Here is a 57671-nt window from a genome sequence, read left to right as displayed (position 1 = left end):
AAAAATGGCTATGATCTAAAAACCCATGTTAAAAATTTAATATTAAACGATAAAATAATTTTTGCACTTAAAACAATCCTATATATTACAAAACATTATGAACGATCATTAAAATGTTTAAAAAGAAACTTACAAAACATTTGAAAACATTTATATCATAAACTACTTTCGATATAATTAACACACATTAACTATATCAATACAATATTGGATATCGTCTTATGGAGCAAAACTCACAATCAAAACTTAAACTACTAGTTACTCATGGAAAAGAACAAGGATATTTAACTTATGCTGAAGTTCATGATCACTTACCAAATGATGTTATTAATTCAGATCAAATAGAAGACATCATCCAAATGATTAATGATATGGGTATTCAAGTAGTAGAAGAAGCGCCGGATGCCGATGACCTTATATTACAAGAAATTAGAAATACAGATACAGATGAAGATGCAGTAGAAGCAGCAGCGCAGGTATTATCCAATGTAGAATCTGAATTAGGACGTACTACTGATCCTGTTCGAATGTACATGCGAGAAATGGGCACAGTTGAATTATTAACTCGAGAAGGTGAAATTGATATAGCAAAAAAAATAGAAGATGGAATTAATCAAGTGCAATGTTCTGTCGCAGAATATCCTGAATCCATTACTTATTTATTACAACAATATAATCGAGTAGAATTAGGAGAATTAAAACTCACTGACCTAATTAATGGATTCATAGATCCAAACCTAGAAGAAATGTTTTCACCTATTCCTCAAAATATACGATCTGAATTTATAGAAGAGGAAAATATTCATAATAATCACGATAATTTAGACGAACAAGATGAACACAGCCATCAAATCGATCCAGAATTAGCTCGAGAAAAATTTATTGAATTGAAAAATCAGTATACAATAACCCATAATGCAATAAAAAATAAAAATAGAAGTCATCAAGATTCTTTAATTGAAATTCATAATTTATCAGAAATATTTAAACAATTTAGACTAGTTCCAAAACAATTTGATTATTTAGTTGATAATATGAGGCTTATGTTGAAACAAATTCAAACACAAGAAAAGCTTATAATGAAATTATGTATAGAACATTGTAAAATTCCAAAAAAATTTTTTTTACAATGTTACTTTGGAAAAAAAACTAAAAAAATATGGTCAATATTATCAAAATATAAAAAACAACCATGGTTTGAAAAATTTAATGAAAAGAAAGAAGAATTTAACATTATGGTAAACAAATTGACTTATTTCGAAAAAAAAACTGGACTAACTATTAATCAAATAAAAAATATAAATAAAAGAATATCTATTGGAGAAACAAAAGCTAAAAACGCAAAGAAAGAAATGGTAGAAGCAAATTTAAGATTAGTTATTTCAATCGCAAAAAAATATACAAACAGAGGATTGCAGTTTTTAGATTTAATTCAAGAAGGCAATATAGGACTCATGAAAGCTGTAGATAAATTTGAATACCGAAGAGGATATAAATTTTCAACATATGCCACTTGGTGGATAAGACAAGCTATTACTCGATCTATTGCAGATCAAGCTAGAACAATTAGAATACCAGTTCATATGATAGAAACTATAAACAAATTAAATCGAATTTCTAGGAAAATATTACAAACAATAGGTAGAGAACCTACACCCGAAGAACTATCAGAAAGAATGTTAATCCCAGAAGAAAAAATACGAAAAATATTAAAAATAGCCAAAGAACCGATATCAATGGAAACCCCTATCGGAGAAGATGAAGATTCTCATTTAGGTGACTTTATAGAAGATACTACACTAGAGTTACCTCTAGATTCAGCTACTTCCGAAAGCTTAAGATCTGCTACACATAACGTACTATCTGGACTTACCGCGCGAGAAGCGAAAGTACTACGCATGAGGTTTGGAATTGACATGAATACGGATCATACTTTAGAAGAAGTAGGAAAGCAATTCGATGTTACTCGCGAAAGAATACGTCAAATAGAAGCTAAAGCATTACGAAAATTACGGCATCCTAGTCGATCAGAAATATTACGCAGTTTTTTAGACGATTGAAATTTAAATCTATCATAGAAACATTAAAAGCTTCCTATTAACGAGGAAGCTGTAATTGATCTAAGTAAACATGCCATTTTTTAAATTTAATGATTATTATACTGTGATAATAAATAAGTAATAATACACCAAAAAAAATTATATTTATGCATAAATTGCATATTAAAAAATCAACCAAAAACTAATATTTAACTTAGTAAAATTTTTGTTAAAATGTCATACTGTTCATTATTGAATAATACAAACACCATATGCAGTTTAAAATTTTTTACTATTTTTATAAAATACCTAGAGCTTTATACTTCACATTATTATTAATAATAATTCGCGCTATTTATCAGATACTTTGACAACAACATTATTAGATGGTATAGACGTCAAAACAATGGAATTTGCACTAACATTCACTCGTGGTCCTATTTCAATAGGGCCTAATATTTTTGCTCCTACACCTATTACGACACCATCATTAATAATTGGACAACGTTTGGTATACACACTTCTAATGTTATCTAATAAAATAGGTTGATGAACGGTAACCACATTATCTTGCGCGATATCTACTGCTCCTACTACAATACCAGTAGCATGATCTAATACAATACCATTTCCTATTTGAGTGGCAGGGTGAATATCAACTGAAAATATCACTGAAATTTGATTTTGAAAATATATAGCTAATTCGTATCGATGATTTTTCCAAAGATAATTACTTATACGATATGCTTGTAATGCATGAAATCCTTTAAAATATAAAAATGGAATAGAATAACATTCTATATCCACATCTTTATTATACGCTGCTTGTATATCTTTTACTGCTGAAAAAACAATACTTTGATTAAAATGATATATTTTATTTATAATATCTCGTATTGAAAGAGCAGAAACAATTTCGTTTCCTAATTTATTAGATAACATATAACTTAATGCTGAATCAAAATTTCTATGATTTAATATATAAGCATAATAAAAACCAGCTAATTCTAATTCTTGATCCATTAATGTTTGTGTTTCAGACAAAATTTGATTCCATATTAACGTGATTTCTTCAGAAAACATATTTTCTCCAAATAAAATTAAACTGTTTTAAAAAACAAACGATAATTTTTAATAACATTATTTAATTTCAATATCATGTAATATGATATTCTTTATCAAGATTTACGTCTGCATTAATAAAATTATTTCATGAAAATTTAACAACAGCATACAAGTATTTTAATAAAACAACTAAGTATATCGCTAAAATTTATTTATGTTGTTTAATTTATACAAATGTTATTGTATTTTTAGAATACAAGATATAACTATAAGAATTAATATTACTCTTTTTTATTATATGCATGTAGTTATCTAACACACTTAAAAATAATTATCTTAACTTTCCAAAAAAACTACTTTTGAAAAAGCATTTGATATGATATGAAATTTTATTATGAAATCATTTAAATTTATTATGTCAACTAATATTAAACATTAACTGTACAAAGCTATATTGTACCAACTACGCAAAAAAAAATTAATGCTTTAATATTTTTATTTAAAATAATAATATCGTTATAAAACATATCATATTTACATTACTATATTAAATGTTTATTCAATACTATTTAATTTTTTTTTCGCCTCACTAATAGACATTTGAATTTGATCAAAAGAAACTCCTCCTTTTGCATTTTTCTTGTTTAAGGTTGATTTTAACGTCAAATATTCATACACATCACTTTCAATATAATGACAATATTTTTTTAAAACATGCAAATCTAAATTTTCTATCGACATATTTTTTTTTATCGCAGACAATACTATTTTTCCAGTTATATTATGAGCATCGCGAAATGTCATACCTTTTTTTACTAAATAATCAGCTAATTCAGTTGCATTAGTATAATTCTCTTGTGCTGCTTGTAAACAAACAACATTATTAATTTCTAAATTTTCTAAAACTAAAGTAGACATCAATAAACAATCACTCCACGTGTCTAAAGAATTAAATAGACCTTCTTTATCTTCTTGCATATCTTTATTATATGATAATGGTAAACCTTTTAAAATTACTAAAATATTAACCAAAAAACCAATGACTTTTCCAGATCTAGATCTTATAAGTTCTAATGAATCTGGATTTTTCTTTTGAGGCATAAGAGAAGATCCTGATGTTATTGCATCTGATAATGTTATGAATCGTGATTCAGAAGAACTAAAAAAAATTAAATCTTCTGAAAACCGAGATAAATGAATCATACTAATTGATGCAACTGATGCTAACTCTATAACATAATCTCTATCCGAAACACTATCTAGACTATTATTAGTAGCCGATGCAAATCCCATTTCCTTAGCTAATTTCTCTCGATCAATATCCCAAGAAGTTCCAGACAAAGCTCCGCATCCTAACGGACTAACATTTAACCTTTTAAGTGCATCTTTTAAACGATCAATGTCTCGATTTAACATTTCTACATAAGCCAAACACCAAAAAGAAAAAGTTATAGGCTGAGCTCGTTGTAAATGCGTATATCCTGGCATAACAATATCTTGATTTTTTTCAGCAATTTTAATAAGAGATATTTGAAATTTTTTTATTTGTTGCAACACAAGTATAACTTTATGTCTACACCATAATCTTAAATCAGTAGTAATTTGATCATTTCTACTACGACCAGTATGTAACTTCTTACCAATTTCTCCTACAATATTAATCAATTCTCTTTCAACCCAGCTATGAACATCTTCTAAATCACTTTCCAAAGGTAAATTAGAATTTTTAATAACAGTTTTTAATAAAATGTTTAAAGCAGTTTCAATTTTATTCTGTTCTTCTGTTGTTAATACATTAGCATCTAGCAATGACCTAGACCAAAATATAGAAGCAAAAATATCTTGTTCTACTAGTCTATAGTCAATCTTTAAAGAAGAATTAAACTTCTTAAAAAATGAATTAGATTTATGTACAAATCTACCTCCCCATAACATTTTATATGTGCTCCATTAACAATATTATATTAAAAAATTATAAATTTACTTTCAATACTTGCATAAACTAACAAGAATTATTATTTATTGCTCGTAGTCTGGAAGATAAAGAAAACAATTTTATAAAACCATGCGCATCAGATTGGTGATAAACATTATCCATACCAAATGTAGCGAAATCTTTAGAATATAAAGAATTAGGAGAAGATCTCTGAATAGGAGTAACTGTTCCTTTATACAATTCTAGTATGACCTTTCCATTTAATTCTAAAGATAATTCAGTTGCTGATGCTTGAAGAGATCTACGAATAGGACTAAACCAATTTCCATTATAAATGACATATGACATTTCCAATCCAAGCATTTGTCTCCATTTAAAACTATCCTTGTCTAATACCAATTGCTCAATAGCACGTAATGCGCAAAATATTATTGTGCCTCCTGGAGTTTCATAACATCCCCTTGATTTCATACCTATTAATCGATTTTCAATTATATCAACACGACCAATTCCATGTTTTGATCCTATTTCGTTTAATTTTTTTAAACACTGTAATGGAGTTAAATAAATATCGTTTACAGCCATTACGCAACCATTTTTTATTATCAAAGAAACAATTTCAGACGTATTCGGTGCATCTTTAGGATCTACAGTCCATACCCAACAATCTTTTTTACATTGATTCCATGGATCTTCAAGAATTCCACCTTCTGTTGAAATATGCAATGCATTTTCGTCTCTGCTATAAATCTTATTAAGAGTAGCAGTTGTTTCTATATTTCTTTTTTTTAAATAAAATAATAATTCTTCCCGCGAACGCAAACTCCATTCTCTCCAAGGAGCAATAATTTTTAAATGAGGTGCTAATGCAGCATATGTTGTTTCAAAACGAACCTGATCATTACCTTTTCCAGTTGCTCCATGACATACACTATCAGCTCCTAACTTTAATGCAAGTTCAACTTGAGCTTTTGCTATAATTGGACGAGCTAAAGCTGTTCCTAACAAATAATTTCCTTCATATAATGCTCCAGTTTGTAATACCGGATAAACATAATCTTTTACAAATTCTTCCTTTAAATCAACAATAATACATTGCGATGCCCCAGACTGTAATGCTTTTTTCTCAATGCTATCTAGATCATTGGGAGACTGACCCACATCAGCCACGAAAGCAATTACATTTGAATGATAGTTTTCCTTAATCCAAGGAATAATAGCTGATGTATCTAATCCACCTGAATAAGCTAGTACTACTTTACTAACTATTTTATTATTAATCATTATAAACCTCAATTATTAAAATACTATAATTTAAGTTGAAAATATTAAAACAAATTTTGCAATAAACATAATCGTTTTTACAAAAATATGAATATCAAGAATATTTATGACATATGACAATCATAATACAAACATAACATAATACATAAACCATATACCACTTATGCAAGAACCCTAATACCTATAAACATGAAAATAGTTGTATTATATTAATAGCTATCGCGAAGAAATAATTGAAACATGCTATCTCTTTAATAAATCATATTTTTAAATTAGAAATTTAAAAATGCATAGCGTAATCTACCCTAAAATAAACTCAATTTTATAAAAAAATAAAACTAAATAAATTAATAAATATTAAATAAAAATATATATAAAATTATCTGCCATGAAGATTTTATAAAAACTTGTACTTCAATCCTAATATATGACAAACAGAAATAACTATTTCTGACTTATTTAAAGTATAAAAATGAAAATTTCTTATCCCTTCTTTATACAAAACTTTTACAATATCTATAGTAATACTTGCACCTATAATTTTACTTATTTCAAAATTATTTTCCAATCCATCAAACATATGATAAATCCACTTTGGAATTGTCACATTACTAATTTTAGAAAAATTACATAACTGTTGAAAATTAATAATAGGAAAAATGCCTGGAATAATGTCTATAGTAATGCCATTTTTCACACATAAGTCTCGAAAACGTAAAAAGTGATCTACGCTAAAAAAAAATTGAGTAATAGCACGATTAGCACCAGCATCAATTTTTTTCTTTAAATTCACTAAATCGAAATGCGCATTACAAGCTTCAGGATGTACTTCTGGATAAGCAGCGACAGAAATATCAAAATCAGCTATACTTTTTAACAATTTTATTAAATCAACAGCATACATTTTAGACTGATCTTTGTAATTCTCAATATCTCCTCTTAGAGCTAAAATATGATGAAAACCACCGTTCCAATACTTTTTTGCAATTATAACTAATTCATCTTTAGTTAATCCAGCGCAAGTAAGATGAGGAACTGTTTCAATTCCAGTTTGATTCTTTACTTCATTCGCAACATCATATGTGCGATTTCTTTCTCCTAGAAAAGCACCACACGTCACTGTAAAAAAAACGGGATGTAAAAATTTTAATTGATTAATTGTATTCCACAAAGTTTTCTGTGCAGTCTGATTTTTAGGAGGAAATAATTCAAAAGAAACACTTATTTTACCATGAAAATTTACTAAATACTCATTTAATACTTCATAATAACGCGAATTCAATAAATGCATACTATAATTCCTTTTGAAACTGAATGATTTAAAAAATTAAAATTTTATGTCATATGTATCATTAAAATATCAAAAAAATAAAGATTTGAAAAAATATTAATTTTATACGTTTTCATAAAAATAATATATTTTAAACAACTTATAAAAAACACAACCGGGTTATATTTAATATGATATAATTATACTAAACACAACTACAATTTCATAATAGATTTCAAACAAATACCCATTATCTAAAGTTAGCATTTCTAAAATTTAGTTTAAAAGTACAGATGAAAACCAAAAAATAACATATGAAAAATCAATCTTTAAAAAAATTTCATACATTCCAAATCAATGTATATGCCAAAAAAATTATTATAATAAAAAACATAAATACACTTATTAAAGAATGGAATTCATGTAAAAAAAAACATCTTTTTTATTTTTAGGAGAAGGTAGTAATACACTATTTTCTGAAAATTATAATGGTACGGTAGCCATTAATAAAATGACTGGTATCCAGATTACAGAAACAAAAAAACACTGGCTAATATATGTCAAAGGAGGAGTAAATTGGCATCATTTAGTCACATACATGCTTAAAATAGGAATTTATGGATTAGAAAATTTAGCATTTATTCCTGGAACAGTAGGAGCAGCTCCAATAAACAATATAGGAGCATATGGACTAGAGTTTAAAGATATATGCCATTATGTAGAAATCTTTTCTTTAGACTTACTAAATACAATTAAAATAAAAGCTCAAAACTGTATATTTAAATACCGTAATAGTATTTTTAAAAATACAAATTATTATAATTACATTGTTTTAGCCGTTGGAATAAAATTACCAAAAAAATGGAGCCCAAATACTTTCCACTTATCCTTAAAAAACCTAAATCAAAAAACTACAACTGCTCATGAAATATTTAATTATATCAAAGAAATAAGAAAAAACAGACTACCCGATCCAAAAGTAATTGGAAATGCTGGTAGTTTTTTTAAAAATCCTATTGTTAACAAAAAACATGCAAAAAAGTTATTATCTAAATATAAAAATTTACATTATTACCCTGAAAACAATGACAATATAAAAATTTCAGCAAGATGGTTAATCGAAAAATGTCAATTAAAAGAATATTCAATTGGTGGAGCGCAAGTATATAAAAAACAAGCATTAATATTAATTAACAAAAATAAAGCTACAGGAAAAGACGTATTAATTCTTGCTGATATCATACAAAAAAGGGTCAAGAAAAAATTTGACATTACTCTTGAACCAGAAATTAAAATTATAAAAAATAATTACTAAAAAATTAATTCTATATAAAAGTCAATTTTTGAATCATTTGGAATGTTATAATATAATCTATACTCAAACTATAAAATTTAGTATTATATCAGAAAAACATTTAACTGCATTAACACTAGTTCATATTTTTAAATTGAACACAATCAATACTGTGATTACACCGTTTTTTTATAACACAATCAGCATATCTTTTCGTAGGTGAAATATATTGTTTTAAGTTCTTATAATTAGTATTATACCATACCTCCATAGCGCTATTGATAACTTCTTTATAAGACATGTGAGAATAAAAATTAAAAAAAGAGCTAGAATGAGATTGCGACATATGTTTTAATTTCAGAAAACGACTCAGATACCATCCAATTAATGAGGTATCATTTGCATCAATATAAATAGAAAAATTAAAAATATTCGATAGGTAACTCAAATCTTTTCTTTTATATAAAAAAGGACATAAAATATGCAAACCTTCTATAATAAAAATGTCTGATGCATAAATAACTCTATGATAATTAGGAATTATATCATAAAAAAAATGAGAATATACAGGAATAATCATATTTGCAACGCCTGACTTTGCATCTAAGAAAAACCTCACTAAAAAATCAATATTATACGTTATAGGAAATCCTTTTTGCGACATTAATCCTAATGTATTTAAAACTTTATTAGGATATAAAAAACTATCTGTATTGATTACAGAAATAGTTTTTTTAATAAAATATTGTTGTAATATGATACGTAACCATTGAGAAATAGTACTTTTTCCAGATGCTACACTTCCCGAAATGCCTATAATATAGGGTATTTTATGCTTTTTTGTAAAATTTTTTGTGTATATTAAATCATGACACATAATATCTCTAACTAAAAAATGTAGAACATGATCGATATTAGAATTCAAAGTAAAAATTATCATGAAAATTTAATTTCAACGTTTAAGTACGTAGATAAAAATATTATTTCATAAACCAAGTATTTTTTAAAATAATTATTTAAATTAGTTATAAATTTATATGTAATTTATTTACGCAAAAAATAATATAGAATTATTATCAAATTTTTATTGCATAAAATTAAATCTATACGTAATATGTTAATCGTAAATGCCGGTTTAGCTCAGCAGGCAGAGCAACTGACTTGTAATCAGTAGGTCACCAGTTCGATTCCGGTAGCCGGCAAAATAGTTCATCAAATAATTAACATTGGTGGGATTCCCGAGTGGCTAAAGGGAGCAGACTGTAAATCTGCCGTCATAGACTTCGAAGGTTCGAATCCTTCTCCCACCATAATAAAGAATATTTTATTTGCGAACATCGTATAATGGATATTACCTCAGCCTTCCAAGCTGATGATGCGGGTTCGATTCCCGCTGCTCGCTAAAAAATCGCCTGCTGATATAGCTCAGTTAGATAGAGCACACCCTTGGTAAGGGTGAGGTCCCCAGTTTAAATCTGGGTATCAGCAAAATATTATTAGAAAATCTATACTTTTATAAAATAACTATTTTTATAAAAATATCTAAGTATCATTCCGAAATATTTTACGTATTTTATAACCAAACACCACTTAAATATATTAAAATTATGATTTTTATTGTATATAATAAATTTATATTCATATAAAAAGCTATATAATGATTGAATCATTACCACTAACAAATCAAAAGTTAAATCCATTTCAATAAAAATATCTTTATTATTGTTCCTTATAATAGAAAAATGTTATCGTATTACCATGCAATATAATTATATATAATTAATATTATAGGATGACAAATGACCAAAATAATCGAATTCTATAAAAATTCTTATTTTTTAGAAATAATTAAGTGGTTTAGCATAGGAACGTTAATATTATTAACTTTTATAAATTACTATTGCACTAACTTATCTTTATTGTTACGCGTAATCATAATAATATCTTTAATTAGTTTGACTACAGGAATATTATATCTAACAAAACAAGGAAAAAAATTTTTTTTGTTAATTTATGAATCAAAAAAAGAAATAAAAAAAATTACTTGGCCTAATTTAAGAGAAACATTTCATACTACAGTGATCGTAATAATTGCAACTTTCATCATATCCTTAAGTTTATGGGGATTAGATAATATTTTAATCCAATTTGTATCATTCGTAACTAGTTTAAGGTTATAATATGTATAAGAATCAAAAACAACGCTGGTACGTATTGCAGGCTTTTTCTGGTTTTGAAGGACGCGTGGCACAATCAATACGCGAACATATTAAATTGCATAATATGGAAAACTTATTTGGAGACGTAATGGTACCAACTGAAGAAGTTGTAGAAATTAAAGCAGGACAGCGTAAAAAAAGCGAATATAAGTTTTTTCCTGGATATGTTTTAATTCAAATGACTATGAACGATTCTAGTTGGCATTTAATTCGAAGTATACCTCGCGTGTTAGGATTTATAGGAGGAACTTCAGATAAACCTTCTCCCATTAGTGATAAAGAAGTAAATATTATCATAAATCGACTAAAACAAATCGGAGACAAACCACGACCTAAAACATTATTTGAACCCGGAGAAATGGTTAGAGTGAATGATGGTCCATTTTCAGATTTTAATGGAATAGTAGAACAAGTAGACTATGAAAAAAATAGATTAAAAGTATCAGTTTCTATATTTGGAAGATCTACTCCTGTAGAATTAGATTTTTGTCAGGTTAAAAAAAATTAATATTAAACTATAAAAAATTTTAAAAAACCAACTATATGTTTAATAAAAATTGCTACTTGCTATAATTAACTTAAAGTAAAAACCTACATCTTCTAACATATCTTGTATCAAAAATATATTAATATACGCATTTATTACTTATTTACTTTAAAAATATGAAAGTAATTAATTTATATATTTAAATAGTGAGAAAATTATCATGGTTAAAAAAATACAAGCTTATATTAAATTACAAGTTTCAGCTGGTATGGCTAATCCTAGTCCTCCAGTAGGACCAGCTTTAGGACAAAAAGGTCTCAATATTATGGAATTTTGCAAATCATTTAATGAAAAAACTAATAATTTAGAAAAAGGATTACCTATTCCTACTATAATTACTGTATATTCAGATCGATCTTTTTCTTTTATTACCAAAACACCACCTGCTTCTATTTTATTAAAAAAAGCCGCAGGAATTAAATCTGGTTCTTCTAAACCTAATACAGAAAAAGTAGGAGAAATAACTTATCAACAAGCAGTAGACATTGCTAAAGTAAAAGAAATCGATATGACAGGATCTAATATTAAAAATATAACTAAATCAATTATAGGAACAGCTCGTTCTATGGGTTTAACTATCAAGGAAAATAAATGAAAAAAAAAACTAAAAGAATGAAAATAATGCACAGTTTAGTGGAAGAAAAAAAAAATTATGATATTGAGGAAGGTATTACACTACTCAAAAAAATAGCAACTTCTAAATTTAATGAAAGCGTAGATGTATCTATTAATTTAGGTATTAATCCTAAAAAATCTGATCAAAACATTCGTAATAGTACTATATTACCCCATGGAACAGGAAAATCTGTCACTATAGCAGTTTTTACTCAAGGAGCTAATATTAATATTGCAAAAAAATGTGGTGCAGAATACGTAGGATTACATGATTTAATAGAAAAAATTAAAATTGGAAATATAAATTTTAACATTGCAATTGCTTCCACAGATGTCATGCGTATTGTAAATACGTTAGGACCCATACTTGGACCTCGCGGTTTAATGCCCAATCCAAAATTAGGAACAGTTACTGATGATATTAAAACAGCAATTACGAATGCTAAAAATGGTCAAATAAACTATAAAAATGATAAAAATGGAATTATACATACTACAATAGGAAAAATTAATTTTGCAAATAATAAAATACAAGACAATTTTCATTCCTTAATAGCAGCTTTACAAAATTCAAAACCTAAAAATTCAAAAGGTCCATATATTAAAAAAATAACTATTTCTACAACTATGAGTTTAGGAATTTGCATTAACTGCAACAATTTAAGATAAATAGTTAACTGATTTTTACTTTACGATAAAAGAAAAGTTCTCTATAATGAAAAAATTCATGTCTAAATTAATATGCGTAATTAATATTTTCAGATTAAAACATTTAAATAATGTTTATTTTATCTTAACATTAAAATATACAGTTTAATTTTTTTTTGTTAATTAGTCAAAATAATAAAATATTTCAAAAATATATCAATTAAAAGGTTAACTTTTTTATATGTAATTCCTATTCAGAATAATGTTGTTTTACAGTATTAACTAAATTTAGGAGTACATAAATTAATGGTACTAAACTTTCCAAAAAAAAAAGAAATAGTTTCTAAAATTCATAATATAACTAAAAAAGCATTATCAATAGTTATCGCTGATTCAAGAAATATAAAAGTAAATAATATAACTGAATTACGAGTATTAGCTAGAAAAGTAGGAGTAACATTAGGAGTTTTTAAAAATACTTTAGTTAATTTAGGCATTAAAAATACTCAATTTGAATGTTTGAAAGAACTACTCATCGGTCCTGTGTTAATTGGTTACTCTATAGATCATCCAAGAAGTGCTGCAAGACTTTTTAGAGAGTTCTCCATAAACAATACTAACTTTAAAATTCTTGGAGCTGTCTTTAAAGGAAAAATACTACCTTCATGCAACATTGGTGAACTAGCAGATATACCTACATATAAAGAAGTAATTAGTAGATTAATGATAGTTATGAAAACAACAGCTATAGGAAAGTTAATACAAATTCTTGTATCTATAAAACAATTAAAAAATAAAAAATAGAATATAATTTATATTCTGAGAAATAACATTTAAAACTATTTTTGGGTATTATTAGGAATAAATACCATGTCCATAACAAAAGAGCAAATTTTAGAAGCCATATCAGAAATGTCAGTAAAAAATGTTATCGAATTAATTTCTGACATGGAAAAAAAATTTGGTGTATCAGCTGAGTCATCTATAAATTCTTTATCTTCTTCAATTACAAAACCCGTAGAAGAAAAAACAGAATTTGACATTATATTAAAATCAATTGGTGGAAATAAAGTATCAGTTATAAAAGCTGTAAGAAGTTCTACTGGCTTAGGGTTAAAAGAAGCAAAAGATCTAGTAGAATCAGCCCCTACTGTAATTAAAGAACGCATCACTAAAATAGAGGCTGAATCTTTAAAAAAAATTTTAGATGAAACAGGTGCTGAAGTAGAAATTAAATAAAAAAAATTTTTTAAATTATTGATTTAGATTATGTACATTATTTGCTGGTGATTCTAAGTCACCAGCCTTTTCCGTTTAATTGTTTAAAATTTACAATTACCTTTTAATATTTATAACATTCTTGAGTTATACAATTACTTTATTATCCTTTATTTTATAAACAACATGTAATTCACAAAAAAAGATTTTTGGAAAAATTCAAAATTACTATAGTTATTTGTAAAAGTATAATAATAATTCTATGAACTAATCAGGGAATCCTATGGTTTACTCTTATACTGAAAAAAAACGTATTCGCAAAGACTTCGGCAAACGTCCACAAGTGCTTGATATACCATACCTTCTTTCTATTCAACTCAATTCTTTCCAAAAATTTATAAAACAAGATCCTAACGGTTTACATGGATTAGAAGCTGCATTTCGTTCAATATTTCCAATTACTAGTTATAATGGTCACGCTGAATTGCAATATATAGACTATCATTTAGGAAATACTATTTTTGACGTAAAAGAATGCCAAACTCGAGGTACTACTTATTCAGCACCACTGCGCGTAAAATTACGCCTAATCATATATGAACGCGAAACGTTAGAAAAAACAATTAGATACGTTAAAGAACAAGAAGTATACATGGGAGAAATTCCATTAATGACAAAAAATGGAACATTCATCATCAATGGAACTGAAAGAGTTGTAGTATCTCAATTACATCGAAGTCCAGGCGTATTTTTTGATAGCGATAAAGGAAAAACACATTCATCAGGAAAAGTCTTATATAATGCACGCATTATTCCATATAGAGGGTCATGGTTAGATTTCGAATTTGATCCAAAAGACCACTTATTTATTCGTATTGATAGACGGAGAAAACTACCTGTAAGTATTCTTTTAAGAGCATTGAATTTCACTACAGAAGAAATTTTGAATATATTTTTTAAAAAAAATATTTTTAAAATGTTTCCTAAAAAAATCATAATGGAGTTAATTCCTACAAGATTACGTGGAGAAACTGCAACTTTTGATTTTAACAGCAAAAATAAAACTTACATAAAAAAAGGCCAACGTATTACTGCTCGACACATTAATTTATTAAAAAAAGATAATATTACTTCTATAGAAGTACCAATAGAATACTTAGTAGGAAAAATATCAGCGAAAAATTATTATAATAAAAAAACCAAAGATATTATTGTACAAGCTAACTCTGAACTCAATACTGAAATAATTAAAAAATTAAAATTAAATGGCTATTCTGAAATTCAAACAATATTTACTAACGATTTAGATCATGGACCATACATTTCTGAAACATTAAAAATAGATCTTACACAAGATCGACCTAGCGCATTAATTGAAATTTATCGAATGATGCGTCCTGGAGAACCTCCAACACGTGATGCTGCAGAAAACTTATTTGAAAATCTATTTTTTTCTGAAGAAAGATATGATCTTTCATCAGTTGGACGGATGAAATTTAATCGTTCTTTACTAAGAACAAAAATAGAAGGGAAAGGAACTTTAAGTAAAATAGATATTATCGATGTAATAAAAAAATTGATTGATATTAGAAATGGAAAAGGAAATGTTGATGATATTGATCATTTAGGAAATAGAAGAATAAGATCAGTAGGAGAAATGGCAGAAAATCAATTTAGAATAGGATTAATACGAGTTGAAAGAGCTGTGAAAGAAAGACTATCTTTAGGAGATTTAGACTTACTCATGCCTCAAGACATGATTAATGCTAAACCAATTTCAGCCGCTATAAAAGAATTTTTTGGATCTAGTCAATTATCTCAATTTATGGATCAAAACAACCCATTATCAGAAATTACACATAAACGCCGTATTTCTGCATTAGGACTAGGTGGGTTAACTAGAGAAAGAGCTGGATTTGAAGTGCGAGATGTACACCCTACACATTATGGTCGAGTATGTCCAATTGAAACCCCAGAAGGACCGAATATAGGTTTAATAAATTCTTTATCTGTGTATGCAAGAACAAACATATATGGTTTTTTAGAAACTCCCTATCAAAAAGTAAAAGAAGGAACCATAACTAATGAAATAGAATATCTTTCTGCTATTGAAGAAGGAAATTTTATCATTGCACAAGCCAACACTAACTCAAATGAAAATGGTTGTTTTACGGACGATTTAGTAACATGTAGATATAAAGGCGAATCTAGTTTATTCCATAAAAATCAAGTGAACTATATGGACGTGTCTACTCAGCAAATAGTCTCTGTGGGTGCATCATTAATTCCATTTTTGGAACACGATGATGCTAATAGAGCTCTGATGGGTGCTAATATGCAACGACAAGCAGTTCCTACACTTATATCAGACAAACCATTAATAGGAACTGGAATGGAACGAACTGTAGCTATTGACTCAGGAGTAACAGAAATAGCTCAAAGAGGCGGAATAATTAAATATATAGATGCATCTAGAATTGTCATTAAAGTTAATACAGAAGAAATGCTTCCTGGAGAAGCAGGCATAGATATTTATAACCTTACAAAATACACTAGATCTAATCAAAACACATGTATAAATCAAATACCATGTGTATCTTTAGGAGAAAAAATAGAAAAAGGAAATGTATTAGCAGATGGTCCATCAACCGATTTAGGAGAACTAGCTTTAGGACAAAACATGCGCGTAGCTTTCATGCCTTGGAATGGATATAACTTTGAAGACTCTATCTTAATTTCAGAAAAAGTTGTTCAAAAAGATAAATTTACTACAATTCATATTCAAGAATTAGCATGTATCTCTAGAGATACCAAATTAGGATCTGAAGAAATCACATCAGATATACCTAACGTAGGAGAAGCTGCACTATCTAAATTAGATGAATCAGGTATTGTCTACATCGGAGCTGAAGTAAATGGAGGAGATATCTTAGTCGGAAAAGTAACTCCAAAAGGTGAAACACAATTAACGCCAGAAGAAAAATTATTAAGAGCTATATTTGGAGAAAAAGCTTCCGATGTCAAAGATTCTTCTTTAAGGGTTCCTAATGGAGTATCTGGAACAGTTATTGATGTACAAGTATTTACTCGAGACGGAGTAGAAAAAGATAATAGAGCACTAAAAATAGAAAATATGCAACTTCAAAAAATTAAAAAAGATTTAACAGAAGAATTTAAAATATTTGAATTCAGCATATTTAACCAAATAAAATCAATTCTATTATCGTCAGGAATGGACATAAATAACTTAAATAAATTATCTAAAAAAGAATGGTTAAAAATTTCTGTAAATGACAAAAAAAATCAAACAAAATTAATACAACTATCTTCGCAATACGACGATCTTAAAAAAGAATTTGAAACAAAATTAGAAATTAAACATAAAAAAATTACTCAGGGAGATGATTTAACTCCTGGAGTTTTAAAAATTATTAAAGTTTATTTAGCAGTAAAAAGACAAATTCAACCTGGTGACAAAATGGCTGGACGTCATGGAAATAAAGGAGTAATTTCAAAAATTAATCCTATAGAAGACATGCCATATGATCAAAACGGAGTACCTATAGATATTGTATTAAATCCTTTAGGAGTTCCATCTAGAATGAACATTGGACAAATTTTAGAGACTCATTTAGGACTAGCGTCAAAAGGAATAGGAGATAAAATCAATGAAATGTTGGAAAAAAATGATTCTATTGCAAATATTCGAAATTTTATCCAAAAAGCCTTTAATTTAGGTGAACACATCCGACAAAAAGTTAATTTAAACACTTTTTCCGATGATGAAATACTATGTTTAGCACAAAATTTTAGACATGGTATGCCTATTGCAACACCTGTCTTTGATGGAGCAAGAGAAAATGAAATAAAAGAATTATTAAAATTAGCCAATTTACCTTCTTCTGGACAAATAACTCTCTTTGATGGACGAACCGGTGAAAAATTTGAAAGACCAGTAACTGTGGGTTACATGTATATGCTAAAACTTAATCACCTTGTAGATGACAAAATGCATGCAAGATCTACTGGATCTTATAGTCTAGTCACTCAGCAACCATTAGGTGGAAAAGCCCAATTTGGAGGACAAAGATTCGGAGAAATGGAAGTCTGGGCTCTAGAAGCTTATGGCGCTGCTTATACTTTACAAGAAATGCTAACAGTAAAATCAGACGATGTTAGTGGAAGAACTAAAATGTATAAAAACATAGTAGATGGAAATTATAAAATGGAACCAGGAATGCCCGAATCTTTTAATGTTTTATTAAAAGAAATCAGATCTTTAGGAATTAACATAGAATTAGAAAATGATTAAAAATACAAAATTAACGTTTTACAATATCTTATTATCTAGTGTAATTATCTTCAAATATTTCACTTTTCCGGGAACTAATTCGTGAAAGATTTATTAAAAATTTTAAAATCACAAATTAAAACTGATGAATTTGATGCAATAAAAATTGCTCTTGCTTCTCCAGATATGATTCGCTCTTGGTCGTTTGGAGAAGTTAAAAAACCAGAAACTATTAATTATAGAACCTTCAAACCAGAAAGAAATGGATTATTTTGCGCGCGAATTTTTGGTCCAATAAAAGATTACGAATGTTTATGCGGAAAATATAAAAGATTAAAACACCGTGGAGTAATTTGCGAAAAATGTGGTGTTGAAGTTACTCAAAGCAAAGTTCGCAGAGAACGCATGGGACATATCGAATTGGCTTCACCAATTGCGCATATTTGGTTTTTAAAATCTTTACCATCCAGGATAGGAATATTGCTAGATATGCCATTACGCGATATTGAAAGAGTTCTTTACTTTGAATCTTATGTTGTAATTGAAGAAGGAATTACTAATCTTGAAAAAAATCAGATTCTAACTGAAGAACAATATTTAAATGCATTAGAAGAATTTGGAGATGAATTTAATGCGCAAATGGGTGCAGAAGCAATACAAGCGTTATTAACTAATATAAATTTAATACCAGAATGTGAAACCTTAAGAAAAGAATTACATAACAGTCATTCCGAAACAAAAAGAAAAAAACTAACAAAACGAATTAAATTATTAGAATCATTTATACACTCGCATAATAAACCTGAATGGATGATATTAAATGCGTTACCTATTTTACCGCCTGATCTGAGACCATTAGTTCCATTAGATGGAGGACGATTCGCTACATCTGATTTAAATGATTTATATCGTAGAGTTATCAACAGAAACAATCGTTTAAAACGTTTATTAGAATTGTCAGCACCTGATATTATCGTTAGAAATGAAAAAAGAATGTTGCAAGAAGCAGTAGATGCATTATTAGATAATGGTAGAAGAGGTAAAGCTATAACAGGATCAAATAAACGTCCACTTAAATCATTGTCTGATATGATTAAAGGAAAACAAGGTCGATTTAGACAAAATTTACTAGGGAAAAGAGTAGATTATTCAGGAAGATCAGTAATTACTGTTGGACCTTATTTACGTTTGCATCAATGTGGTTTACCTAAAAAAATGGCCTTAGAATTATTTAAACCATTTATTTATGGAAAACTAGAAATACAAGGATTAGCTACTACAATTAAAGCAGCTAAAAAAATGGTAGAACGTGAAGAATCTATTGTGTGGGATATTTTAGACGAAGTTATTCGCGAACATCCAGTATTACTTAATCGAGCACCTACTCTGCATCGATTAGGAATTCAAGCTTTTGAACCAGTTTTAGTAGAAGGTAAAGCTATACAATTGCATCCACTAGTATGTGCAGCATATAATGCAGATTTTGATGGAGATCAAATGGCTGTACATGTACCACTAACATTAGAAGCTCAATTGGAAGCACGATCTTTAATGATGTCTACGAATAATATTTTATCGCCTGCTAATGGGGAACCCATCATTGTACCTTCTCAAGATGTTGTATTAGGACTATATTACATGACTCGAGAAAAGATAAATGCCAAAGGAGAAGGTATGATATTAAATAGTCCAAATGAAGCTGAAAGAATATATCGTATGGGATTAGCTAAACTTCATGCTAAAGTTAAAGTTCGAATTTCAGAATATAGTTTCGCAGAAAATAAAAACCTTTTAAAACAAAAAAAAATTATAAGTACTACTGTAGGAAGAGCAATTTTATGGATGATTGTACCTAAAGGATTACCTTTTTCTATAGTAAACCAAACATTAGGAAAAAAATCGATTTCTACTATGCTTAATACTTGTTATCGAATATTAGGATTAAAATCAACTGTATATTTTGCAGATCAAATTATGTATACAGGATTTGCGTATGCTGCACGATCAGGTGCATCAGTTGGAATTGATGACATGGTCATCCCAGAAAAAAAAGCTGACATTATTACAGAAGCAGAAATCGAAGTAGCAGAAATACAAGATCAATTCCAATCAGGATTAGTTACTGCAGGTGAGAGATATAACAAAGTTATTGACATTTGGGCAACTGCTAACGAACGTGTTGCAAAAGCTATGATGAAAAATTTGTCCACAGAATTAGTAGCTAATAAAGAAGGAAAAATCATAAAACAAACTTCTTTCAATAATATTTTTATGATGGCAGATTCAGGTGCTAGAGGATCTGCAGCTCAAATTCGGCAATTAGCCGGAATGAGAGGATTAATGGCTAAACCAGACGGATCTATTATTGAAACACCTATTACAGCTAATTTCAGAGAAGGACTTAATGTATTACAATATTTTATTTCCACTCACGGTGCACGCAAAGGCTTAGCTGATACTGCTTTAAAAACTGCTAACTCAGGATATTTAACTCGTCGTTTAGTTGATGTAGCCCAAGATTTAGTAGTTACTGAAGAAGATTGTAATACGCACGAAGGTATCATTATGACTGCTATAATAGAAGGGGGGGATGTTAAAGAACCGTTAAGAGAAAAAGTGTTAGGTCGTGTAACAGTAAACAACATACTAAAACCTTATTCTGCTAATATACTAATACCTAGAAATACATTATTAAACGAAAAATGGTGTGATATTTTAGAAAAAAATTCTATAGACAGCGTAAAAGTAAGATCAGTTGTTAATTGCGAAACAAATTTTGGTGTATGTGCTCATTGCTATGGAAGAGATTTAGCTAGGGGAAAAATAGTTGAAAAAGGTGAAGCAATTGGAGTTATTGCCGCACAATCTATTGGAGAACCAGGTACACAACTTACAATGCGTACCTTTCATATTGGAGGTGCTGCTTCTAGAGCTGCAACAGAATCTAACATACAAGTTAAAAATTTTGGAAATATAAAACTAAACAATGCTAAATCTGTAATTAATTCAGAAGGAAAAATAATTATTACTTCTCGTAACGTCGAATTACAGGTTATTGATGAAGTTAGAAGAACTAAAGAAAGTTATAAAGTTCCATACGGAGCTATATTGGCCAAACAAGATAAAGAAAAAGTAAAACCAGGAGAAATAGTAGCAAAATGGGATCCTCACACCATTCCAGTAATTTCTGAGGTAAATGGATATGTCAAATTCATCGATATGATTGACGGGCAAAGCATTACTCGGCAAACTGACGAATTAACAGGTTTAACATCTATAGTTATCTTAGATACATCAGAGCGAACAACAATTGGAAAAGATTTAAGACCATCATTAAAAGTTATTGATTCTAATAACAATGATGTATTAATTACTGGAACTGACATGCCAGCACAATATTTTTTGCCAGGAAAAGCAATAGTACAAATTGATAATAACATTAAAATTAGATCAGGAGATACTTTAGCTAGAATCCCTCAAGAATCAGGAGGTACAAAAGATATTACGGGGGGTTTACCAAGAGTAGCTGATCTTTTTGAAGCACGTCGCCCAAAAGAACTAGCTATTTTAGCTGAAATTAGCGGTTTTATCTCCTTTGGAAAAGATACTAAAGGGAAGAATCGATTAATTATTACACCATACGATGGCAATAATTCTTATGAAGAAATGATTCCAAAATGGAGACAATTAAACGTTTTCGAAGGAGAAAGAGTTGAAAAAGGTGACATTATATCTGACGGGCCAGAATCTCCTCATGATATTTTGAGGTTAAGAGGTGTTCAAGCCGTAACAAAATATATTGTAAATGAAGTGCAAGAAGTATATCGTCTTCAAGGAGTCAAAATCAATGATAAACATATCGAAGTAATAATACGACAAATGTTACGCAAAGCCACTATTATTCAATCTGGACACTCAGAATTTTTGAACGGAGAACAAGTTGAATATTCCCGAGTAAAAGTATCTAATAAAAAACTCAACGAGAAAAGAAAAATATTAGCAACATTCTCAAGAGACTTGTTAGGAATTACTAAGGCTTCTCTTGCGACAGAATCATTTATATCTGCAGCCTCTTTTCAAGAAACTACAAGAGTACTTACTGAATCAGCAGTAGCAGGAAAACAAGATGATTTAAGAGGATTAAAAGAAAACGTTATTGTAGGACGATTAATTCCTGCAGGAACAGGATATGCTTACCATAAAAAACGCTTAAATCGTCGTAGAAAAGAAAATACAGCTTCTAATAACATATCATCTTCTTCTATTAGTGCAGAAGAAGCATCTGCCAATTTATCTGAATTATTGAATTCTACCTTGTAAATTAAAACCAGAAATAAACATTTGCTATTTATGTAAATGTTTATTTTTATATACATTATTTTAGAAAAAAAAATGAAGTGTTGTACATGAAGAACATATCGTGAAACACTGTTTTTAGTACATATATTAATATTAAAAACAAAAAACTAATTTTAATTTTTTAATGTTAATTATATTAACAGTTTAAAAAAATATTTTATATTTATATATAAATGAATTTTAGAATATTACTTTTGCACTCTTAATTATCACAAAAATTAAAATATTATATGTTCATTTACATCAAAATATTTAATAGTATAAAATTTATTACTTTAAATTACTTAGTATTATAACGTCATTTAATACCATTATCAAATTAAAACAAACTTAATACAATGAATTAATATCAATTAAAGTACATAATACATTTCAATTCGTTAGTAAAAATTATTATATAAATTAAGTTTATACGATTATCACTCAATATTTGAAATATAAAAACCTATCTTATATATGCTTAATATAACTATAATTAATAATATAATGAACATTATTTAGATACAATAAAAATTATATAATGAAAGTAAAAATATAAAAAATTTATAATATATTAACAATATATATTGTAACTACGAATTAAATAATATTAATTTTTATATTAATATATTTTTAACTTAACTAAAAGTATTTTAATATATAATAAACTACATAGATAAAAAATTTTAACATATGAAAAAAAATACAACAATACGAAACGCATTAATTAGTGTTTTTGACAAAACTGGAATAACAGAATTTGCTCAAAAACTTGTTCAAAACAACATTAATTTATTTGCTACATCTGGAACAAAAAAAATATTAAAAGCTTCTGGAATAAAAGTTACAGATATTTCTAAATATACTAATTTTCCTGAAATAATGTCTGGAAGAGTTAAAACACTTCATCATAAAATATATGCTGGAATATTAGCACGTCCAGATCATGATAAAAACATAATAAATAAATATAATATTATTCCAATAGATTTAGTTATAATAAATTTTTATCCATTTTTTGAAACAGTCAATGAAAAAAAATCCAATCATAATAATATTATTGAATCTATTGACATCGGTGGACCTACTATAATTCGTGCTGCCGCAAAAAATTATGATTATGTTACTATCGTTACTAAACCCCATTATTACAATAATATAGTAAAAGAAATCGAAAAAAACAATAACCAAATTTCATATGAAACGCGTTTAGAATTAGCCCATGCTGCGTTACAGTATATTTTTAATTATGATTATAATATAGTCACATATTTTTCACACTTACATACCAAAAAAAAACATTCTACTTTCAATTCTTTACCTAAATATTTAAATTACATTTTTAAAAAAAAACAAAATTTATCATATGGAGAAAATACACATCAACAAGCAGGACTATATGTAAATTTATTTCACAAATATAATATGGTTCAAATGACAGGAAAAACATTGTCTTACAATAACGTATCTGATGCTGATATAGCTATATCTTGCGTACAAGAATTTAATGATCCAGCTTGCGTCATAATCAAACATGGGAGTCCTTGTGGTGCAGCGATTTCAAAAAATGATCTTTCTGCTTATTTATCTGCTTATAATTCAGATCCTACTTCAGCATTTGGAGGTATAATTTCTTTTAATACACAATTAAATGAAAAAACTGCAAAAACTATCATAGCTACGCAATTTGTAGAACTAATTGTAATTCCAGATATTACTAATTTAGCTCTAAAAGAACTTTCTAAAAAGAAAAATATAAGAATATTAAAATATTCTAACGAATATTTAAGTTCTAATCAATTAAATATAAAATCAATTAACAAAGCTTTTTTAATACAAAACAATTGTTTTAATAATATAGATCAAAAAGATTGGAAAGTAGTTAGTAAAAAATTACCAACTTCAAAAGAAAAACGCGATGCTTTGTTTGCATTAAAAATTGTTAAATATCTTAAATCTAATGCTATAGTTTACGTTCGAAACTTAAAAACAATTAGTATTGGAGCAGGACAAACTAGTCGTATTGATGCTATCAAAATTGCAATAAAAAAAGCTTGTGAACGTAACATAGATTTAAAAAACTCTGTTCTCGCATCTGATGCTTTTTTCCCATTTACAGACAGCATTGACATTATTTCTAAACAAGGTACTTCCTGTATTATTCAACCAGGAGGGTCTATTAGAGATGAAGAAATAATTTCATCTGCTAATCAAAACAATATTTCCATGATATTTACGAAAAAAAGATATTTCAAACATTAAGATAAAAAAATTTTTTAATTTAAATTATTACTTTAGATATGTTTATATATATATTAAATTATTAATTAATATTAAATTTAATGAGGTTAAATTATGATCTATAGCATGACAGGATATGCAAAAGAAAAAATTAACAAAAAATGGGGTAGTGCTATTTTTGAAATTCGTTCATTTAATCATCGTTATTTAGAAATAAATCTTAGGCTATCAGAAGAATTTAGAGAACTAGAACCATTAATTCGTCAATGTATCAGATCCAATTTAAGTCGAGGTAAAATAGAATGCAGTTTACAATTTGAATCTAATAAATATATTATACCCTATCGATCCATTAATACAGATTTAATCAAGCAATTGGTAAAATATATTAAATATATTAAATTAAATATACCAGATGGAATAATTAATATAATTGACTTATTAAATTGGCCGGGAGTAATAAATTTAAAAAACGATAACGTAAATAAAATTTCTTTTGAATTATTAGAATTATTTCAGGCAACTATAAAACAATTGTTAAAATTTAGAAAAAACGAAGGTATTAATTTAAAAAAATTAATAGAAGAAAAATTATTTTTCATAAAAAATAACGTAAGCAACATAAGAAACAATATAACTCAAATTGTAAAATGGCAAAGAAAAAGAATCTTAGAAAAGATAGAAGAACTAAAAATAGATATTGATCCAAATAGATTAAATCAAGAGTTATTTTTTATAATACAAAAAACTGATATTTCAGAAGAATTAGATAGAATTGATATACACGTTTTAAAAACTATCTCTATACTAGAAAATAACGAACCTATTGGGCGTAAATTAGATTTTATCATGCAAGAACTTAACAGGGAAATTAATACGCTATCTTCAAAATCTTCAAGTTTTGATATTCATTCGTCTGTTATAGAAATTAAAGTACTCATTGAACAAATTAGAGAACAAAGTCAAAATATCGAATAAATTTTAATATTTATTTATATCCATGATAAAACATCATATCTGATAAATTACAAAATTTTAAGTATAAAAATATAAATTATTTGTATTAAAATTATAAAAACTAATAGCATTTAGTTTCAAAATAATTCTTATTCCATGTAATTTGTAAAATTAATTATTGTTATTTAATTTTATTACTAAATAGTAATAAACAATTATAGAACAAAATAATTATTTATATTGAAAATAAATAATTTTATGTTTCTATAACATAAAAACTAAAAAATAAAAAGTTTTAATAATACTCTATTTTATTAAAATATACATATTAAATGTTCTAATTTATAAATATAATATTGAATATTTTAACAGTGCACTTGTACATAACGTTTAGAAATGTATATCTAAATTACTAAATTCCAAAATAATGTATCGTAATGCTAACTATTAAAATATAATGTTTAACTAATGATTACTGTAAAATAATTACAAAATTTGTTACTTTATTTTTATAAAAAATATGGTTAAAGCAGCAAAAATTATTAGACAAGATTATAATTAGTAATATAATTAAAAAAACGACGCATTAATTAAAATACTATCGTTTTTTTAATTATATTACTAATTATAATCTTGTCTAATAATTTTTGCTGCTTTAACCATATTTTTTAATGATAACTTCGTAGTTTTCCAATCTCTTGTTTTTAATCCACAATCAGGATTCACCCATAACCTTTGTATTGGAACATAATTTATAGCTTTTTTTAATAATGTAGTCATCCATTTTATATTTGGTATACTAGGCGAATGAACATCATATATACCTGGACCAATTTCATTTGGATATTTAAAATTTTTAAAAAACTCTAATAGTTCCATATCAGATCGTGATGTTTCAATAGTAATAACATCTACATCTAACAAAACAATTGCATTCATGATATCATTAAATTCGCAATAGCACATATGAGTATGAATTTGCGTATCATCTCGAACACCAGAATAAGTTAATCGAAATACCTCAATAGACCAAGACAAATATCGATCCCATAAGCTACGACGTAATGGTAACCCTTCCCTTAACGCAGGTTCATCAATTTGAATAATACTTATTCCTGAACTTTCTAATTCTAATACTTCATCACGTAAAGATAATGCTATTTGTTTTGCTATATTTTCTTTAGGTAAATCTTCTCTTAAAAAAGACCAACACAAAATAGTGATAGGACCAGTTAACATACCTTTTACTGGCTTATTAGTCAAAGATTGAGCATATGTAATCCATTTTTTAGTAATAGATTTTGGACGACTAACATCACCAATAATAATAGGTGGTTTAACGCATCTTGATCCATAACTTTGAACCCAACCATTTTCAGTAAATGCAAAACCATTTAAATTTTCGCCAAAATATTCTACCATGTCATTACGTTCAAATTCACCATGAACTAATACATCAATATCTAATTCTTCTTGCAAACTAATAACTGATGCTATATGTTTATAAAGTGTACTTTGATACTGTTCACAACTAATATTTCCTTGTTTAAAATTAAATCGTAGTTTTCTTATCTCTTTCGTTTGTGGAAAAGAACCTATAGTAGTAATTGGAAGAATAGGTAAATTTAATTTTTTCTTTTGTTGTATTGATCTAATTGAATATATATTTTGTCTTTTACTATCACTTGAAGAAATTGTATTAATTCTATTTTGTACTAATGCATCATTAACTAAATTTGAATTACAACGAGAATAGATTGGTTGACACCAAATATCTATCATATCTGTAATATTATTATTTAACGCATCTCTTAAAAAAGATAGTTCTTGACATTTTTGTAAAGCAAAAGAAAACCAACTCTTAACTTCTATATTCAAAGATTTTTCATATTCGAGATCTATAGGAGAATGTAATAATGAACAAGAAGAAGCAATCCATATTTTTTTTCTAAACATTAAAAATGATTTTAATTGTTTAAACCACTGAACTAAATCTGAGCGCCAAATGTTTCTTCCATTTATTACACCTAATGATATCAACCAATCTTCAGGAATTTGAGAATTTAATAAAGACAAATTACATTTTCCAGAAACTAAATCTACATGTAATCCTTGTATAGGTAACTTGCATATGATATCTAAATTATGATTAATACTTCCAAAATAAGTTGTTAACAATAACTTGCTATGCCCTAATAAACTTTCATAAACAGAATAAAAAGATTTTTTCCATTTTTCAGGCAATTCTAATGTTAAAATAGGCTCATCAATTTGAACCCATTCAATATTTCTATTTTTAAGTTGCAATAACAAATATTGATATATCGGAATAATTTTGTGCAATAAATTTAACCGATCAAAATAGGTTCCTCTAACCTTTCCTAACCACAAATATGTTAATGGACCTAAAATAATAGGTTTAACATTATTATATAATAACAATGCTTCATCTACTTCTTCTAATAATTGCATCCAAGAAAAATTAAAATGCGAATTAACGGTAAATTCAGGAACAATATAATGATAATTAGTGTCAAACCATTTCGTCATATCTGATGCAGGAATAGATTCTTTATTAACAGAACATCCACGAGCTATACGAAACAAAGTATCTAAAGTGATTGTATCATCTTTGTTTGCATGCCTTTTAGGAATATTCCCCAATAACATTGTCATTCCTAAAACATGATCATACCAAGCAAAATCACCTACAGAAATAAAATCTATGCCTTTTTGTTGTTGTTGCTCCCAATGACGTTTCCGTAACATCTTCCCAACAGAAAATAATTCATCTTCAGAAATTTTACCAGACCAATAATTTTCTTGCGCAACTTTCAATTCACGCTTAACACCAATTCTAGGAAAACCTAGAATATGATTAATAACCTTCATATTGCAAGCCTCATGCATTAACGATACAAAATGTAATCCTGGCAATTGTTCTTCTAAATTTAAATGAAAACCTAAATAATAATTACATTTTGATTAAAAATGTCTTTATATATTTAAAATTTTTTAAATAATTAATGGAACTAAAATATTCACATTTAAAATATAATTATGTATATAACAAAAACTAATGTGTAAAAATAAAGATATTTAAAAAAATTGCATAAAAAATCACTTCTTATAAATATAAAATATAAATATATAAATCCTATAATTAAAATTAATAATGTAAAAAAAACTTGTTTAAATAACGCGCTACTCCATCTTCTGAGTTACTACCAATTATTTCGGCATTAGGAAGAGAATGTTTTAAAACTGCAGTTCCATTTTTCATAATGCAACCTTTTCCAGACATTTGCAACATTTCTTTATCGTTCATTCCATCACCGAAAGATAAACAATTTTTTAACGAAGATCCTAGTAAATCAGATACTAATTTTAAAGCATTTCCTTTAGAAACCATACAAGACATGACTTCTAAACAATTAGAACAAGAAAAACAAACATTCACCATATTTTCAAATTGACGTACAATATATTTTTTTAAAGATAATAATTTATGAATATTTGTACTAATAAAAAAAATTTTGCTAATGTCTTGATATTGTAAACACTTAATATCAAATAATTTATAGTTAAAACCAAATGATAAATATAACTCTATTCTATTAAAAACGTTACGATTGATATACCAAGAATCATGAGAATACAGTTGAATTAATATATCCTGTTCTGATGACAACATTGTGATCAACTTTAATACAATATTTTTATCAAGATCACAACTATATATTAATTGATTATAGGGATCATAAATTCTAGCTCCATTAGAAGTAATAAGAAAAGATAATACGTCTAGGGTACTTCTAATTTTTTTTGCTTCAATATAATGTCTACCTGTTGCTATTACAAAATGAATTCCTTTTTTGACTAGCGTTTTAATAATATTTTTCGTATATTCAGTTATATGATATTTTGGTGACAATAAAGTTCCATCTAAATCAGATGAAATAATATGATAATACATAGTGTCCTTAATGTATACTAATTACTAGTATAACTATACCTGATAATCGAAATAACTAATTATACACAATTCACTATAAATAATATTAAAGATGTTTGATACTTATTTAAAAACCACTATCATATATTTAATAAAAATTCATAATAATCTATATAAAAAAAGCAAAATAATATTAGGAATAAATATATATGTCAAATAAAAACTTAATCGTAATTATTCTTGCTGCTGGAAAAGGCACAAGAATGCATTCTGACTATCCCAAATTACTTCATCAATTAGGAGAAAAACCTATTTTGCAACATGTAATAGACTTAGCAAAATCTATTACTCCAAAAAAAATTTATTTAATATATAATCATCAATATAAACATTTTAAATCTACTATTACTGATTCTTGCTTAACCTGGATAAAACAAAAACAAACGTTAGGTACTGGAAATGCTATATATCAAATGATCCATATCTTAAAGGATCACGAAAATTATCTTATTTTATATGGAGATATGCCATTAATATCTAAAAAATCTATAATAAAATTAATACATTCCAAAGAAAAATCGTCTATTAGTCTATTAACTGCTAAATTAAAAAATCCAGAAAATTATGGAAGAATTATTAGAAAAAAAGGAAAAATAATTAAAATAATAGAACACGCAGATGCTACTCAAGAACAATTAAAAATCCGCGAAATTAATTCTGGTGTTTTTATCACTACTGGAAACCACTTAAAAATTTGGATAAAACAAATAAATAACAAAAATATAAAAAAAGAGTATTACATAACCGATATAATTTACTTAGCATATCGACAAAAAAGTACTATAAATAGTATAAATCCTAAAAATAAACATGAAATAATAGGCATAAACAATAAACTCCAATTATCAATAGCAGAAAAATGGTATCAACAAAAAAAAATTAATAATTTATTATTATCTGGTGTTACAATTTACAATCCATCAAATTTTAATATTCGAGGTACATTAAAATGCGGAAAAAACGTAGAAATCGATAATGGAGTTATCTTAAAAGGAAACGTTATATTAGGTAATTCAGTAAAAATTGGACCAGGTTGTGTTATAAAAAATAGTATTATTGGAAATCATTGTTGTATTAAAGCATATACAATAATTGAAGAAGTAACCGTTTCGAATAATTGTATTATTGGTCCCTTTTCTCATTTGAGAAACAGAACAGTGCTTAATGATAACGTTCAAATAGGAAATTTTGTTGAAATTAAAGAATCGAAAATAGGTTATAAATCTAAAATAAAACACTTAAGCTATGTAGGAAATTCTAAAATTGGAAGGAAAGTTAACATAGGAGCAGGAACTATTTTTTGCAATTATAATGGAAAGGACAAATTAAACACTATTATAGGAAACAACGTTTTTATTGGATCAAACTGTCAATTAATTGCACCTATTACTATTGCAAAAAATACCATTATTGCAGCTGGTACTACAGTTATAAAAGATGTCAAACAACCCAGTTTAGTATATAACAAAAAGGAAGAGATACAAAAAAAAATAAAACCTTAATAAAAAACAAAAAAATTATTTTTCAATAAATAAAATATGAATTTTCCATTATAGGATATAATATGTGTGGAATTATTGCTATCGTTGCACAAAAAAATGTAATACCAACACTAAAAAAAGGAATGGTTCGATTAGAATATAGAGGATACGATTCTTCAGGATTAGCTATTATTAATAATCAAAACAAAATTTTGCGTTTCCGAGCTCAAGGAAAAGTACATAATTTAATTAACATAATTGAAAAAATCCATTTATCTGGAAATATAGGTATGGCGCATACCAGATGGGCTACACATGGACAAGCATTAGTAAAAAACGCACACCCTCACATATCTGATAATATTTCTATAGTCCACAATGGCTTTATTGAAAATTATAAAAATATTAAGCAAAACTTGCAAAAGAATGGATATCATTTTTCTTCTGATACTGATACAGAAGTAATTGCTCATCTAATTAATTTTATGCAAATTCAAGAAAAAGAAACACATCTTCTAACAGTGATCCAAAACGTCACTAAAAAACTAAAAGGAAACTACAGTATGGTAATAATGGATACTAAAAATCCTGAAATATTACTAGCAGTACGATCAGGAAGTCCATTATTAATAGGAATAGGAAAAAAAGAAAATTATATTGCTTCTGATCAATTAGCATTATTAGATGTTACAAAACGTTTTATATACTTAAATGAAGGTGACATTGCGCTATTAACTAGTAATGATATTACTATTGTCAATAAAAACGGAGTATCTCAAAAAAGAGAAGAAATATACTCTCAAAATAATAATATTGATATCAATAAAGGATTATTTCGACATTATACAGAAAAAGAAATATATGAACAACCCAATTCCATATATAATACTCTTTTAAACCGATTAAAAAAAAATAAAACAGTCTACTTTTCCGAATTAAATATAAAAGCTGATGAACTGTTATTTAAAACAGAACACATCCAAATTATAGCATGTGGAACATCTTATCACGCTGGATTAGTATCGAAATATTGGTTTGAATCATTAGCCATGATATCGTGTGATGTTGAAACTGCTTCAGAATTTTGCTATAGAAAATTTGTTGTTAGAAAAAATAGTTTATTTCTAATACTATCGCAATCTGGAGAAACGGCTGATAATTTAACTGCTTTAAGAATTTCAAAAAAATTTAAATATTTAGGATCGTTAGTAATTTCTAATTCAAAAAGTTCATCGTTAGTACATGAATCAGACTTTTCCTTACTTACTTATGCAGGAATAGAAGTAGGTGTTGCATCTACTAAAGCATTTACAACACAATTAACGGTATTACTAATGTTAGTAGCAAAATTTATTCATTTAAAAAATAAAAACTTAAAACTAGAAAAGAAAATAGTAAATATATTGCATTATCTACCAAATAGAATTAAAGACATTTTAAAGTGTAAAAATATCATTTATTCTTTAGCTACAAAAATATTTAATAAAGAAAACATTTTATTTTTAGGCAAAGGAGAACAATATCCTATTGCAATGGAAGGGGCATTAAAAATGAAAGAAATTTCATATATTCATGCAGAAGGATATCCAATTGGAGAATTAAAACATGGCCCTTTAGCTTTAGTAGATTCAAAAATTCCAATCATCGTAATTGCTCCAAATAACCATTTATTAGAAAAAATAAAATTAAACATAGAAGAAATCTATTCTAGAAAAGGATTAATTTATATCCTATCAGATCAATATACCCAATTCAATAAAAATAGTAATATTATACGATTTCCTTATGTAGAAAACTTAATTTCGCCAATTGTTTATTCGGTTTCATTACAACTTTTAGCATATTATACTGCTTTAATAAAAAACAAAAATATAGATCAACCTAGAAATTTAGCAAAATCAGTGACAGTAGAATAATATCAACTAAAATATGTAATGGAAATAATTTTTAAAAATTACAAAATATTTAATTAATGAAATGCATAAGCATTATTATGTTTCTATAGCAATTCGTAACTTTTTCATCGCGTTTTTTTCTAATTGACGAACTCTTTCTGCAGATATTCCGTAACTATTTGCAATAGTCTGCAAAGTAACTTTATTATTATTATCTAACCATCGTGCATTAATAATGTGTCTACTTCTTTCATCTAATCTTGATAAAGCATTACTTAACTTGTTAGAAGTATGTTTTTCCCAATTATTTTCCTCTACTTCATTGGCAAAATTAGACAAATTATCTTTTAAGTAAGGTGCAACATTCATTAATTTTCCACCTCCTAAACTTTCATTTACGATAGGATGCAAAGCTATATCTTGCGCTGACATGCGAGATTCCATTTCTCTTACATCTTCACTTTTTACCCCTAATTCACGAGCAACTAATTCTAACTCACTGTCACTAAACCATCCCAATCTTCTTTTTACTTTGCGAAGATTAAAAAATAATTTTCTTTGTGATTTAGTAGTAGCTACTTTTACAATTCTCCAATTTTTTAATACATATTCATGAATTTCAGACTTAATCCAATGAACAGCAAATGATACTAGTCGAACACCTACTTCTGGATTAAAACGACGAACAGCTTTCATTAACCCAATATTTCCCTCTTGAATTAAATCTGATTGCAATAATCCATATCCCGAATAATTTCTAGAAACATGAATTACAAATCTTAAATGAGATAAAATTAATATTTTTGCTGCCTCTAAATCACTTTGATAATACAATCTTCTTGAAAGAGTTTTCTCTTCTTTTTCAGATAACATTGGCCAGGAATTAGCTGCTTTAATGTATGCTTCTAAATTACCTAATGAAATTGTTGCTAACATTTTCATGTTCTTAGTCATTTGTAATCCAAATACCAAAAAATATGACTCATTATATACTATATTATTGTAATATTACTAATATAATCAAATAAAAATTAAAAAATTAAATGTATATCTATAAATGCTATTTTTAAAAAATATGCTCATGTCTTTTTTTTATTATTAAAAAAGTAATTTAAATATTTTTAGAAAAAATAGCATTTACAAAAATTTTACTGTTAAAATGATGTATATCTTCCATCTTTTCTCCAAAACTAATATATCTAATAGGAATAGATAATCGATGAGCTATAGAAAATATCGCTCCACCTCTGGATGTACCATCTAATTTTGTAATTGCCAAACCAGTTATGCCTAGTTCTTTATTAAAAATACTAGCTTGTTTTATTGAATTTTGACCTATACACGAATCTAGTACCAATATGATTTCATCAGGAGCAGAATAGTCTAATTTCTTTAATACTCTTTTAATTTTTTTTAATTCTTCCATTAAATTGACTTTATTATGTAATCGACCTGCAGTATCAGCTATTAAAATATCGACATTTTTAGATTTTGCAGCTTGAAATGCATCAAAAATTACTGCAGCAGGATCTGCTCCAGATTGTTGCGATATTACTGGAACTGAATTTTTTTTTCCTAATATTTTTAACTGATCAATAGCAGCAGCTCTAAATGTATCACCGGCAGCTAACATTACTGATTTTCCTTCATTTTTAAAAATATGAGTAAGTTTACCAATAATAGAAGTTTTTCCTACACCGTTTACACCTACAATTAATATTGAAAATGGTTTCTTTGATATTATATCCAATGGCTTTTCAACTTTCTTTAAAATATCGATCATGTTTTTCTTTAATAAAGACAAAACAATTTCACTATTTTTGATATTTTTAAAATATACTTCTTTTTCCAAAGCATTAACTAATATATTTGTAGTTTCTAAACCAATATCAGACATTAAAAGTTGTTCAGAAATGTTATTAAAAATAGAATTATCTATTTCTTTTTTGGAAAATAAATTGTAAATTTTCAGTCCAAGATTTTTCTTAGTTTTAGATAATTTCTTTGCTAATATTGAAAATATTCCCTTTTTCTCATAATTTATAGAAGACACGATACTTTTTATATCATGATTTTTAATTTTTTTAATGCATGTTAAATTATCTTGTGTTTGACTTGGTATCATACATTCATTTTTATGCGAAATATTACAATTCAATAAACTTTTTTTTAATACTTTTTTGCCTTTTAAATCCATAGCATCAATTTTATCTTCTTCTTTACTAGATTTTTTTTTAGGATTAAACCAAGAAAAAAATTTTTTAAGCTTACTTTTATTATTTTTTAACATTATACTATTCCTTACTATTTCATATACATGACTGATTGCACTTAATATAATATAATACATATTAATATACGTAATATTTAAACTTTGCTTTTATTACATAATCATATAATTATACATATAATGAATAAAAAATACCAAAATGAAAAAAATTAAAAAAAGTAATATTCGAATTATCAGTGGAGAATTTCGAGGACATAAGATTTCAATAAAAAAATCCTATAAAATACGTCCTACAACTGATCGTATGAGAGAAACACTATTTAATTGGATTAATAAAAGAATTATTAATGCTAATTGTTTAGATTGTTTTGCCGGAAGTGGAGCATTAGGAATAGAAGCAATTTCTCGTTATGCTTCATTTGTAACTTTTATAGAAAAACATAAAAACATAATACAAAAACTAAAAAAAATATTTATAACATTGAATAAATCAAATATTGAAATTATACATTCTAACGCAATTAATTGGTTAAAAAAAAAAGAAAACCTTATGATATTATATTTTTAGATCCTCCATTCCAAACTAAATTGCTACAACGTGCTATTATTCAATTGGAAAAATATAAATACACTAAAAAATATTCGTTAATATATATAGAAAAAGAAAAAACGCCTAAAACTCTGTTCATACCTCACAATTGGATATTGTATAAAGAAAAAACAACATCAAGAGTTAGTTATCAGCTTTATATATGTCAAAAATATATCTAAATTTTTAATATTAAACTAATTAAAATAACTTATGAGAAATAATGAATTTATTTGTAATATTAAAAAATATAATATCCAATTAATACAATAATTTATAAACATGTATTGCATCAATAAAATAACACATTTTAATAATATTGAAGAAACATCTTATATCTTGAAATATTAAAAATAATCTCAAAATAACAATGAACAATAAAAAATTTTTAAAACGTCTTCAATGTTTAATACCTAAACATATCAAACCTAAATTTCAAAATGATGAAGATCTTCTATCATGGAATCAAGAACAAGGAAGATTATCATCCGATGCCATTTTAAAAAAAAACAAAGAAAAAAAAATACAACGTATTTTAGACAGGTCTGGAATTCAAGAATTATATGTAAATTGCTCTTTTAAAAATTATCGTGTAGAACATGAAGGTCACAAAAAAGTAGTGAAAGCAGCTGAAAGATATGCTCAAGAATTTAATAAAAGTATAGCAAGTTTTATTTTTTCTGGAAAACCAGGAACAGGTAAAAATCATCTTGCTTCTGCGATAGGAAATTATTTAATTTTAAACGGAAGCAGTGTATTAATTATAACAGTTGCAGATTTAATGTCAAATATGAAAGAAACTTTTAATGGCAATTGTAATATAACTGAGGAAAACTTATTAAATAATTTGAGCAATGTAGATTTACTAATGATAGATGAAATAGGAGTACAAACAGAGTCAAGATACGAAAAAGTAATTATTAATCAAATTATAAATAGAAGATCATCATCTAAACGTTCCACAGGAATGTTATCTAATTTAGACTATAGAGGATTAAAATCACTTTTAGGTGAACGAGTTATTGACCGAATGCGATTAGGAAATGGACTATGGTTAACTTTCGAATGGGAAAGTTATAGAAGACGCATAAAAGGAAATAAATACTAAGATGTTTAAATAACAAAATTATGACTACTTTATTAAAATAGAAATATTTTATATTTTCATAGTTATAAATTAATTGATAAAATATTATATTTTTAAAAAATTATTAAAATTAGTATACAATTATTGTAATATAATATTATAAAATATTTTATGTAATATAATAAAATTATAAAAATTTTTTAATATATACTATTTAATTGCAAATTTATTGAATGTATATTTTTATTAAAGATTATTAAAAAACAAATTCTAACTTTAAAAAACAATATAATTACATGAAGAATAAAAAAAATAATTATTAAAACTTTTCCCAAAATATAAAAATGGTCATTAATACTTGATATAACCCTCTTAAAATAAAATAATGTTAAATATATACATCTTAATATTAATTAATAAATAATATCCAGGAAAATGTCATTCAATTATAAAACTAAAAGACAACATTTCTCTCCTAAATTATTACGCATAAAGGAGAGAAACATTAAAATTAATGTACTTTTAAAAATCTTTAAAGAACCACTACATCATTCCACCCATTCCACCCATTCCAGGAGCAGAAGGAGCACTACTTAAGTCAGATTTGTCTTCTTTTGGTAAATCTGTAACCATGCATTCTGTAGTTATCATTAATCCAGCTACAGATGAAGCATATTGCAATGCTGAACGAGTAACTTTAGTAGGATCTAAAATTCCAAAATGTATCATATCTCCATATTCATCCGTAGCAGCATTATATCCATAATTGCCTTTTCCATCTTTAACATTATTAGTGACAACAGAAGGTTCTTCACCAGAATTAGATACAATTTGACGTAATGGAGCTTCCATAGCACGAAGAGCTACTCTTATTCCTACATTTTGATCTTCATTTTGACCTAAAAGATTGGAAATTTTAGCAGCTACTCTAACTAAAGCTACTCCACCGCCTGGAACTACGCCTTCTTCTACGGCAGCACGAGTAGCATGTAAAGCATCTTCTACACGCGCTTTTTTCTCTTTCATTTCTACTTCAGTAGCAGCACCTACTTTTAACACTGCTACTCCACCAGATAATTTTGCTAAACGTTCATTCAATTTTTCTTTATCATAGTCAGAAGTAGCTTCCTGAATTTGTTGACGAATTTGACTAATTCTATTTTGAATATTAAATTTTTCGCCTATTCCACCTATAATTGTAGTGGTATCTTTGCTTATCACTACACGTTTTGCTTGTCCTAAATCTTCTAAAGTAGCTTTTTCTAATTCCATAGCTAATTCTTCAGATATCACAGATCCAGCTGTTAATATAGAAATATCTTGTAACATTGCTTTACGACGATCGCCAAAACCAGGGGCTTTTACTGCCGCTACTTTTACAATGCCTCTTATAGAGTTAACAACTAAAGTAGCTAGTGCTTCACCTTCTAAATCTTCAGAAATAATTAATAAAGGTTTTCCCGATTTTGCTACTGCTTCTAATATTGGAAGTAACTCACGAACATTAGAAATTTTTTTATCTGCCATTAAAATATAAGGGTTATCTAATTCTACAATTCCTGTTTCTGCTTTATTAATAAAATATGGAGATAAGTAACCTCTGTCGAATTGCATACCTTTTACTACTTCTAATTCATCCTGTAATCCAGTACCTTCTTCAACAGTAATTACTCCATCTTTACCAACTTTTTCCATCGCATCAGCAATTAACATGCCTACTTTCTCATCAGCATTGGCAGAAATGGTTCCAACTTGAGTAATAGCTTTAGAATCAGAACATGGAACAGATAGACATTTCAATTCTTCTACTGCTGCAATCACTGCTTTATCAATTCCTCTTTTTAAGTCCATTGGATTCATACCAGCAGCTACAGCTTTCAAACCTTCATTTACAATTGCTTGCGCCAATAATGTCGCTGTAGTAGTACCATCTCCAGCTGCATCATTAGCTTTAGAAGCTACCTCTTTTACCATTTGAGCGCCCATATTCTCAAATTTATCTTCTAATTCTATTTCTCGAGCTACAGATACACCATCTTTAGTAATACTAGGTGCACCAAAAGATTTATCTAAAACAACATTTCTACCTTTTGGACCTAAAGTTACTTTTACTGCATCAGCTAATACATTAACACCTCGAAGCATTTTTACACGCGCTTCGTTTCCAAACTTGACGTCTTTAGCAGCCATTGAATTGTTTCCTTAAACTTAAAGTTTAATTTTACTTAGCAAATATTAAAAAATTAATTTTCAACAATTGCTAATATATCACTTTCAGTTAAAATTAATAATTCTTCGTTATCAATTTTCTCTATTTTTGCGCCATAACCTTCGTTAAAAATGACTGTATCACCAATTTGCACATCTAACGGCTTTACATTACCATTATCTAGAATACGACCGTTACCAACAGCAATTACTTTACCTCGAGTAGATTTCGCTGCAGCAGATCCTGTGAGTACAATTCCACCTGCTGATTTAGATTCTGTCTCTTGTCGTTTGACAATAACACGATCATGCAATGGACGAATTTTCATTTAATATATTCTCCTTTTAGAAATTAAAATTTAAAACTATTTAAACTTTAACACTTCCTGCTATAAGATATATGGACCTTAATCTAAACTTTCAAGTATTAATAAAAAAAATTATTATTTATAAATATATTTAGGAAAAACTTATTGATAAAAATATTGATTTTGTATTTTTTATTATAAAGAAAGCAAGGAACATGCTTATGTTATCATAAATTTACACATATTTCATAGAAATATTCAGTTTATATAAAAAGTTATTGACATGAATAAATCATTGATGTTTAAATAAGGTGTTTGCCTGGATAGCTCAGTTGGTAGAGCAGAGGACTGAAAATCCTCGTGTCGGTGGTTCAATTCCGCCTCCAGGCAAAAAATTATATTAATTATATTTTTGTATAATTCATCATTAAATAATATAAAGTAATATTTTTAAAATAAAAATTCTTAGAAAAGTAAAAACATATTACCTCCATTTGAATTTATATATTTAGTTATGATATATGTATTGTTTAGTCTTTTTTATTTTTTAATACATATTCCTATTTTGATGTTATATACATTCCACTTTTCCTAAAATAGTTAAATGCATAAGCTCTTTTAAATCTTGTTTTAACAATTTTTTTATAGGTATTGAAGTTTAATATAAAAATACTACTCATTATTCTATTAAAAAAATAAAACATCAGGATAAAATAAAAAAATATTTTCTAATAGAAAACATTTCAAAATAAATTAGAATTTTTTAATTCTTATATCAAACTTTGAAAAAATTAAGACTAGATAACTACGCAGCATAGAACTTAACATAAAACTCTATGAGATTTCCAATATATCCTTTTTATTCTTTAAACCTAAAAAAATGTTGTAATGTTATATCGCGTTTCAATTTTTTTATTTGTATCCAGATAACTCTTAGTCATTTGTTAATAAAGTTGTATTTATGAAAAAATCATAATTTTTCATAAATACAACTTTATTAACAAAAACTATTAAATACAATATGACTATTTTCCAATGCAAAATTTGGAAAAAATATCAGACAATAATTGATCTGAAGTATGACAACCAGTAATATTATTTAGTTGATTTTGGCAAAAAAGCATGTCTTCTGCTAATAACTCAATGTTACCATGTTGTGTCCAATTATTTTTACTCGTTCGCAAAAAATTTAAAACATTTAACAAAATATTAATATGACGCTGTCTAGCTAAAAAAATGCTTTCATTATTACAAAAAAAATTATTAATTTTAAAAGTATTATATAAATGTTTGCGTAGTTCTTTAATTCCTTTTCCAATTTTTGTTGATGTACACATGTAATTTTTTGTGTTTAAATGTTCAGTATTAACACTAAAATTTTGGAGATCTGATTTATTAAAGATAACAGTAATACTTACATTATTTGACAACGTTTTAATAAAGTTAGTATAAGTTTCAATTTGATTATCATAATTGGAAGATCCATCAACGACATATAATATATGATCAGCTAAATTAATTTCTTTCCAAGCAAATTCTATTCCTATGCGTTCAATTACATGATTAGTTAAACGTAAGCCAGCTGTATCTACTAAATTAAATAATAAACCATTAATACTAATGCGTTCATAAATAACATCGCGAGTAGTACCTGGTATATCAGTTACTATTGCACGATTAGTACATAATAAGGAATTTAGTAAACTGGACTTTCCTGAATTGGGATGGCCACATATAACTACTTTTATCCCTTTACGTAATATTACTCCCTGAGTAGACATGTTATAAGTATTTTCAAGTAAATCAATAATTTTATCAATGTGACTTACAATATTTTGTTCATAACTTACATTTACCTCATCTTCAGAAAAATTAATTGATGTTTCTATCATAACTCGAAAATTATTAATTTTTTTAATTAATCTATTAATATGACAAGAAAATACACCTTGTAAAGACTTTACAGCGGCATGTACTGCTTGTTCAGAAGTAGCATTAATTAAGTCAACTATTGATTCTGCTTGAACTAAATCTATTTTCTCATTCAAAAAAGCTCGTTCAGAAAATTCTCCTGGTTTTGCTAACCTAATATTGGGAATAGAAAGTATATTACAAATTAACAAATCCATTATAATTGGATTACCATGTCCTTGCAATTCCAAAACATCTTCGCCAGTAAAAGAATGTGGGTTAGGAAACCACAACGCAATTCCATAATCTAATATTCGACCTGACATATCAAAAAATGGAAGATAACTAGCATATCTTGCTAAAGGTATTTTTCTTAATATCTTTACAGAAGCTTTAGATGCTGAAGATCCAGAAATCCTAATAATTCCAATATTACACTGAATCTCAGGCGTTACTTTAGATACAATAGTATCATCTTCAAAATTCATATTTTAAAATAATTCCTTAAAACATTTATAAATACACACATTATTTTATACTTATTTTAATAAGCGTTAATTATTTCATTGTTTTTAATCATTATCTATGTAAATTCACTAGTATCTTTCAAATGATTTAAAATATATTTTTGTTGAATGATAGTAACTAAATTACTCGTAATATAGTATATTACTAATCCAGAAGGAAACCATAAAAAAAATACTGTAAATATCATTGGTACAACATGCATAACTTTTCTTTGAACAGGATCTGATATATTATTAGGTGTAATAATTTGAATTAAAAACATTGTTAAACCCATTAAAACAGGTAATACATAATATGGATCTTGATCTGATAAATCTTTAATCCAAAAAACAAATGGTGCATGTCGTAGTTCTACTGAACTAATTAGCATATAATATAATGCTAGGAAAATAGGCATTTGTATTAATAGAGGAAAACAACCACCTAAGGGATTAACTTTTTCAAATTTATATAGTTCTAGTATTTTTTCACTCATTTTTTGTTTATTATTTTCGTAATTTTGCTTTATTTGATCAATCTTAGGTTGTATTTTTTTTATTTTAGTCATAGTTGTGTATTGGGATTTAGTTAAAGGATACATTATTCCTCTTATAATAAAAGTAATTAAAATAATAGATACACCCCAATTACCAACAATATTATATAAAAACTTCAATAATTTAAATAAAGGTTGAGAAAGAAACCATAAATATCCATAATCTACAGTTAAATCAAGATTAGGAGCTGATTGAGCCATTTCGTTTTGAATTTCTGGTCCTATCCACAATTTTGAACTATATGCAATTTGGTGATGCGGCTTAATATTTATTGTATGAGAATAAAATCCAATTTCAATCACGTCGCTACTAACTTTGGCAGTGTAAAAAGTATTCAATAGAATATTGTCTGGAATCCAAGCTGTAACAAAATATTGTTGTAACATTGCTATCCATCCATTATAAGTAACAACATTTAAATTATTTTGTTTAAAAATAGAATCAAAGTGATATTTTTCATATTTTACACTATCAGTAGAATATGCCGCGCCTCGAAAAGTTTGCAAGGAAAAATTGCTATTACTTGCATCTTTTTTATCAAGAATTCCAATACTTTGCTGTAATCCTCCAAAAAAAGAAATTTCTAGATTTTTGTTAGTTTTGTTATATATTTTATATTTAACATCTATGTCATATGAATTAGATTTAAAAATAAACGTTTTAATATATGTTATTCCCTCTCGCGAAGTCCACAATAATGGTATATGTATTTCTTTCTGATTTTTTTTTAATTTAAAGTGTTTTTTTGAAGCAATATAAATTGGTTTTTTTTTAGCGTTTTCATCATCTAAAAAATTTTTTCTTATTACCCCACTTTTTGTTTTGTATATAAAATTTTTTTTATTATCTAGTAAAATTAATGGTTTAGAAGAATTCAATTTATCTTTGAAATGCAACAATTGAGCTTGCTCTATATCTCCACCTTCTAAGTTAATTTTTACATGTAAGACGTTTGTGGTAACCGAAATACTATTTACATCATCGTTTTTAACTAAATTAACATTATGATTTTGATATAATGATACATGAATATGAGCATTAGTATTAAAATTCCATATTTCTAAAACTAGAAACAATATAAAAAAAAATCCAAAAATAAAAAAACTACGTTGCAAATCCATATTCAATTTTCTCTTTTACTTCTAGCTGTTTTTGGTATTTCATCACAACCACCAGGATGTAAAGGATGACATTTTAATATTCTTTTTATTATTAAATAACATCCTTTTATTAAATTAAAATTATGTAGTGCAGACAAAGCATAATTTGAGCAAGTTGGTTTAAATCGGCAATTTGGTATAAATAAAATGCTAATAAATCGTTGATAAAATAAAATGATTAAAATAAGACACCTAGAAATTATTGATAATAACAAACCCATAAATTTTCCAATTTTTGCGCTAATAATTTACAATCTGTCATTGCAGAACTAGAATTAGCAATTACTATGAAATCTGAATTAATCAATTTATATTGATTTAATCTAAAACTTTCTCGAATTATTCGTTTAATTTGATTCCTTTTAAACGAATATTTAATATTTTTTTTTGATAAAATCATTCCTAGACGGGGAAAAGTGAGTGTATTATTACGTTTTAATATTATTAATTCTTTACATTTAACTTTATGCGCATGATTAAAGACATGCTGAAAATGCAAAGTAGTTAACAATTTCATTTTTTTTTTAAAAAAAAATTTATCATGAATATATTATTTAATAGAAGAAACAGTAAGACGGATTCTACATTTAGAACGTCGACGTGATAAAATATGACGACCATTTTTTGTACTCATTCGCATTCTAAAACCATGAGATTTATTTCTTTTCAGTACAGAAGGTTGGAAAGTTCGTTTCATTTTTTTAATACCCTGAATTTAACTAATGTCAAATATTTAATAGAAAATACATAGCTTAATTATATAAACTCATTTTCTACTTAAAACAGTAAAATACTATATTGCTAGAACATTCATATAACAATATTATAAATAAAAAATTTATGTTCATCCAGTACTATTAACAATAAATATTGTTTTTAAAATATAAAAATATTTTAGTAATCATAATTTTTAGATATATTGAGAATTTAATATTCTAAATGTTTAATTATACAATTTTATATCTATAAAATTAAATATATTTTATGATGTTTTATATATACTCATATACACTTTGAAATTTAAAATTTTAGAAAGTTATTTTCTGTTTGTTATTTCATAACACGCTTATCATATTATTTCTATAATTAAAATTATAAATTATCAATTACCAAATATCTCAAATAAAATAATATACTTACATCTATATAACTAATATATTATATATATCATTTTTAGTTTATTTCTAGATTAAAATATATGAAACTGATATTATTTTAATAGATCATTAACTATGTTTTTAAATATAAAAAAATTTATTTAATTTCATGAATAACATTTATTTTGTCAATTAGAATACTATAATTCCAAAAAATAATGTATTCATAATATAACTTCAATAAATTAATGAAATTTACAATTAAAAAGAAAAATCTTTTGTGTTCTTTACAAAAAATAAATAATTTAATCACAAAAAACACCTTACATCCTATATTGGAAAACATTTTAATAGAAGTAAAAAATAATACTTTATTTCTAACTTCTACTAATTTAGAACTAGAAATTCAGGTTCAAACATCTGAAATTTCTTCCTATATACCAGGAAGTATAACAGTATCAGGAAGAAAAATATTTTCTGTATGTAGAAAATTACCTGATAATTCTGATATAACTATATTTTTAAAAACTGATAAAATAAAAGTTTTTTCACACAAAAGTTACTATTCATTAGCAACGTTACCAGCTATCGATTTTCCTAATTTTCAGGCAATAAAATATCAAATTAATTTTTCTATTTTACAAAATACATTTAGAAATATAATTTTTACTACTCAATTTTCTATGGCTATTCAGGATTTTCGATATTTTCTTAACGGATTATTTTTAGAAATAAAAAATCAACATTTATATGCAATAGCAACTGATGGCTATCGTATGGCAATATGCAAAACACCATTAAAACATTTATTTAAATATTATTCTGTTATACTACCAAGAAAAAGTGTCATTGAATTATTTCGGTTATTAAATAATACATCAACATCTATTTTTATTAGCATAAATAACAATTATTTTCAAATTCATGTTGATAATATCATTTTTACGAGTAAAGTGATTGAAGCAAAATTTCCACAATACTCATCCATTATATTACAGAACTCTAATAAAAAAATTATTGTTAATACACTACTATTTAAACAAGCGTTATCTCGAATAATAGTTCTTTCTAATGAAATGTTTCGAGGCATTCTAATAAAAAGTAATAGAAATCAACTCAAAATTACTACCAGTAATCAATATGATGAAAAAGCGTATGAATTACTAGAGATAATTTATATTAATACTAATATCGAAATATCTATTAATGCGCATTATATGTTAGATATTTTAAATGTAATTGAAAGTAATGAAGTATGTTTGTTAATAAATGATGCTAATTCTAGTATACAAATTCAACAAAAAAATTATATAGACAATCATAGTTACAAATCTGTATATATTTTAATGCCATTAAGAATGTAAAAAGTATAAATATTTTTTAAAAAAATGTATTAGGAACAATAATGTCAAATTCTTATAGTTCATTAAATATTAAAATTCTAAAAGGTTTAGATGCTGTTAGAAAACGTCCGGGAATGTATATAGGAAATATAGATGATGGAACTGGTTTGCATCATATGGTTTTTGAAATAGTAGATAACTCTATAGATGAAGCATTAGCTGGGTTTTGTAAAAAAATAATCGTTACTATACATACTGATAATTCTGTATCTGTTCAGGATGACGGGAGAGGAATACCTACTGATATTCATAAAGAGGAAGGAGTTTCTGCAGCAGAAGTTATTATGACAGTACTTCATGCTGGAGGAAAATTTGACAATACTTCTTATAAAATTTCAGGAGGATTACATGGAGTAGGTATTTCAGTAGTAAATGCATTATCAGAGAAACTAGAATTAAATATTTATAGGGATAAAAAAATCTATCAACAAATATATCATAATGGAAATCCTCAAAATCCATTATCTATCATAGGACATACTAAACTAAAAGGTACAAAAATACGATTTTGGCCAGATTTAACTATTTTTACAAATATTATTAAATTTAATGTTGATATTTTATCTAAAAGATTACGAGAACTTTCGTTTTTAAATTCTCATATTTCAATATATTTATATGATATTTCTAAAAATGTTCATGAAAATTACTGCCATCAAGGAGGATTAAAAGAATTTGTTCACTTTTTAAGTAAAAACAAAAAAGTTATCCATTCTAAAATATTTTATTTTGCTTCTGAAAAAGATAATATCGAAGTAGAAATTGCTATGAGATGGCATGATGGGTTTCAAGAAAATATATATTGTTTTACTAATAACATTCCTCAACAAGATGGTGGTACGCATTTAGCTGGTTTTAGATCAGCATTAACTCGTACGATAAACAACTATATAGATAAAGAAGGGTATACTAAAAAAAATAAAATTAATATTACAGGAGAAGATTCGAGAGAAGGATTAATTTCTATTATATCAATTAAAATTAGTGACCCCAAATTTTCTTCTCAAACTAAAAATAAATTAGTTTCTTCAGAAGTGAAGTCAGTAGTAGAATCTTTAGTAAATGAACATTTAATAGAATTTCTTTTAGAAAATCCTCATGATGCTAAGAGCATTATTACAAAAATTTTAGAAGCTTCTCGAATAAGAAATGCAGCGCGTCGAGCAAGAGAAATTACCAGAAAAAAAGGATTTTCAGACTTATCAACGCTACCTGGAAAATTAGCTGATTGTCAAGAAAAAGATCCTTATTTATCAGAAATTTACTTAGTAGAAGGAGATTCTGCAGGTGGATCTGCTAAGCAAGCTAGAAATCGAAGAAATCAAGCAATTCTACCTCTTAAAGGAAAAATTCTTAACGTAGAAAAAGCAAAATTTGAAAAAATGTTGTCTTCGCAAGAAGTAACATCATTAATTACAGCATTAGGATGTGGAATAGGAGAAAATGAATATAATCCAAATAAATTAAGATATCACCGCGTAATTATTATGACAGATGCAGATGTTGATGGATCTCACATTAGAACTTTATTATTAACATTTTTTTATCGTTATATGCCTGAAATAATTAAACGTGGGCATTTATATATTGCTCAACCTCCATTATATAAGATAACGAAAAATAAAAAAGAAAGATATATTAAAGATGATGTAGAAATGGAAAAATATAAAATAAAATTGATTCTAGAAAACACAATTTTAAAATCTACTTGTAATACCAATATTTTAGCAAACTCTTCTAAAGAACTAAAAAAATTAATATTACAATATAAAAATATTCAAATAATATTTGATCAAATAAAACATAATTTTTCATCAATTATTCTTAACGAATTACTCTATCATTCTAAATTAGATCCATCAGATAATAAAGATAATATAATATGTTGGACAAAAAATTTTACAGATAGTTTAAGTTCTAAATCAAATGATACTTCCAATTATTCTTTTAATATCATACATGATTCAATTAATAGTACGTTTCAATTATATATTTTAAAAAGAGAAAAGGGAGAAGAGAAACAATATCATTTTCAATATGAATTTTGGAATAGTTACGAATATCAAAAAATTTGTCTTTTAGGAAATAAATTACAAAATTTAAAGAAAAATCATGTCTTTATAGAACAAAACGGTAAACACTATTCTGTTAGTAATTTTGAACAAACTCTACCAATTTTAATTAAAAACTCTTTAAAACATGTATATATTCAAAGATATAAAGGATTGGGAGAAATGAATCCAGAACAATTGTGGAAAACAACAATGAACCCTGATACAAGACGCATGCTCAACATTACTATTCATGATTTTGAGAGTACTAATAAATTATTTAATACTCTTATGGGAGATACTGTCGAACCGAGAAAATTATTTATAGAATTATATGCATTGAAAGCAAAAAATATTGATACATAAAATTGATTTGAAATATTATAATAGATTTTTAGCTATTTATAATTCTAATGTTTTAATTAATTTAGCAAGCGACAGGAATAACTATATGAATCTCATTCTCTGCCGCGAAATTATATGGCTCTCTTTTATAAAAAATTAGTTGTACATTTAAATTAAATTTTTAGAATATTACTAGAATTTATTTTACTTAACTCATAAGGTAATGTTTGTAATAACTTTTTTTTATGTTCAATAAAACTATTTTTTATTTTCTTTTTTATGATATATTCTATTTTGATAATAGATTTTTGATCTAATTTTAATATTTTATAAATAATACCAGTTAAAATATTTATTGTTTCAGGTTGTATCTCTATAATACCTCCTGATAAATAAATATAATTCATTTTATTATTTTGATCTAATATATACAAAATTCCTGATTTAATAAATGATAGTAATTGTAAATGTCCTGGATAAATACCTAAGTTTCCTGCACTTCCTAAAACTTGGATCTTTTTTATTGATGAAAAATAAATAAATTCTTCGGGACTTGTTATATTTAAATGACACATCATAATTTACATCCAATTTATAATTTTTTTGATTTTTCTATAACTTCGTCTATAGTACCTACCATATAAAACGCTTGTTCTGGATAATCATCTAAATTACCACTAAGAATTTTTTTAAAACCACAAATTGTATCTTTTAAGGTAACATATTTTCCTGAAAAACCAGTAAAAATTTCTGCCACAAAAAAAGGTTGAGATAAAAATTTTTGAATTTTTCTAGCTCTTGATACTAGTAATTTATCTTCTTCAGATAATTCATCCATACCTAATATAGTGATAATATCCTTAAGTTCTTGATATTTCTGTAAGATAGATTGTACACCTGTTGCAACATCATAGTGTTCTTGTCCTACAATTTGAGGATCTAATTGACGACTTGTAGAATTTAAAGGATCAACAGAAGGATATATTCCTAATGACGCTATTTGACGACTAAGTGTTATAGTTGAATCCAAATGTACAAATGTAGTAGCTGGAGAAGGATCTGTTAAATCATCAGCAGGAACATATACAGCTTGTATAGAAGTAATCGATCCTAATTTAGTTGAAGTTATTCTTTCTTGAAGTAAACCCATTTCTTCAGATAATGTAGGTTGATATCCTACAGCAGAAGGGATTCGTCCTAATAATGCTGATACTTCTGTTCCAGCTAAAGTGTAACGATATATATTATCTATAAATAACAAAACGTCTTTTCCTTCATCTCGAAATTTTTCGGCTATAGTTAATCCCGTAAATGCTACTCGTAATCTATTTCCAGGAGGTTCGTTCATTTGACCGTAAACTAGAGATACTTTATCTAATACTTTTGAATCTTGCATTTCTCGATAAAAATCACTACCCTCTCGTATTCGTTCACCTACGCCAGTAAAAACTGAGTAGCCTGCATGTTTTATAGCGATATTTCTAATTAATTCCATCATATTTACTGTTTTACCTACTCCTGCACCTCCAAACAAACCAACTTTTCCTCCTTTTGAAAAAGGACAAATTAAATCAATTACTTTGATACCTGTTTCTAATATTTCATAAGAATTTGATTGTTCTTCATATCCAGGTGCTGATCGATGGATTTCCCAGTATTCTACTTGACTGTTATCTTTATTTTTTAGTGCACCTTTCATATCTATAGGTTGTCCTAAAACATTTATAATTCTGCCTAATGTTGATTTACCTACAGGTGTTTTAATACCATGTTGTAGATCTATAACTGACAATCCTCTTTTTAATCCATCAGAAGATCCCATAGCAATCGTTCTAACTATTCCTGATCCCAATTGCTGTTGTACTTCTAAAATCAAATCTATATTGTGGTTTTTAACAGACAGTGCATTATAAATTTTTGGTACTGCATTATAAGGAAATTCAACATCAATAACAGCACCAATGATTTGTACTATATTTCCAGTAGTCATTTTAAATATACTCTTAATTAATTTAATGGAACTGCAGCAGCACCTGAAACAATTTCGGTTAGTTCTTGTGTAATGCTATCCTGACGGGCTTTATTGTAAATAATTTGTAATTCTTTAATTAAATTTTTACTATTATCTGTAGCTTGTTTCATAGCTATCATGCGAGCAACTTGCTCACACGCATAATTTTCTAAAATAGCTTGGTATATTTGAAATTCTATATAGTTCTTTAGTAATACATTTAATAAATGTTGCGAATTAGATTCATAAATATAATCCCAATTTTTATTATTTTTTATATTTAAATTATTTTTTAACAACGGCAATAATTGTATAATTTGAGGTGTTTGAATAAAAGTATTTTTAAACTGATTATAGGATAAGAACAATCCATCAAGTTTATTTTCATGATATTTTTTTAAAAGATCATGGATACAATTTAGGCAATTTAGAAATGTATAATTATATTTTAAGTTACTTTTGTGGTAGATAATATTTTTAGAAAAAGATTGAAAAGATGATAATCCTTTTGATCCAAGAATAAATAAGTAACTTATAATATTGTTATTTTTATATGATAAAATAAACTTTGTAATTTTTTTAAAAAGTATTGTATTTAAACTACCGCATAAGCCTCGATCTGTTGAAATAATAATGATACCTATTTTTTTTATTTCTTTGTTTTCTAAATATACATGTTGATAATTAGCATTATTTCCTATTATGTTATCTATAATTATTTGAATGGTATTTAAGTATGGACGTCCAGAATTCATTTGGTTTTCGGCTTTTTTTATCTTTGAAATAGACACCATTTCCATTGCCTTTGTAATTTTTTTTGTGTTCTTTATGCAACTAATTTTATTTCGAATTTCTCTAATGTCAGACATACATTTTTCTCATATAATTTTTAGTGTTTTACAAAAACTACCAATATTGATTTGATTTAAATGTATTAATTATATTAATAAGTTTATCATTAATATTTTTGTTAAAATCACCATTTTCATTAATAGATTTCATAAATTCAGGAAATTTTTCATGAGCAAAAGAAATCAATGTTTTTTCAAAATTTTTTATTTTTTCTATAGGAACATCATTTATAAAACCCCGATTAGCTGAAAATAAAATTAGTGATTGTGCTGCGATAGACATAGGCTGGTATTGTTTTTGTTTTAAAAGTTCAATTAATTTTTTCCCATGAATTAATTGATTTCGAGTTGTTTCATCTAAATCAGAAGAAAATTGCGAAAAAGAAGCTAATTCTTGATATTGAGCTAAACTTGTACGAATTCCAGAAGAAACTTTTTGAATGATTTTATGTTGAGCAGCACTACCTACCCGAGATACTGAAATTCCAGGATTAATAGCTGGACGAATGCCAGAATTAAATAAATTTGATTCCAGAAATATTTGTCCATCAGTAATAGAAATAACATTAGTGGGTATAAATGAAGAGACATCTCCCCCTTGAGTTTCAATAATAGGCAAAGCTGTTAATGAACCTGTTTTATTTTCTTTTTTTTGTTGCATTTTTTGATAAAGATAGTGACTGTTTACTCTACATGCTCTTTCCAACAAGCGGGAATGAAGATAAAAAATATCACCAGGGAACGCTTCTCTTCCTGGAGGACGCCTTAATAACAAAGAAATTTGTCTATATGCTACTGCATGTTTTGACAAATCATCATAAATAATTAAAGCATCTTCTCCGCAATCTCTAAAGTATTCTCCCATAGCACAGCCAGAATATGGTACTAAATATTGTAAAGCAGCGACTTCAGAAGCAGAAGCAACAATAACGATTGTATGATTTAATGCATTGTTATCTTCTAATTTTTTTACTATATGGGAAACGGTAGAAAATTTTTGCCCAATAACAACATAAATACATTTTATATTAAATGATTTTTGATTAATAATAGTATCAATAGCCAACGCTGTTTTTCCAGTTTGACGATCTCCTATAATTAGCTCTCTTTGTCCGCGTCCTATTGGAATCATTGAATCAATAGATTTATATCCTGTTTGTAATGGTTGATTTATTTTTTCTCTATCAATAACGCTAGGAGCACAAGATTCTATAGGAAGAAAACTTTTTTCTTGAATGGAACCTTTTCCATCAATAGGTAATCCCAAAGTATTTATTACTCGTCCTAAAAAATTAGAGCCTACCGGAACTTCAAATACTCGGCCAGTACATTGAACTATAGTTCCTTCAGAAATATATTGGTATTCACCCATTATTATTGCACTTACAGAATCTCTTTCTAAATTTAACGCTATAGCATATCGATCATCAGGTAGTAAAATCATTTCTCCTTGCATTACATTAGATAAACCATAAATTCGTATAATTCCATCACTTACTGAAGTAATTATTCCTTCGTTATAAGTATTACTAGTAATATCAAATTCAGCAATTCTTTTTTTTATTAGTTCACTTATTTCATTAGAGTTTAATTGCATTGGTATTCTCTTAATGTTGTAAAAAATATAATAAATTTTTTAATTGATGTTGCACAGATAAATTAATAACTGTGTCATCAAATTTAATAATGAATCCGTTAATTAAATTTAAGTTAATTTTACATTTTATATGAATGTTCTTGGACAAACGTTTTTCTAATATTTTTTGAATGTAATTTAATTGATTTGTATTTAGGGTATAAGCTGATATTATTGTAACATGCGTAATATTTTCATGAATATTACGTAAAAAAATAAATTCTAAATATATACTTTCTAGCAATATTAAGCGTCTTTTTTCCACTAAAATTTTAATAAAATTTTTTCCATATTTATCTATTTTTTCTCCACACATAGAAATAAAAAAACTAGATAATTGCTGAAAGAAAGACATGCTTGAAATTATTTTTTTTATATTGATGTTATTAGATATGTAAACCATATGGTTTAACATATTTTGCCAAGAATCTAATGTATTATGATAAATAGCAAATTCATGAATTGCTCGAGCATATGGATGTGCTATGCTTTTGAATTTTATCATGAATGTTTATATCCTTTATAATTTTTGAATTAAATTATTAATAATATTTTTTGTACTTTCATCGTCTATTTTATTTTTTATGATTTTTTCAGCAATATTAATGGAAATCTGACTAATTTCCTGAATCAATTGATGACGTAATTTTTGATATATAATTTTTATTTCGCATTGTGTTTGTTCTAGAATTTTTTTTCTTTCTTCTTGTGCCTGTATGTTAGCTTGTTTTAAAATGAAAACTTTTTTTTCTTTTACTTGTTTTATCATATCATGAGTTTGATTTTTAATAATATTAACTTCATTATTGATTTTTTTTCGATAAGAATCTAGTTCTTTTTTGCTATTTTTGACATACGATAAAGAATCTGTTATCTCTTTTTGTCTATTGTTTATAGCATGTATAATAGGAGGCCATATATATTTCATACAAAAAAGAACAAACAAGAAAAATGCAATAGCTTGACCTAAAATAGTGGCATTAAGGTTCATAATAACTTTACCTCTAAAAAATAAATTTCTTTACGTTACTTAAATAGATAACGTAAAGATTATATATATAAAAACATAAAATAGATAAATATGCGTATTTAAAAAATATTATATAATTGCAAATAGCATATATAAGCCTAATCCTACAGCAATCATAGGGATAGCATCAATTAATCCCATAATGACAAAAAATTGTGTACGTAATAAAGGTATTAAATCTGGTTGTCTTGCTGTTCCTTCTAAAAATTTACTACCAAGTATTCCAATTCCAATTGCTGCTCCTATTGCAGCTAATCCTATCATGATAGCAACTGACATATAAAGCATATCTGTGTTTATACTTTGCATATGAGTGTCCTTTATAAATTTTTTAAATTATTAGTTAGTGGTTTTTAGAAGCCATAGATAAATATACTATTGTTAATGTCATAAAAATAAAAGACTGAAGAAAAATGATTAAAATATGAAAAATTGCCCAAGGAAGACTGAGTAACCATTGCATCCACCATGGAAGCAATCCAGCAATTAAAATAAAAATCATTTCGCCAGCATACATGTTTCCAAATAAACGTAAACTTAAAGAAATAGGTTTAGAAAGTAAACTTATAGTTTCTAATAAAACATTAAAAATAAAAAATATTGGATGCTGAAATGGTTGTATTACTAAATCTTGTAGAAAATTTTTTATACCTTTAACTTTTATTCCATAATAAATAGTTAAAATAAAAATAACTAATGCCATCGAAACAGTAATATTAATATCAGCTGTTGGAACAATTCTAATAGTTGAAAATCCAAAAAGAAATCTACAAATTAAAGGTATAAAATCAATTGGTAAAAGATCCATTAAGTTCATTAAAAATATCCAAGAAAAAATAGTTAACGATAGAGGAGCAATTAATGAATTAGTATTTTTACAAACATCATTTACGCTTTTATTTACAAAATCAATCGTTAATTCAATTGCTGTTTGTAGTTTATTAGGTACACCACTTGTACATTTTTGTGAAATTTTAAAAAAAGAAATTAAAAATATTAATCCTAAAATGATAGAAAAAAACATTGAATCAATATTGATAGTCCAAAAATTAGTAAAATTTTCATTTACACCTGAAATTTTAAAAGTATATAAGTTTAGCTGCAAGTGATGTAAGTGATGATTAATGTATTGCGATAAGCTAAACTCTTTTTCTAAGATCATTTTAGATGTTACCTTTTTGAATTATTTGAATACCAAAAAATTTTATAAATATAAATAGTATTTAAAAACGTAATATAGATAATTATAACTTAAAAAATAATATTGAGTTAATAAAAAATAAAATCACTGATGTAATTGGATTAAAATTTCATAATATTTATTTTTTTCTATATGTTAATTAAAAAATAGAATATTTCTTTAAAATAATATGTATTCATAACATTAAATATAACCAAATTTTTAATTATTTTCCAGGTAGTTACAATGGAATCATTATTTTAATAAAAATTTTTATAACAAATATTTATTACATTTTTTTAAATAAATTAATAAAATAGAAATAGCTGCTGGAGTAATACCAGAAATTCTAGAAGCTTGACCAATGGAATAAGGTTTATGATAATTTAATTTTTCAATTACTTCATTGGATAAGCCTTTTATTTCATGGTAATTCTTTATTTTAGTAAGTATCATGTTTTCTTTATGTAAATATCGAAAAATTTCTTGTTGTTGACGAAAAATATAACCTTCATACTTTTCTTGAATTTCTATTTGTTGAGTAGCTTCTATGTCTTGTATACCTGGACCAAAAATTTTTAATGACATCAAATTATTGTATGTAACTTCTGGTCGTTTTAGTAGTTCTTTTGCGCTAGATTTTGTATTTAATTTTGTTTTTAGCAATTTATTTAATGGATTAATATTATCTAAAAAAGGATTAATTTTTAAGTTTTCTAAACGTGTTGATTCATCTTTAATATTTTTTAATTTTTGATTATAACGTGTCCATCTTTTTTTATTTATTAAACCTAATTTTTTTCCTATTTCAGTTAAACGTAAATCTGCATTATCTTCTCGAAGGGTTAATCGATACTCTGCTCTAGCAGTAAACATACGATAAGGTTCTTTGGTGCCTTTAGTACATAAATCGTCTATTAGAACTCCGAGATAAGCCTCGTTACGTTTAGGAAACCATCCATTTTGATACGATGAATATAATGCTGCATTTAATCCAGCTAGTAATCCTTGAGCAGCTGCTTCTTCATAACCTGTAGTTCCATTAATTTGACCTGCTAGAAATAAACCAGAAATAAATTTACTTTCCAAAGTTAATTTTAGATGTCTAGGGTCAAGATAATCATATTCAATAGCATATCCAGGCTGAATAATTTTAGCATTTTCTAATCCTATAATAGATTTTACAATTTTTTCTTGAATCTTTTCTGGTAAACTAGTCGAAATTCCATTAGGATATATTTCAATCCCAGATAAACTTCCTGGTTCTAAAAAAATTTGGTGAGTTGATTTGTCGGAAAAGCGAACAACTTTATCTTCAATAGAAGGACAGTAACGCGGACCTTTTCCTGTTATGCTGCCTGAATATGTTGCACTAAGATGAAGATTGTCATTTATAATAGCGTGAGTAATTTCATTAGTGTACGTAATATGACATGGAATTTGTTTAGGATGTTCCGATATCGATCCTAAAAAAGAAAATACTGGTAAAGGATCATCGCTATATTGAGATTGCAATTTTTTAAAGTCAATTGTTCTACAATCTATTCTTGGTGGTGTTCCTGTTTTCAATCTTGATATATTGATGGGTAAATCACGTAATCTTAACGCTAAATCTATAGAAGCATTATTTCCTATCCTTCCTCCATTAAAACTATTTAAACCAATATGAATTTTTCCTCCTAAAAAAGTTCCAGTAGTTAAAATGACTGATTGAGAAAAAAATTGTGTATTATCGTACATTATAATACCTTTAGAACAATAATTTTGAATAATAATATCCTTTACTTCTCCTTCTAATATTGATAATCTTTTTTGAGATTGAAGAAATTTTTTAATAGTTTTACTATAGATTTTTCTATCTGCTTGAGCTCTAGTTGAACGAACAGCAGGACCTTTTCTAGAATTTAGAATTCTAAATTGAATACCTGACTGATCAATAGCTTTTGCCATAATGCCACCTAAAGCATCAATTTCTTTTACTAATTGACCTTTTCCAATTCCACCAATAGCTGGATTACAAGATAGAGTACCAATGGTACTTATTGCTTGAGTAACCAATAATGTAGAATATCCCATTCTGGCAGCTGCTGATGCTGCCTCAGTTCCTGCATGCCCACCACCGACTACTATAACGTCGAATTTTGTTTGTAATGACAT

The 57671-nt window shown here is 26.5% G+C and carries 41 protein-coding genes, 5 tRNA genes and 2 pseudogenes; 23 read left to right on the top strand and 25 right to left on the bottom strand.

What is annotated here, in order from left to right; genetic code table 11:
• The first annotated feature begins 221 nt into the window (after positions 1–221).
• The gene (rpoD, locus tag U0T55_00240; protein XBC42859.1) at positions 222–2060 is read left to right on the top strand and encodes an RNA polymerase sigma factor RpoD; all 1839 of its coding nucleotides are present in this window, start codon (positions 222–224) and stop codon (positions 2058–2060) included.
• 330 nt (positions 2061–2390) lie between these two features.
• Here the strand turns inward: rpoD and cysE are convergent, their stop codons facing one another.
• The 4 genes from cysE to metF all read right to left on the bottom strand — a co-directional run bounded on the left by cysE (position 2391) and on the right by metF (position 7615).
• Positions 2391–3122, bottom strand: coding sequence for a serine O-acetyltransferase (cysE, locus tag U0T55_00235; GenBank protein XBC42858.1), 732 nt, complete (start codon positions 3120–3122; stop codon positions 2391–2393).
• Positions 3123–3659: 537 nt separating this feature from the next.
• Positions 3660–5039 carry an argininosuccinate lyase gene (gene argH / locus U0T55_00230; protein ID XBC42857.1) on the bottom strand — a complete coding sequence of 460 codons (1380 nt, stop codon included), beginning with the start codon at positions 5037–5039 and terminating at the stop codon, positions 3660–3662.
• A gap of 67 nt (positions 5040–5106) precedes the next feature.
• The gene (locus U0T55_00225) at positions 5107–6321 is read right to left on the bottom strand and encodes an argininosuccinate synthase (protein ID XBC43088.1); all 1215 of its coding nucleotides are present in this window, start codon (positions 6319–6321) and stop codon (positions 5107–5109) included.
• A 400-nt stretch (positions 6322–6721) separates the two neighbouring features.
• Entirely contained in the window at positions 6722–7615 is an 894-nt protein-coding gene (gene metF, locus U0T55_00220) for a methylenetetrahydrofolate reductase (protein XBC42856.1), read from the bottom strand.
• Positions 7616–8084: 469 nt separating this feature from the next.
• Between metF and murB the strand changes: the two are divergent.
• Positions 8085–8909, top strand: a pseudogene (gene murB / locus U0T55_00215) (UDP-N-acetylmuramate dehydrogenase).
• A gap of 115 nt (positions 8910–9024) precedes the next feature.
• Here the strand turns inward: murB and coaA are convergent.
• The gene (coaA, locus tag U0T55_00210; protein XBC42855.1) at positions 9025–9828 is read right to left on the bottom strand and encodes a type I pantothenate kinase; all 804 of its coding nucleotides are present in this window, start codon (positions 9826–9828) and stop codon (positions 9025–9027) included.
• Positions 9829–10017: 189 nt separating this feature from the next.
• Here coaA and U0T55_00205 point away from each other — a divergent pair.
• From U0T55_00205 to U0T55_00140, 14 genes are all read left to right on the top strand, one after another.
• Positions 10018–10090 (top strand) — tRNA-Thr (locus U0T55_00205).
• 26 nt (positions 10091–10116) lie between these two features.
• Positions 10117–10198: transfer RNA gene (locus U0T55_00200), tRNA-Tyr, on the top strand.
• Between the two features lie 20 nt (positions 10199–10218).
• Positions 10219–10290: transfer RNA gene (locus U0T55_00195), tRNA-Gly, on the top strand.
• A gap of 12 nt (positions 10291–10302) precedes the next feature.
• Positions 10303–10376, top strand: a tRNA-Thr gene (locus U0T55_00190).
• 311 nt (positions 10377–10687) lie between these two features.
• Positions 10688–11068 carry a preprotein translocase subunit SecE gene (gene secE / locus U0T55_00185; protein XBC42854.1) on the top strand — a complete coding sequence of 127 codons (381 nt, stop codon included), beginning with the start codon at positions 10688–10690 and terminating at the stop codon, positions 11066–11068.
• Between the two features lies 1 nt (position 11069).
• On the top strand, positions 11070–11615 hold the full coding sequence (gene nusG, locus U0T55_00180) for a transcription termination/antitermination protein NusG (protein XBC42853.1): 546 nt from the start codon (positions 11070–11072) through the stop codon (positions 11613–11615).
• Between the two features lie 199 nt (positions 11616–11814).
• Entirely contained in the window at positions 11815–12249 is a 435-nt protein-coding gene (gene rplK / locus U0T55_00175; protein XBC42852.1) for a 50S ribosomal protein L11, read from the top strand.
• Positions 12246–12938, top strand: coding sequence for a 50S ribosomal protein L1 (gene rplA / locus U0T55_00170; GenBank protein XBC42851.1), 693 nt, complete (start codon positions 12246–12248; stop codon positions 12936–12938). The genes rplK and rplA overlap by 4 nt, the downstream gene beginning before the upstream one ends.
• 285 nt (positions 12939–13223) lie before the next feature.
• Complete coding sequence (rplJ, locus tag U0T55_00165; protein XBC42850.1) at positions 13224–13721, top strand: 50S ribosomal protein L10; 498 nt, start codon at positions 13224–13226, stop codon at positions 13719–13721.
• A 66-nt stretch (positions 13722–13787) separates the two neighbouring features.
• Positions 13788–14156 (top strand): 50S ribosomal protein L7/L12, encoded by a 369-nt coding sequence (rplL, locus tag U0T55_00160; GenBank protein ID XBC42849.1) that lies wholly within the window; start codon positions 13788–13790, stop codon positions 14154–14156.
• A 262-nt stretch (positions 14157–14418) separates the two neighbouring features.
• Entirely contained in the window at positions 14419–18447 is a 4029-nt protein-coding gene (rpoB, locus tag U0T55_00155) for a DNA-directed RNA polymerase subunit beta (protein XBC42848.1), read from the top strand.
• An 81-nt stretch (positions 18448–18528) separates the two neighbouring features.
• Positions 18529–22746: a DNA-directed RNA polymerase subunit beta' gene (gene rpoC / locus U0T55_00150; protein XBC42847.1), complete on the top strand. Its 4218-nt coding sequence runs from the start codon at positions 18529–18531 to the stop codon at positions 22744–22746.
• Between the two features lie 711 nt (positions 22747–23457).
• Positions 23458–25026 carry a bifunctional phosphoribosylaminoimidazolecarboxamide formyltransferase/IMP cyclohydrolase gene (purH, locus tag U0T55_00145; GenBank protein ID XBC42846.1) on the top strand — a complete coding sequence of 523 codons (1569 nt, stop codon included), beginning with the start codon at positions 23458–23460 and terminating at the stop codon, positions 25024–25026.
• 93 nt (positions 25027–25119) lie between these two features.
• Positions 25120–25983: a YicC/YloC family endoribonuclease gene (locus tag U0T55_00140; protein ID XBC42845.1), complete on the top strand. Its 864-nt coding sequence runs from the start codon at positions 25120–25122 to the stop codon at positions 25981–25983.
• A 600-nt stretch (positions 25984–26583) separates the two neighbouring features.
• On the opposite strand, the gene metE is transcribed toward U0T55_00140, so the two are convergent.
• Positions 26584–28854: a 5-methyltetrahydropteroyltriglutamate--homocysteine S-methyltransferase gene (gene metE / locus U0T55_00135; protein XBC43087.1), complete on the bottom strand. Its 2271-nt coding sequence runs from the start codon at positions 28852–28854 to the stop codon at positions 26584–26586.
• Between the two features lie 277 nt (positions 28855–29131).
• Positions 29132–29938, bottom strand: coding sequence for a Cof-type HAD-IIB family hydrolase (locus U0T55_00130; GenBank protein XBC42844.1), 807 nt, complete (start codon positions 29936–29938; stop codon positions 29132–29134).
• Positions 29939–30126: 188 nt separating this feature from the next.
• Between U0T55_00130 and glmU the strand changes: the two genes are divergently transcribed.
• The gene (glmU, locus tag U0T55_00125) at positions 30127–31479 is read left to right on the top strand and encodes a bifunctional UDP-N-acetylglucosamine diphosphorylase/glucosamine-1-phosphate N-acetyltransferase GlmU (GenBank protein XBC42843.1); all 1353 of its coding nucleotides are present in this window, start codon (positions 30127–30129) and stop codon (positions 31477–31479) included.
• Between the two features lie 62 nt (positions 31480–31541).
• On the top strand, positions 31542–33374 hold the full coding sequence (gene glmS / locus U0T55_00120) for a glutamine--fructose-6-phosphate transaminase (isomerizing) (protein ID XBC42842.1): 1833 nt from the start codon (positions 31542–31544) through the stop codon (positions 33372–33374).
• A 75-nt stretch (positions 33375–33449) separates the two neighbouring features.
• Here the strand turns inward: glmS and rpoH are convergent, their stop codons facing one another.
• On the bottom strand, positions 33450–34307 hold the full coding sequence (gene rpoH, locus U0T55_00115) for an RNA polymerase sigma factor RpoH (GenBank protein XBC42841.1): 858 nt from the start codon (positions 34305–34307) through the stop codon (positions 33450–33452).
• A gap of 157 nt (positions 34308–34464) precedes the next feature.
• Entirely contained in the window at positions 34465–35643 is a 1179-nt protein-coding gene (gene ftsY, locus U0T55_00110) for a signal recognition particle-docking protein FtsY (GenBank protein ID XBC42840.1), read from the bottom strand.
• A gap of 139 nt (positions 35644–35782) precedes the next feature.
• Here ftsY and rsmD point away from each other — a divergent pair.
• Together rsmD and dnaC are read left to right on the top strand one after the other, a co-directional pair.
• Positions 35783–36354, top strand: a pseudogene (rsmD, locus tag U0T55_00105) (16S rRNA (guanine(966)-N(2))-methyltransferase RsmD).
• A gap of 188 nt (positions 36355–36542) precedes the next feature.
• On the top strand, positions 36543–37280 hold the full coding sequence (gene dnaC, locus U0T55_00100) for a DNA replication protein DnaC (GenBank protein ID XBC42839.1): 738 nt from the start codon (positions 36543–36545) through the stop codon (positions 37278–37280).
• Between the two features lie 522 nt (positions 37281–37802).
• Here the strand turns inward: dnaC and groL are convergent.
• Both groL and U0T55_00090 read right to left on the bottom strand, forming a co-directional pair.
• On the bottom strand, positions 37803–39449 hold the full coding sequence (gene groL / locus U0T55_00095; protein XBC42838.1) for a chaperonin GroEL: 1647 nt from the start codon (positions 39447–39449) through the stop codon (positions 37803–37805).
• Positions 39450–39502: 53 nt separating this feature from the next.
• Positions 39503–39796: a co-chaperone GroES gene (locus U0T55_00090; protein ID XBC42837.1), complete on the bottom strand. Its 294-nt coding sequence runs from the start codon at positions 39794–39796 to the stop codon at positions 39503–39505.
• A 296-nt stretch (positions 39797–40092) separates the two neighbouring features.
• Between U0T55_00090 and U0T55_00085 the strand changes: the two genes are divergently transcribed.
• Positions 40093–40165 (top strand) — tRNA-Phe (locus tag U0T55_00085).
• Between the two features lie 635 nt (positions 40166–40800).
• On the opposite strand, the gene mnmE is transcribed toward U0T55_00085, so the two are convergent.
• The 5 genes from mnmE to rpmH form a co-directional block, all read right to left on the bottom strand.
• A complete protein-coding gene (mnmE, locus tag U0T55_00080) occupies positions 40801–42174 on the bottom strand; it encodes a tRNA uridine-5-carboxymethylaminomethyl(34) synthesis GTPase MnmE (protein ID XBC42836.1) in 1374 nt (457 codons plus the stop codon).
• A 95-nt stretch (positions 42175–42269) separates the two neighbouring features.
• Complete coding sequence (yidC, locus tag U0T55_00075; GenBank protein XBC42835.1) at positions 42270–43871, bottom strand: membrane protein insertase YidC; 1602 nt, start codon at positions 43869–43871, stop codon at positions 42270–42272.
• Between the two features lie 2 nt (positions 43872–43873).
• Positions 43874–44131 carry a membrane protein insertion efficiency factor YidD gene (yidD, locus tag U0T55_00070; GenBank protein XBC42834.1) on the bottom strand — a complete coding sequence of 86 codons (258 nt, stop codon included), beginning with the start codon at positions 44129–44131 and terminating at the stop codon, positions 43874–43876.
• Positions 44110–44427 carry a ribonuclease P protein component gene (gene rnpA / locus U0T55_00065; protein ID XBC42833.1) on the bottom strand — a complete coding sequence of 106 codons (318 nt, stop codon included), beginning with the start codon at positions 44425–44427 and terminating at the stop codon, positions 44110–44112. Before rnpA ends, yidD begins: the two co-directional genes overlap by 22 nt.
• A 33-nt stretch (positions 44428–44460) precedes the next feature.
• A complete protein-coding gene (gene rpmH, locus U0T55_00060) occupies positions 44461–44607 on the bottom strand; it encodes a 50S ribosomal protein L34 (GenBank protein XBC42832.1) in 147 nt (48 codons plus the stop codon).
• 678 nt (positions 44608–45285) lie between these two features.
• Between rpmH and dnaN the strand changes: the two genes are divergently transcribed.
• On the top strand, positions 45286–46371 hold the full coding sequence (dnaN, locus tag U0T55_00055; GenBank protein XBC42831.1) for a DNA polymerase III subunit beta: 1086 nt from the start codon (positions 45286–45288) through the stop codon (positions 46369–46371).
• 41 nt (positions 46372–46412) lie between these two features.
• Positions 46413–48827 (top strand): DNA topoisomerase (ATP-hydrolyzing) subunit B, encoded by a 2415-nt coding sequence (gene gyrB / locus U0T55_00050; protein ID XBC42830.1) that lies wholly within the window; start codon positions 46413–46415, stop codon positions 48825–48827.
• A 152-nt stretch (positions 48828–48979) separates the two neighbouring features.
• Here the strand turns inward: gyrB and atpC are convergent, their stop codons facing one another.
• The 9 genes from atpC to mnmG all read right to left on the bottom strand — a co-directional run bounded on the left by atpC (position 48980) and on the right by mnmG (position 57671).
• A complete protein-coding gene (gene atpC / locus U0T55_00045) occupies positions 48980–49381 on the bottom strand; it encodes an ATP synthase F1 subunit epsilon (GenBank protein XBC42829.1) in 402 nt (133 codons plus the stop codon).
• A gap of 17 nt (positions 49382–49398) precedes the next feature.
• On the bottom strand, positions 49399–50796 hold the full coding sequence (atpD, locus tag U0T55_00040) for a F0F1 ATP synthase subunit beta (GenBank protein XBC42828.1): 1398 nt from the start codon (positions 50794–50796) through the stop codon (positions 49399–49401).
• 17 nt (positions 50797–50813) lie between these two features.
• The gene (gene atpG / locus U0T55_00035; protein ID XBC42827.1) at positions 50814–51686 is read right to left on the bottom strand and encodes an ATP synthase F1 subunit gamma; all 873 of its coding nucleotides are present in this window, start codon (positions 51684–51686) and stop codon (positions 50814–50816) included.
• Between the two features lie 37 nt (positions 51687–51723).
• The gene (atpA, locus tag U0T55_00030; protein XBC42826.1) at positions 51724–53265 is read right to left on the bottom strand and encodes a F0F1 ATP synthase subunit alpha; all 1542 of its coding nucleotides are present in this window, start codon (positions 53263–53265) and stop codon (positions 51724–51726) included.
• A gap of 10 nt (positions 53266–53275) precedes the next feature.
• Positions 53276–53809 (bottom strand): F0F1 ATP synthase subunit delta, encoded by a 534-nt coding sequence (locus U0T55_00025; protein XBC42825.1) that lies wholly within the window; start codon positions 53807–53809, stop codon positions 53276–53278.
• Positions 53810–53824: 15 nt separating this feature from the next.
• Positions 53825–54295 (bottom strand): F0F1 ATP synthase subunit B, encoded by a 471-nt coding sequence (locus tag U0T55_00020; GenBank protein XBC42824.1) that lies wholly within the window; start codon positions 54293–54295, stop codon positions 53825–53827.
• Between the two features lie 108 nt (positions 54296–54403).
• Complete coding sequence (gene atpE / locus U0T55_00015) at positions 54404–54643, bottom strand: F0F1 ATP synthase subunit C (GenBank protein XBC42823.1); 240 nt, start codon at positions 54641–54643, stop codon at positions 54404–54406.
• Positions 54644–54677: 34 nt separating this feature from the next.
• Entirely contained in the window at positions 54678–55496 is an 819-nt protein-coding gene (gene atpB, locus U0T55_00010; protein XBC42822.1) for a F0F1 ATP synthase subunit A, read from the bottom strand.
• A 291-nt stretch (positions 55497–55787) separates the two neighbouring features.
• Complete coding sequence (gene mnmG, locus U0T55_00005; protein XBC42821.1) at positions 55788–57671, bottom strand: tRNA uridine-5-carboxymethylaminomethyl(34) synthesis enzyme MnmG; 1884 nt, start codon at positions 57669–57671, stop codon at positions 55788–55790.

This window comes from Buchnera aphidicola (Kaburagia rhusicola ensigallis) (assembly GCA_039830025.1).
GTDB lineage: Bacteria > Pseudomonadota > Gammaproteobacteria > Enterobacterales > Enterobacteriaceae > Buchnera_B > Buchnera_B aphidicola_AW.
The sequence above is the reverse complement of the archived record's forward strand: the minus strand, read 5'-3'. Positions and strand labels throughout refer to the sequence as shown.

Bases quoted from the DNA above. Each gene is read 5' to 3' on its own strand.
- U0T55_00090 (XBC42837.1), bottom strand. From the start codon at position 39,796: ATGAAAATTCGTCCATTGCATGATCGTGTTATTGTCAAACGACAAGAG.
- U0T55_00140 (XBC42845.1), top strand. From the start codon at position 25,120: ATGATCTATAGCATGACAGGATATGCAAAAGAAAAAATTAACAAAAAA.
- rplJ (XBC42850.1), top strand. From the start codon at position 13,224: ATGGTACTAAACTTTCCAAAAAAAAAAGAAATAGTTTCTAAAATTCAT.
- glmS (XBC42842.1), top strand. From the start codon at position 31,542: ATGTGTGGAATTATTGCTATCGTTGCACAAAAAAATGTAATACCAACA.
- U0T55_00020 (XBC42824.1), bottom strand. From the start codon at position 54,295: ATGAACCTTAATGCCACTATTTTAGGTCAAGCTATTGCATTTTTCTTG.
- purH (XBC42846.1), top strand. From the start codon at position 23,458: ATGAAAAAAAATACAACAATACGAAACGCATTAATTAGTGTTTTTGAC.
- metF (XBC42856.1), bottom strand. From the start codon at position 7,615: ATGCATTTATTGAATTCGCGTTATTATGAAGTATTAAATGAGTATTTA.
- groL (XBC42838.1), bottom strand. From the start codon at position 39,449: ATGGCTGCTAAAGACGTCAAGTTTGGAAACGAAGCGCGTGTAAAAATG.
- rnpA (XBC42833.1), bottom strand. From the start codon at position 44,427: ATGAAATTGTTAACTACTTTGCATTTTCAGCATGTCTTTAATCATGCG.
- rpoH (XBC42841.1), bottom strand. From the start codon at position 34,307: ATGACTAAGAACATGAAAATGTTAGCAACAATTTCATTAGGTAATTTA.
- coaA (XBC42855.1), bottom strand. From the start codon at position 9,828: ATGATAATTTTTACTTTGAATTCTAATATCGATCATGTTCTACATTTT.
- glmU (XBC42843.1), top strand. From the start codon at position 30,127: ATGTCAAATAAAAACTTAATCGTAATTATTCTTGCTGCTGGAAAAGGC.
- mnmE (XBC42836.1), bottom strand. From the start codon at position 42,174: ATGAATTTTGAAGATGATACTATTGTATCTAAAGTAACGCCTGAGATT.
- rpoD (XBC42859.1), top strand. From the start codon at position 222: ATGGAGCAAAACTCACAATCAAAACTTAAACTACTAGTTACTCATGGA.
- yidD (XBC42834.1), bottom strand. From the start codon at position 44,131: ATGGGTTTGTTATTATCAATAATTTCTAGGTGTCTTATTTTAATCATT.
- rplL (XBC42849.1), top strand. From the start codon at position 13,788: ATGTCCATAACAAAAGAGCAAATTTTAGAAGCCATATCAGAAATGTCA.
- argH (XBC42857.1), bottom strand. From the start codon at position 5,039: ATGTTATGGGGAGGTAGATTTGTACATAAATCTAATTCATTTTTTAAG.
- nusG (XBC42853.1), top strand. From the start codon at position 11,070: ATGTATAAGAATCAAAAACAACGCTGGTACGTATTGCAGGCTTTTTCT.
- gyrB (XBC42830.1), top strand. From the start codon at position 46,413: ATGTCAAATTCTTATAGTTCATTAAATATTAAAATTCTAAAAGGTTTA.
- ftsY (XBC42840.1), bottom strand. From the start codon at position 35,643: ATGTTAAAAAATAATAAAAGTAAGCTTAAAAAATTTTTTTCTTGGTTT.
- atpD (XBC42828.1), bottom strand. From the start codon at position 50,796: ATGACTACTGGAAATATAGTACAAATCATTGGTGCTGTTATTGATGTT.
- mnmG (XBC42821.1), bottom strand. From the start codon at position 57,671: ATGTCATTACAAACAAAATTCGACGTTATAGTAGTCGGTGGTGGGCAT.
- rplA (XBC42851.1), top strand. From the start codon at position 12,246: ATGAAAAAAAAAACTAAAAGAATGAAAATAATGCACAGTTTAGTGGAA.
- U0T55_00130 (XBC42844.1), bottom strand. From the start codon at position 29,938: ATGTATTATCATATTATTTCATCTGATTTAGATGGAACTTTATTGTCA.
- atpG (XBC42827.1), bottom strand. From the start codon at position 51,686: ATGTCTGACATTAGAGAAATTCGAAATAAAATTAGTTGCATAAAGAAC.
- atpB (XBC42822.1), bottom strand. From the start codon at position 55,496: ATGATCTTAGAAAAAGAGTTTAGCTTATCGCAATACATTAATCATCAC.
- rplK (XBC42852.1), top strand. From the start codon at position 11,815: ATGGTTAAAAAAATACAAGCTTATATTAAATTACAAGTTTCAGCTGGT.
- U0T55_00025 (XBC42825.1), bottom strand. From the start codon at position 53,809: ATGATAAAATTCAAAAGCATAGCACATCCATATGCTCGAGCAATTCAT.
- cysE (XBC42858.1), bottom strand. From the start codon at position 3,122: ATGTTTTCTGAAGAAATCACGTTAATATGGAATCAAATTTTGTCTGAA.
- dnaC (XBC42839.1), top strand. From the start codon at position 36,543: ATGAACAATAAAAAATTTTTAAAACGTCTTCAATGTTTAATACCTAAA.
- yidC (XBC42835.1), bottom strand. From the start codon at position 43,871: ATGGATTTGCAACGTAGTTTTTTTATTTTTGGATTTTTTTTTATATTG.
- atpA (XBC42826.1), bottom strand. From the start codon at position 53,265: ATGCAATTAAACTCTAATGAAATAAGTGAACTAATAAAAAAAAGAATT.
- atpE (XBC42823.1), bottom strand. From the start codon at position 54,643: ATGCAAAGTATAAACACAGATATGCTTTATATGTCAGTTGCTATCATG.
- rpmH (XBC42832.1), bottom strand. From the start codon at position 44,607: ATGAAACGAACTTTCCAACCTTCTGTACTGAAAAGAAATAAATCTCAT.
- rpoB (XBC42848.1), top strand. From the start codon at position 14,419: ATGGTTTACTCTTATACTGAAAAAAAACGTATTCGCAAAGACTTCGGC.
- atpC (XBC42829.1), bottom strand. From the start codon at position 49,381: ATGTGTCATTTAAATATAACAAGTCCCGAAGAATTTATTTATTTTTCA.
- metE (XBC43087.1), bottom strand. From the start codon at position 28,854: ATGAAGGTTATTAATCATATTCTAGGTTTTCCTAGAATTGGTGTTAAG.
- secE (XBC42854.1), top strand. From the start codon at position 10,688: ATGACCAAAATAATCGAATTCTATAAAAATTCTTATTTTTTAGAAATA.